The 57,671-nt window shown below is 67.1% G+C and carries 52 protein-coding genes and 3 rRNA genes (2 of these 55 running past the window's edge); 15 read left to right on the top strand and 40 right to left on the bottom strand.

What is annotated here, in order from left to right; genetic code table 11:
• On the bottom strand, positions 1-42 hold the 5' end (the start) of the coding sequence (locus G6N57_RS19665; protein ID WP_077740951.1) for a ParA family protein. It extends 843 nt beyond the left edge of the window; 42 of the gene's 885 nt are visible here — the first part of the coding sequence; it begins with the start codon at positions 40-42; its stop codon lies beyond the left edge, outside the window.
• 151 nt (positions 43-193) lie between these two features.
• On the opposite strand from G6N57_RS19665, the gene G6N57_RS19660 reads away from it, so the two are divergent.
• A complete protein-coding gene (locus tag G6N57_RS19660; protein ID WP_077740952.1) occupies positions 194-946 on the top strand; it encodes an O-methyltransferase in 753 nt (250 codons plus the stop codon).
• Here G6N57_RS19660 and xerD read toward each other — a convergent pair.
• The 6 genes from xerD to G6N57_RS19630 all read right to left on the bottom strand — a co-directional run bounded on the left by xerD (position 943) and on the right by G6N57_RS19630 (position 7,211).
• A complete protein-coding gene (xerD, locus tag G6N57_RS19655; RefSeq protein ID WP_163646693.1) occupies positions 943-1,869 on the bottom strand; it encodes a site-specific tyrosine recombinase XerD in 927 nt (308 codons plus the stop codon). The two genes, G6N57_RS19660 and xerD, sit on opposite strands and share 4 nt — an antisense overlap.
• Positions 1,870-1,928: 59 nt before the next feature.
• On the bottom strand, positions 1,929-2,549 hold the full coding sequence (locus G6N57_RS19650) for an NUDIX domain-containing protein (protein WP_077740953.1): 621 nt from the start codon (positions 2,547-2,549) through the stop codon (positions 1,929-1,931).
• Positions 2,542-4,305, bottom strand: coding sequence for a CTP synthase (locus tag G6N57_RS19645; protein WP_077741969.1), 1,764 nt, complete (start codon positions 4,303-4,305; stop codon positions 2,542-2,544). The genes G6N57_RS19650 and G6N57_RS19645 overlap by 8 nt, the downstream gene beginning before the upstream one ends.
• 142 nt (positions 4,306-4,447) lie before the next feature.
• Positions 4,448-5,389: a copper transporter gene (locus tag G6N57_RS19640; RefSeq protein WP_077740954.1), complete on the bottom strand. Its 942-nt coding sequence runs from the start codon at positions 5,387-5,389 to the stop codon at positions 4,448-4,450.
• 15 nt (positions 5,390-5,404) lie between these two features.
• Positions 5,405-6,589, bottom strand: coding sequence for a putative cytokinetic ring protein SteA (steA, locus tag G6N57_RS19635; protein WP_077740955.1), 1,185 nt, complete (start codon positions 6,587-6,589; stop codon positions 5,405-5,407).
• A 100-nt stretch (positions 6,590-6,689) separates the two neighbouring features.
• The gene (locus tag G6N57_RS19630; protein ID WP_077740956.1) at positions 6,690-7,211 is read right to left on the bottom strand and encodes a CGNR zinc finger domain-containing protein; all 522 of its coding nucleotides are present in this window, start codon (positions 7,209-7,211) and stop codon (positions 6,690-6,692) included.
• A 143-nt stretch (positions 7,212-7,354) separates the two neighbouring features.
• Between G6N57_RS19630 and G6N57_RS19625 the strand changes: the two genes are divergently transcribed.
• Both G6N57_RS19625 and G6N57_RS19620 read left to right on the top strand, forming a co-directional pair.
• Positions 7,355-7,816 (top strand): VOC family protein, encoded by a 462-nt coding sequence (locus tag G6N57_RS19625; RefSeq protein WP_077740957.1) that lies wholly within the window; start codon positions 7,355-7,357, stop codon positions 7,814-7,816.
• Positions 7,817-7,867: 51 nt separating this feature from the next.
• The gene (locus G6N57_RS19620) at positions 7,868-8,722 is read left to right on the top strand and encodes a pyridoxamine 5'-phosphate oxidase family protein (protein WP_077740958.1); all 855 of its coding nucleotides are present in this window, start codon (positions 7,868-7,870) and stop codon (positions 8,720-8,722) included.
• Here the strand turns inward: G6N57_RS19620 and recN are convergent.
• The 11 genes from recN to G6N57_RS19565 all read right to left on the bottom strand — a co-directional run bounded on the left by recN (position 8,719) and on the right by G6N57_RS19565 (position 22,094).
• The gene (recN, locus tag G6N57_RS19615; protein WP_077740959.1) at positions 8,719-10,482 is read right to left on the bottom strand and encodes a DNA repair protein RecN; all 1,764 of its coding nucleotides are present in this window, start codon (positions 10,480-10,482) and stop codon (positions 8,719-8,721) included. The two genes, G6N57_RS19620 and recN, sit on opposite strands and share 4 nt — an antisense overlap.
• 6 nt (positions 10,483-10,488) lie before the next feature.
• A complete protein-coding gene (locus G6N57_RS19610) occupies positions 10,489-11,412 on the bottom strand; it encodes an NAD kinase (protein WP_077740960.1) in 924 nt (307 codons plus the stop codon).
• Positions 11,409-12,218: a TlyA family RNA methyltransferase gene (locus tag G6N57_RS19605; RefSeq protein WP_077740961.1), complete on the bottom strand. Its 810-nt coding sequence runs from the start codon at positions 12,216-12,218 to the stop codon at positions 11,409-11,411. Before G6N57_RS19605 ends, G6N57_RS19610 begins: the two co-directional genes overlap by 4 nt.
• A 6-nt stretch (positions 12,219-12,224) precedes the next feature.
• A complete protein-coding gene (locus G6N57_RS19600) occupies positions 12,225-12,431 on the bottom strand; it encodes a hypothetical protein (RefSeq protein ID WP_036449632.1) in 207 nt (68 codons plus the stop codon).
• A 13-nt stretch (positions 12,432-12,444) separates the two neighbouring features.
• Positions 12,445-13,461, bottom strand: a complete 1,017-nt coding sequence (locus G6N57_RS19595; RefSeq protein ID WP_077740962.1) for an HAD-IIA family hydrolase — start codon at positions 13,459-13,461, stop codon at positions 12,445-12,447.
• A gap of 1 nt (position 13,462) precedes the next feature.
• A complete protein-coding gene (locus tag G6N57_RS19590) occupies positions 13,463-14,314 on the bottom strand; it encodes a tetratricopeptide repeat protein (protein ID WP_162563955.1) in 852 nt (283 codons plus the stop codon).
• A gap of 180 nt (positions 14,315-14,494) precedes the next feature.
• Positions 14,495-14,608: ribosomal RNA gene (rrf, locus tag G6N57_RS19585) — 5S ribosomal RNA — on the bottom strand.
• A gap of 154 nt (positions 14,609-14,762) precedes the next feature.
• Positions 14,763-17,877: ribosomal RNA gene (locus tag G6N57_RS19580) — 23S ribosomal RNA — on the bottom strand.
• Between the two features lie 374 nt (positions 17,878-18,251).
• A 16S ribosomal RNA gene (locus G6N57_RS19575) occupies positions 18,252-19,769 on the bottom strand.
• Together the 16S, 23S and 5S rRNA genes form the textbook arrangement of a ribosomal RNA operon.
• Before the next feature lie 399 nt (positions 19,770-20,168).
• Positions 20,169-21,455, bottom strand: a complete 1,287-nt coding sequence (gene tyrS, locus G6N57_RS19570; protein ID WP_174814498.1) for a tyrosine--tRNA ligase — start codon at positions 21,453-21,455, stop codon at positions 20,169-20,171.
• A gap of 27 nt (positions 21,456-21,482) precedes the next feature.
• Entirely contained in the window at positions 21,483-22,094 is a 612-nt protein-coding gene (locus tag G6N57_RS19565) for a DNA-3-methyladenine glycosylase (protein WP_097925906.1), read from the bottom strand.
• 80 nt (positions 22,095-22,174) lie between these two features.
• Here G6N57_RS19565 and G6N57_RS19560 point away from each other — a divergent pair, with 80 nt between their 5' ends.
• Genes G6N57_RS19560 through G6N57_RS19550 form a run of 3 tightly spaced genes read left to right on the top strand, consistent with a single transcriptional unit; the run spans position 22,175 to position 24,345 of the window.
• Positions 22,175-22,960, top strand: coding sequence for an ABC transporter ATP-binding protein (locus G6N57_RS19560; protein WP_097925892.1), 786 nt, complete (start codon positions 22,175-22,177; stop codon positions 22,958-22,960).
• Positions 22,885-23,712, top strand: a complete 828-nt coding sequence (locus tag G6N57_RS19555; protein ID WP_077740965.1) for an ABC transporter permease — start codon at positions 22,885-22,887, stop codon at positions 23,710-23,712. The genes G6N57_RS19560 and G6N57_RS19555 overlap by 76 nt, the downstream gene beginning before the upstream one ends.
• A 6-nt stretch (positions 23,713-23,718) precedes the next feature.
• The gene (locus G6N57_RS19550) at positions 23,719-24,345 is read left to right on the top strand and encodes a TetR/AcrR family transcriptional regulator (RefSeq protein WP_077740966.1); all 627 of its coding nucleotides are present in this window, start codon (positions 23,719-23,721) and stop codon (positions 24,343-24,345) included.
• Here the strand turns inward: G6N57_RS19550 and G6N57_RS19545 are convergent.
• From G6N57_RS19545 to G6N57_RS19535, 3 genes are all read right to left on the bottom strand, one after another.
• A complete protein-coding gene (locus G6N57_RS19545) occupies positions 24,328-24,546 on the bottom strand; it encodes a Trm112 family protein (RefSeq protein WP_077741970.1) in 219 nt (72 codons plus the stop codon). The genes G6N57_RS19550 and G6N57_RS19545 overlap by 18 nt on opposite strands.
• Positions 24,547-24,555: 9 nt before the next feature.
• Positions 24,556-25,065, bottom strand: coding sequence for a hypothetical protein (locus G6N57_RS19540; RefSeq protein WP_077740967.1), 510 nt, complete (start codon positions 25,063-25,065; stop codon positions 24,556-24,558).
• 76 nt (positions 25,066-25,141) lie between these two features.
• A complete protein-coding gene (locus G6N57_RS19535; RefSeq protein WP_077741971.1) occupies positions 25,142-28,126 on the bottom strand; it encodes an acyl-CoA synthetase in 2,985 nt (994 codons plus the stop codon).
• Between the two features lie 154 nt (positions 28,127-28,280).
• On the opposite strand from G6N57_RS19535, the gene G6N57_RS19530 reads away from it, so the two are divergent.
• Entirely contained in the window at positions 28,281-30,071 is a 1,791-nt protein-coding gene (locus G6N57_RS19530; RefSeq protein ID WP_077740968.1) for an ABC-F family ATP-binding cassette domain-containing protein, read from the top strand.
• 25 nt (positions 30,072-30,096) lie between these two features.
• On the opposite strand, the gene argH is transcribed toward G6N57_RS19530, so the two are convergent.
• The 11 genes from argH to G6N57_RS19475 all read right to left on the bottom strand — a co-directional run bounded on the left by argH (position 30,097) and on the right by G6N57_RS19475 (position 43,124).
• Entirely contained in the window at positions 30,097-31,521 is a 1,425-nt protein-coding gene (gene argH, locus G6N57_RS19525) for an argininosuccinate lyase (RefSeq protein ID WP_077740969.1), read from the bottom strand.
• 76 nt (positions 31,522-31,597) lie between these two features.
• Entirely contained in the window at positions 31,598-32,797 is a 1,200-nt protein-coding gene (locus G6N57_RS19520) for an argininosuccinate synthase (RefSeq protein ID WP_077740970.1), read from the bottom strand.
• A gap of 23 nt (positions 32,798-32,820) precedes the next feature.
• Complete coding sequence (locus tag G6N57_RS19515) at positions 32,821-33,297, bottom strand: arginine repressor (RefSeq protein ID WP_077740971.1); 477 nt, start codon at positions 33,295-33,297, stop codon at positions 32,821-32,823.
• A 1-nt stretch (position 33,298) separates the two neighbouring features.
• Positions 33,299-34,225 carry an ornithine carbamoyltransferase gene (gene argF, locus G6N57_RS19510; protein ID WP_077740972.1) on the bottom strand — a complete coding sequence of 309 codons (927 nt, stop codon included), beginning with the start codon at positions 34,223-34,225 and terminating at the stop codon, positions 33,299-33,301.
• Complete coding sequence (locus G6N57_RS19505; protein WP_077740973.1) at positions 34,222-35,397, bottom strand: acetylornithine transaminase; 1,176 nt, start codon at positions 35,395-35,397, stop codon at positions 34,222-34,224. Before G6N57_RS19505 ends, argF begins: the two co-directional genes overlap by 4 nt.
• The gene (gene argB / locus G6N57_RS19500) at positions 35,394-36,275 is read right to left on the bottom strand and encodes an acetylglutamate kinase (protein WP_077740974.1); all 882 of its coding nucleotides are present in this window, start codon (positions 36,273-36,275) and stop codon (positions 35,394-35,396) included. Before argB ends, G6N57_RS19505 begins: the two co-directional genes overlap by 4 nt.
• Positions 36,272-37,498, bottom strand: coding sequence for a bifunctional glutamate N-acetyltransferase/amino-acid acetyltransferase ArgJ (argJ, locus tag G6N57_RS19495; RefSeq protein ID WP_077740975.1), 1,227 nt, complete (start codon positions 37,496-37,498; stop codon positions 36,272-36,274). Before argJ ends, argB begins: the two co-directional genes overlap by 4 nt.
• A complete protein-coding gene (gene argC / locus G6N57_RS19490) occupies positions 37,495-38,529 on the bottom strand; it encodes an N-acetyl-gamma-glutamyl-phosphate reductase (RefSeq protein WP_097925891.1) in 1,035 nt (344 codons plus the stop codon). The genes argJ and argC overlap by 4 nt, the downstream gene beginning before the upstream one ends.
• Before the next feature lie 123 nt (positions 38,530-38,652).
• Positions 38,653-41,145, bottom strand: coding sequence for a phenylalanine--tRNA ligase subunit beta (gene pheT, locus G6N57_RS19485; protein ID WP_077740977.1), 2,493 nt, complete (start codon positions 41,143-41,145; stop codon positions 38,653-38,655).
• On the bottom strand, positions 41,145-42,188 hold the full coding sequence (gene pheS / locus G6N57_RS19480; RefSeq protein ID WP_097925890.1) for a phenylalanine--tRNA ligase subunit alpha: 1,044 nt from the start codon (positions 42,186-42,188) through the stop codon (positions 41,145-41,147). Before pheS ends, pheT begins: the two co-directional genes overlap by 1 nt.
• Before the next feature lie 48 nt (positions 42,189-42,236).
• Positions 42,237-43,124 (bottom strand): adenylate/guanylate cyclase domain-containing protein, encoded by an 888-nt coding sequence (locus G6N57_RS19475; protein ID WP_077740979.1) that lies wholly within the window; start codon positions 43,122-43,124, stop codon positions 42,237-42,239.
• A 239-nt stretch (positions 43,125-43,363) separates the two neighbouring features.
• Here G6N57_RS19475 and G6N57_RS19470 point away from each other — a divergent pair, with 239 nt between their 5' ends.
• Both G6N57_RS19470 and G6N57_RS19465 read left to right on the top strand, forming a co-directional pair.
• The gene (locus tag G6N57_RS19470; protein ID WP_077740980.1) at positions 43,364-44,386 is read left to right on the top strand and encodes an oxygenase MpaB family protein; all 1,023 of its coding nucleotides are present in this window, start codon (positions 43,364-43,366) and stop codon (positions 44,384-44,386) included.
• Positions 44,387-44,413: 27 nt separating this feature from the next.
• Entirely contained in the window at positions 44,414-45,670 is a 1,257-nt protein-coding gene (locus G6N57_RS19465; RefSeq protein ID WP_077740981.1) for an acyl-CoA dehydrogenase family protein, read from the top strand.
• A gap of 9 nt (positions 45,671-45,679) precedes the next feature.
• On the opposite strand, the gene G6N57_RS19460 is transcribed toward G6N57_RS19465, so the two are convergent.
• The 3 genes from G6N57_RS19460 to G6N57_RS19450 are packed head-to-tail and all read right to left on the bottom strand — an operon-like array spanning position 45,680 to position 47,913.
• Positions 45,680-46,084, bottom strand: coding sequence for a RidA family protein (locus G6N57_RS19460; protein ID WP_077740982.1), 405 nt, complete (start codon positions 46,082-46,084; stop codon positions 45,680-45,682).
• Between the two features lie 48 nt (positions 46,085-46,132).
• Positions 46,133-46,882 (bottom strand): IclR family transcriptional regulator, encoded by a 750-nt coding sequence (locus tag G6N57_RS19455; protein ID WP_077741972.1) that lies wholly within the window; start codon positions 46,880-46,882, stop codon positions 46,133-46,135.
• A complete protein-coding gene (locus G6N57_RS19450) occupies positions 46,879-47,913 on the bottom strand; it encodes a sugar kinase (protein WP_407665941.1) in 1,035 nt (344 codons plus the stop codon). The genes G6N57_RS19455 and G6N57_RS19450 overlap by 4 nt, the downstream gene beginning before the upstream one ends.
• A gap of 160 nt (positions 47,914-48,073) precedes the next feature.
• On the opposite strand from G6N57_RS19450, the gene G6N57_RS19445 reads away from it, so the two are divergent.
• The 4 genes from G6N57_RS19445 to G6N57_RS19430 are packed head-to-tail and all read left to right on the top strand — an operon-like array spanning position 48,074 to position 53,065.
• Positions 48,074-49,381 (top strand): amino acid deaminase, encoded by a 1,308-nt coding sequence (locus G6N57_RS19445; protein ID WP_077741973.1) that lies wholly within the window; start codon positions 48,074-48,076, stop codon positions 49,379-49,381.
• 12 nt (positions 49,382-49,393) lie between these two features.
• Entirely contained in the window at positions 49,394-51,001 is a 1,608-nt protein-coding gene (locus tag G6N57_RS19440; RefSeq protein WP_077740984.1) for an N-acyl-D-amino-acid deacylase family protein, read from the top strand.
• Positions 50,998-51,627 (top strand): bifunctional 4-hydroxy-2-oxoglutarate aldolase/2-dehydro-3-deoxy-phosphogluconate aldolase, encoded by a 630-nt coding sequence (locus tag G6N57_RS19435; protein WP_077740985.1) that lies wholly within the window; start codon positions 50,998-51,000, stop codon positions 51,625-51,627. Before G6N57_RS19440 ends, G6N57_RS19435 begins: the two co-directional genes overlap by 4 nt.
• A 46-nt stretch (positions 51,628-51,673) precedes the next feature.
• The gene (locus tag G6N57_RS19430) at positions 51,674-53,065 is read left to right on the top strand and encodes a GntP family permease (RefSeq protein ID WP_077740986.1); all 1,392 of its coding nucleotides are present in this window, start codon (positions 51,674-51,676) and stop codon (positions 53,063-53,065) included.
• 9 nt (positions 53,066-53,074) lie between these two features.
• Here G6N57_RS19430 and G6N57_RS19425 read toward each other — a convergent pair whose 3' ends face one another.
• From G6N57_RS19425 to infC, 5 genes are all read right to left on the bottom strand, one after another.
• Positions 53,075-53,515 carry a hemerythrin domain-containing protein gene (locus G6N57_RS19425; RefSeq protein ID WP_077740987.1) on the bottom strand — a complete coding sequence of 147 codons (441 nt, stop codon included), beginning with the start codon at positions 53,513-53,515 and terminating at the stop codon, positions 53,075-53,077.
• 131 nt (positions 53,516-53,646) lie between these two features.
• Entirely contained in the window at positions 53,647-54,411 is a 765-nt protein-coding gene (locus G6N57_RS19420) for a TrmH family RNA methyltransferase (protein WP_077740988.1), read from the bottom strand.
• Between the two features lie 23 nt (positions 54,412-54,434).
• Entirely contained in the window at positions 54,435-54,824 is a 390-nt protein-coding gene (gene rplT, locus G6N57_RS19415) for a 50S ribosomal protein L20 (protein ID WP_003885175.1), read from the bottom strand.
• A 40-nt stretch (positions 54,825-54,864) separates the two neighbouring features.
• Positions 54,865-55,059, bottom strand: a complete 195-nt coding sequence (rpmI, locus tag G6N57_RS19410; RefSeq protein WP_036449598.1) for a 50S ribosomal protein L35 — start codon at positions 55,057-55,059, stop codon at positions 54,865-54,867.
• 23 nt (positions 55,060-55,082) lie between these two features.
• Positions 55,083-55,694 (bottom strand): translation initiation factor IF-3, encoded by a 612-nt coding sequence (gene infC / locus G6N57_RS19405; protein ID WP_077740989.1) that lies wholly within the window; start codon positions 55,692-55,694, stop codon positions 55,083-55,085.
• 251 nt (positions 55,695-55,945) lie between these two features.
• On the opposite strand from infC, the gene G6N57_RS19400 reads away from it, so the two are divergent.
• Positions 55,946-56,305 carry a DUF1844 domain-containing protein gene (locus tag G6N57_RS19400; protein ID WP_077740990.1) on the top strand — a complete coding sequence of 120 codons (360 nt, stop codon included), beginning with the start codon at positions 55,946-55,948 and terminating at the stop codon, positions 56,303-56,305.
• A 67-nt stretch (positions 56,306-56,372) separates the two neighbouring features.
• Positions 56,373-57,671: the start of a bifunctional lysylphosphatidylglycerol synthetase/lysine--tRNA ligase LysX gene (lysX, locus tag G6N57_RS19395; RefSeq protein ID WP_077740991.1), read on the top strand. 2,016 nt of this gene lie beyond the right edge of the window; the window shows 1,299 of its 3,315 coding nt (coding positions 1-1,299); its start codon is at positions 56,373-56,375; its stop codon lies off the right edge, out of view.

Raw genomic sequence — 57,671 nt, 5'->3', positions numbered from 1 at the left:
GTGGTGCTCGAAGAGGCCGTCGTGTGCGCTGTCGTCGTTCACGTCGGCTCCTCGCGCGAGCGCTCGTCGGCCATACCCATACCATCGCTGGTCAGGCATCCCGCAGTATTCGCGCACATCCCGGCAAGTTTAACGTCGGTATGCAGCCAGGACGGGCAGACCCGCGGGCAATCAGGCGCATATGGTGTGCGTCATGAGTCTGAAACAGCGGCTGCCGCTGTTGCGGTGGTCGTTCATCCGGATGGGAATCGGCGCCAGACACTTCGCGCGCACCGGCCAATGGGGCGACGGCCGGGAGGCCGCGGCCGCCGATTATGTGGTGGCCAACGCCCGCGCCGGCGACCTCGACGACGTCATCGCCGCCATCGACAAGTTCGCCTATGAGAAGTCATTTCTGATCAACGTCGGCGACGAGAAGGGTGCGCTGCTCGACGCCGCGGTGATCCGGGCCAATCCCCGGCTGGCCCTGGAACTGGGCACCTATTGCGGGTACGGGGCGTTGCGCATCGCCCGCGCCGCGCCGGTGGCCCGGGTGTTCTCGGTGGAGTTCTCCGCCACCAATGCCGACATCGCGCGACGAATCTGGGCACATGCCGGGGTGGCCAACCGGATCACGTGTGTGGTCGGCACGATCGGCGACGGCGGACGCACACTCGACGCGCTCGCCTCGGCCGGGTTCGACACCGGCGGGCTGGATTTCGTGTTCCTCGATCACGACAAGAACGCCTACCTGACAGACCTGCAGAGCCTGCTCGATCGCCGCTGGCTGCACCGGGGCTCGATCGTGGTCGCCGACAACGTGAAGCTGCCGGGCGCACCGAAGTATCTGGCGTACATGAACGAGCAGCAGGATTCACTCTGGGACACGACGCATCACAAGACCCATGCCGAGTACCAGACCCTGCTGCCGGACCTGGTGCTGGAGTCGGAGTACCTGGGCGGTTAGCGCGCCCGCGGGTGCGCACCCGCCCAGACCTCGCGCAGCGTGTGCACGGTGACCATGGTGTAGATCTGCGTGGTGGTCACCGACGCGTGGCCGAGCAGTTCCTGCACGACGCGCACGTCGGCGCCGCCGTCGAGCAGGTGGGTCGCGAACGAGTGCCGCAGTGTGTGCGGCGACACCGCCGACGTGATGCCGGCCCGCGCGGCCGCGTCCTGCAGCACCTGCCAGGCGCTCTGCCGCGACAGCCGCCCGCCGCGCGCGTTGAGGAAGATCCCTGGGGTGCCCCGGCCCCGCCGGGCCAGATCCGGACGGCCCCGCACCAGGTACGCGTCGAGCGCGCTGACGGCCGGCCTGCCGATGGGCACCAGTCGCTGCTTGCCGCCTTTACCGCGCAGCAGAACCGACCGCGCATGGGTGTCGATGTCGTCGACGTCCAGCCCCACGGCTTCCGAGATCCGTGCCCCGGTGGAGTACAACAACTCCAACAGCGCCCGGTTGCGCAGCGTCAGCGGACCGTCGGCCTCGCTGTCCCCTCCTGCGGCCTCGAGCAACGCGACGACCTCGTCGAGGGTGAGGCTCTTGGGTAGCCGCCGGCTGGGCGTGGGCGGTTTCACCCCGCGGGCGACATCGAGTTCGGTGATGCCCTCGGCCGTGGCGAACCGGTGCAGTCCGCGGACCGCCACCACCGCCCTGGCCGCCGAAACCGCCGAGAGCGCAGTCACTCCCGAATCGGGATCACCGCGGCGCAGTTCGACCAGGAAGTCGCTGACATCGGCCTCGGCCACCTTGGCCAGATCGTCGATACCGCGCTGGGTCAGGTGCGCGGCGTAGCGGCGTAGGTCCCGCCGGTACGAACTCAAGGTGTTGGCCGCAACGCCCCGCTCTATCGTCAGGTGATCGAGGTAGCCCTGAAGCTGTCCGTCCAGCACGGTCTGCTGAGGTGGCGGCACCGATGAGCCGCCGGCACGAGCAGACCGCACAGTCCTCATAACAGGCCTTTTCGCCGCCTGAACGCTGTCGGCTGATCGATCCAGTCCGCCTCGACCGGCCGTAGGGACTCCGCGCCCGTCATCGCGTGTGCCGCGAGAATCCCGGCCACCGCGATACCGTTCACGATCTCGCCGGAGAACACCCGCCCTACCGCTTCCTTCAGCGGTATCCGCTCGACCACCATGTCGGCTTCCTCATGCTCGCCCTCGGGCCGTCCGATGTCGGTCAGCCCGGTGGCCAGGAACACCCGCACGCTCTCGTCGGAGAACCCCGGTGTCGAGTCGAGATCCACCAGCACCTGCCAATGGGCGGCGGCCAGGCCGACCTCTTCGGCGAGTTCGCGGGCGGCGGTCACTTCGGGTCGCTCCCCGCCGAGGTCGAGCAGACCCGCGGGCAGTTCCCAGAGCCGGCGCCCCAGCGGGTGGCGGTACTGGTACACCAGGACCACGTTGTCGTCCTCGTCGAGGGCAACAACGGCCACCGCACCGTAGTGCTCTACGACCTCGCGCCGGGCCGAGCCGCCGCCCGGCATGCTGACCTCGTCCGCGCGTAGCGCGAAAATGCTTCCGACATAGATGGTTTCACTGGCCAGGGTCTCGAACTCGTGTTCAGCCAAGTGAGGCGGCTTCGGCGTCGTCGGCCGGGCTCTCGCCGGCTTCCACTTCCTCCTCCGCGAAATGCTCGGGAAGGTCCATGCCGGGCAGCCGCTCCTCGGCCTTGTAGTCCAGCGCCGCGCCGATGAAGGCCGCGAACAGCGGGTGCGGCCGCGTGGGGCGGCTCTTGAGCTCGGGGTGGGCCTGGGTGCCGACCAGGAAGGGGTGGATCTTCGAGTCGTATTCGACGAACTCGACCAGGTGTCCGTCGGGCGAGGTGCCGCTGAACCGCAGCCCGCTCTCGGCGATCCGGTCCCGGTAGGCGTTGTTGACCTCGTAGCGGTGCCGATGCCGTTCCGACACCTCGGTGGCCTGGTAGGCCTCGGCCACGATCGATCCCGATTCGAGCACGGCGGGATAGGCACCCAGTCGCATGGTGCCGCCCAGGTCGGCCTCGCCGGCAACCGCGTCCTGCTGATCGGCCATCGTGGAGATCACCGGATCCGGTGTCTTCGGGTCGAACTCGGCCGAGTTGGCTCCGGTGATCCCGACCGAGCGGGCCGCCTCGATCACGATGCACTGCAGGCCCAGACACAGTCCCAGCACCGGAAGCCCTCGCTTGCGGGCGAACGAGATGGCGCCGAGCTTGCCCTCGATGCCACGGATACCGAACCCGCCGGGAATCAGCACGCCGTCGACGTCGGACAACGCGGCCGCCGCGCCCGCGTCGGTCTCGCAGTCATCGGAGGCCACCCAGCGGATCTCCACCTTGGCCCGGTGTTTGAATCCGCCCGCGCGCAGCGCCTCGGCCACCGACAGGTACGCGTCCGAAAGGTCGATGTACTTGCCAACCAAGGCGATTCGAACCGTCTCCTGCGGTTCGTGCACCCGGCGCAGCAGATCGTCCCACTCCGACCAGTCCACGTCGCGGAACGGGAGGTTCAGCCGGCGCACCACGTACGCGTCGAGCTCCTCGCGGTGCAGCACCTTGGGGATGTCGTAGATGGACGGCGCGTCCGGGGTCGAGATGACGCCGTCGACGTCGACGTCGCACATCAGCGCGATCTTGTTCTTCAGCGGTTCGGGGACATCGCGGTCACACCGCAGGATCAGCGCGTCGGGGGTGATACCGATGCTGCGCAGCGCGGCCACCGAGTGCTGGGTGGGCTTGGTCTTGAGCTCACCGGAGGGCGCCAGGTACGGCACCAGCGACACGTGCAGGAAGAAGCAGTTCTCCCGACCGACCTCGTGGCGCACCTGGCGGGCGGCCTCCAGGAACGGCAGTGACTCGATATCGCCGACCGTGCCACCGATTTCGGTGATCACGACGTCGGGGCGGCGACCGGCGGCGTCCGGAGCCGCCATCGCCAGGATGCGGCTCTTGATCTCGTCGGTGATGTGCGGGATCACCTGCACGGTGTCACCCAGGTACTCGCCGCGGCGTTCCTTCGCGATCACCGACGAGTAGACCTGACCGGTGGTCACGTTGGCCGACTGCGACAGGTCGCGGTCGAGGAACCGCTCGTAATGGCCCACGTCGAGGTCGGTCTCCGCACCGTCCTCCGTGACGAACACCTCGCCGTGCTGGAACGGGTTCATGGTGCCGGGATCGACGTTCAGGTAGGGGTCGAGTTTCTGCATCGTCACCTGCAGCCCCCGCGCGGTGAGCAATTGACCGAGGCTCGAGGCGGTGAGCCCCTTGCCCAGTGAAGACACCACACCACCGGTGACGAAGAGGTGTTTGGTGGCGGTGTGCGGGTGCTTGCGTAAGGCGGGCAAAAGCATCCTCCGTGACGACGGGCAGGGAATCGTGAAACTAGCTGTGGCCTGCCGACCCACGGAAGTTCACCTTAACACCGACACCGACAAGCCGTCGCTGGCGCGCCGCTCACCCGAGGAGCAGTTGCGGGGCGAGGTCTCGCTACTGAGGGACGGTGACCGACGTCGCGCCCTGCCCGGTTCCGTACTTGCCGGGCTTGCCGCCCCGGACGAGATCGCCCAGGGCCAGCACGGCGGTGATCTGACCGGCACTCGAATCGGCGTCGTCCACGGTGCTGACCGCAGCGGCCAGTCCGGCATCTGACCTGGTCACGGCGACCGGACCGGTTCCAGACGCCGATCCGGAGCGGCCGGCGAGCACGGTGCCTGCGCCGTGCGGTGCCAACCCGGCCGCGAACCGGGCCATGGTCGCGCCCCGGTTGCCGCCGTCCTCGCCGAGTCCACCGCCGGTCACGATCAGCGCCGTGTTGGCCGCGCCGATGTGTGGATCGTCATAGGTCAGGAAGCCGGTGTCACGCAGCGCGGTGAGCACGGTCTGGCGCTGCATGTCGTCCACGGGTGCCGCGGCCGGGTTCTTGTCGATCAGCAGGGTGATGCCGAGCAGATCGCCGGCCTGCGACCCCTGATCCACCGCCGCGGTGCTCAGCTGCTTACCGGCAGGCACGATCGGTGAATTGACCACCGAGAGCAGTTTGTCCGCGGAATTGGCCTCGACGAATTCCTGGGTGAGCGCGATCTGGCCGGTCACCGCGCCGCCGGCATCGCGGACGAAGCGCGCCGCGGCGTCGACGTCACCGTCGACGGCGTCCGGAGTGCGAAACACGACCACCGACTTGTCCTTCAATGCGTCGCGCACCATCCGTGGCGCCATTTGCGCATCGAATTCGCTTGCGGCATTGAGCCTTTCGTTCAGCGCGTTCTTGCCGTCGGTGAGGGTCTCGATCTGGTGCTGCAGGTCCTTCTTGTCGTCACGAAGGCCCGAAAGCACGGTGTTCGACAGCAACCCCGAGCCCAGGGCAACCCCGATGGCCAGCGCCAAGAACACGGCCGCCAACGAAATCGCGTGCGCACGTAGTGTGATCACAACTCACCGACCTGTTCAGCTGACGAGATTCTGGACCCAGAGCGTGAAGCGGTTCCAGTAGTCGACCACCCAGTCGAGCACGGCACCGTCGGCCCGGGACACCCACAGCGCGACGACCACCGCGATCAGCATGGCCAGCACCAGCAGCGCGATCGCGCCGCCGGACACCCGGCTGCGGTACAGGGTCGCCACCGCTTTGGCGTCGACGAGCTTCTCCCCCACCTTCAGCCGGGTCAGGAACGTCGACGGGTTGCTGCGCTGGCGCGACCGGTCGAAGAACTCCTCGATCGAGGCCGTGTGGCCTGCCGTGACGATGAGCGACGCGCCGTGGTGGTCGCACAGCAGCAACGCCAGGTCCGCCGCCGATCCGGCGGCCGGGAAGGTCATCGCGCCGACCCCGAGGTCCTGGATGCGCTCCAGGCCCGCGGCATGGCCGTCGGCGTCGGCGGGCAACACCACCTGGGCACCGCACCGCAGCACCTCGACGCTCATCTTGTCCGGGTCGCCGACGATCAGCGCAGGCCGGTATCCCGCCTTCCGCAGCACATCCGCGCCGGCCCCGACACCGACGAGCACCGGCTGGTACTCCTTGATGAACGGCTTGAGCGCCTTGAGGTCTTCGGCGGCGTCCGGCTCCTCGGCGACGATCACCACGTGCCTGCGGTGCAGGTCCACGTCGATGTTCGGGATGCCGATGCCGTCGATGAGCAGGGGGCTCTCACTGCGGATGAACTCGATGGTGTTGCCCGCGAAGGCCTCCAGGTGCGCCACCAGGCCGCTCTTGGCGTCGTGCATCAACTCGTGGATCTCTTGATCGTTGCGCTCGGTGCCCACCGCGATGCGCCGGTCACCGGAGTAGACGCCGCCGTTGTTCAGGCGGATCCGCGCCCCGTCCTTGATCTTCTTGAAGACGTCCGGCCCGGCCTCGTCGATGAGCACCACTCCGTTGGCGACGAGCACCTCGGGCCCCAGGTTGGGATAGCGCCCCGAAATGGACGGGGAGGCGTTGACGACACCGGCGATTTGGGCCTCGACCAGCGCGTCTGCCGTGATCCGGTCCAGATCCTGGGCGTCGAGGACGACGATGTCGCCAGGGCCGACGCGTCGCAGCAGCCGGTCGATATCGCGGTCCACTCGTGCCGTGCCGGTCACTCCCGGACGCGTACTGGCATTGCGGGTGAGCAGCGTGGACATCTTCATGCGCCGATTCTGTCGGGCATCGCCGATCAGACGGCGGAGGCGCGCCGTAACACCAGCCTCACAAGTTGGCTTTAGTCACATCAGTAACAGCAGTCAGGTCTCAATCGCGCTTCGCCGCGTAGTGCCGCGCGGCCTTGGCGCGGTTGCCACAGGTGGCCATCGAGTGCCAGCGCCGGGCTCCGTTCTTCGAGGTGTCGTGGAACCACAGGATGCAGTGCGGATGCGCGCATTGCTTGATCCGATCGGGCGCCTCGCCCAGCAACCTCAACAGATCGTCGGCGGCCAGCCAGCCGGCCAGCCATTCCGACTGCGCGACCTCGGCGGTCTCGGCAGGACCCGACGCCGTGAGCGCGCGCCTGATCCGGCCCCGTTCCAGCACCTCGTTGAGCTCATCGACGGACCCCGGCTGCAGGGCCTGCAGGATCGCCTCACGAGCGGAGACCAGTGCGATCCGCGACTTCTCGTCAGCCTCACAGCGATCGGCCAACCCGTTGGCCAGCAACCAGCACCGCAGGCCCTCGACATCCGCGAGAAGGTCCTGCGGCCCGTCCGCTGACATCCACCGGGTGTTCAGCAGATCCAGCGCTAGGGGTTCGCCGACATGCGGGCGCGGATCACGCATACCTGAGGGTAACCACGCACCCGCACCACCAAGGACCACCCGCCGAACTAACCATCGAAATTCGATTAGATGGTTGACGGACCGATGGCCACCGTTCTAACCTGCTTGAGCAATTACGTTGGTTAGCAACTCAGGAGGACTGCATGACCGGAACCATCACGCCCCAGCTCGCCACCGGACACGTCGGGATCAACGTCACCGATCTGGACCGCTCGGTCGCGTTCTATCGAACCGCGTTGGGTTTCGAACCGCTCGCCGTCAACAGCGAGGGCGAGCACCGGTACGCCTTCCTCGGCGCCGGCGGGACGCTGCGGCTGACCCTCTGGCAGCAGAGCAATGGCCGGTTCTCCACGGAAACACCCGGCCTACACCATCTTTCGTTCGAGGCGGCGAGCATCGACGAGGTACGGACGGTCGAGGCCGCGTTGAAGGCGCTGGGCACCGAGTTCGCGCACGACGGCGTCGTCGCCCACGGTGAGGGCGCCGCATCCGGCGGCATCTTCTTCACCGACCCGGACGGCACCCGGCTCGAGGTGTACGCACCGAACGGGGCGCAGACCGCTCCGGCGCCCCACGGCGCAACCCCTACCTGCGGATTCTTCTGAGGTAGAAACGTGACCAGGTATCACTCGGGTGAGCTGGCCGTGCAGCGGCGGATGGGTCAGGAGGCCATCGCCACCCGCGTCGGCCGCATGATCCGCACCGAGGTCCCCGAGGCCGCCACCGCGTTCCTCGCCGAGCAGCCGATGGTCGTGGTCACCGCCGCCGACGACGAGGGCCGGGTGTGGACCAGCCTGATCGCTGGTCCACCCGGGTTCGTCCACGCCGACGATCCGCGCACGATCATGATCGACGCGCTCCCCGCGGCGGGCGACCCGCTCCGGGACGTGCTGCGCACAGCGCGCCAGATCGGGATGATCGCCATCGAGCCGCAGACCCGGCGCCGGATGCGGGTCAACGGCACCGCCGAACCGGCGGGGACCGGCCTGCGGATCCACCCCGATCAGGTGTACTCGAATTGCCCGAAGTACATCTCGCGCAGGGACGTCGTGGAGGTCGGGTCCACGCCGGAACCGCCCCGCACACATCGCGGCGAATCACTGACCGATCGACAGCAGGCGCTCATCGCGTCCGCGGACGCCTTCTTCGTCGGTTCGGCGGACGCGACGGGTAGTGCCGACGCATCCCACCGAGGCGGCAATCCTGGTTTCCTGCAGGTGCTCTCGCCCCAGCGGCTGCGCTGGCCGGATTACCGCGGGAACTCGATGTTCATGACCCTGGGCAACATCGACGCCAATCCGCGGTGTGGGCTGCTGGTGGTCGACTGGTCTTCCGGGTCGACCATCCAGCTCACCGGGACCGCCGAAATCAACTGGGACGAAGCCGATCCGAATGCGGGCACGCAGTGCGCGGTCGACTTCACGCTCGAGGAGGTGGTCGAGCTGACCCAGGTCAGCCCACTGCGCTGGGGCACCGCCGAGTTGTCCCCGGCCAACCCGGATCTGCCCTAGGGCGCGCTGCGCTCCTGCTGAGCGGCCTCGAGCAGCTCCCTGGCATGGGCCCGTCCGCTGTCGGACTCCCCCAATCCGGCCAGCATCCGGGCCAACTCGGCCACCCTGTCCTCGTCGTCGATGCGGCGCACACCGCTGGACTTGGCCCGGCCGTTACCGCTGTCGACCACGAGGTGGGCATCCGCGAACGCCGCGACCTGAGGCAGGTGGGTCACCACGATGACCTGGTGGGTGCGCGCCAACCGGGCCAGTCTGCGACCGATCTGCACCGCGGCCCGCCCGCCGACCCCGGCGTCGACCTCGTCGAACACCATCGTGGTACCCGCCGTCGAGGCCGACAACACCACCTCCAGGGCCAGCATCACGCGGGACAGTTCGCCGCCGGAGGCACTCTTGGCCAGTGGCAGCACATCCGCGCCGCGGTGCGCGGTGAACCCGAACTCGACCGCGTCCACACCGTCGTGACCGGCGTGCAGCACCTCACCGTCGGGCATCGTCACCGGTGCCGCATCGTCGGCCCGCGCGGGCATCGGGGCGACCCCGATGGTGAACACCGCGTTGGCCATGGCCAGTCCGGCCAGCTCCGCGGTCACCGCCTTGGCCAACCCTTTGGCGGCCTTGGACCGGGCCTTGGTGAGTTCGCCTGCCGCCGCGACCAGTTGGGTCTCGAGCTCGGCAACCTTGCGGTCCAGGGCAGCCAGGCTCTCCTCGGACACGTCGAGCTGCGCCAACCGATCGGCGGCATCGCGGGACCACTCCAGCACCCCGTCGATGTCGGCGGCGTATTTGCGTGTGAGGGTGCGCAGCTCGGCCTGCCGCGCCAGTTTGGTCTCCAAAGTGCTGGCATCGCTCGGCAATTCGGACAGGTAATCACCGAGCTCGCCGGACACGTCGCCGATCACTGCCATCGCCTCGGCCAGCCGGACGCCCAGTGCCTGCAGGGCCGAATCATCGGTGGCCTCCAGCGCCGCCTGCGCACGGCCGACACTGTCGGCCGCCGAGGTGGACTCCGGCGTGAGCTCGTCGAGCTCGCCGGCCAGTGCGAAGCGGGCGGTCTGCGCGGCTTCGCGCAGCGCATCGAGTTCCGACAGCCGACGGATATCGGCGACGATCGCCTCGTCCTCACCGGGTTCCGGTGCGACGGTGTCGATCTCGTGGATTCCGAAGCTGAGCCGGTCGGCCTCCTGGGCCAGTTCCCGGGCCCGCCGGCGACGGTCGGTCAGGTCACGACGCGCCGTCAGCCACTCCTCGCGGATGCTCCGGTAGCGGGTCAGCGGCTTGTCCACCTCGGCGAAGCGGTCCAGCGCCGCCCGCTGCTCGTCAGGGCGCATCAACCGCAGCTGGTCGTTCTGGCCGTGCAGCGTCAACACCTGGGCGGTGAAGCTACTCAAGGATTTCGCCGGCACACTGCGACCGCCCAGATACGCCCGTGACGGTCCGGCCCGGCTGACCGAACGGGCCGCGATCACACTGCCGTCGTCATCGCGCTCCGCACCGGAGGACTCCAGAATCTCCTCGACCCGTCCGGTCACGTCCTCACCGAGTTCGATTGTGCTGAAACGGCCTTCCACCACAGCCCGGTCGGACCCCGAACGCACCCTCGTGGCGTCCGCACGTGCCCCGCCGAGCAGGTGCAGGCTGGTCACCACCATGGTCTTACCGGTACCGGTTTCACCGGTCAGCACCGTCAACCCGCGGTCGAACTCCGCGGTGGCGGCACTGATCGCGCCCAACGACTCGATACGAATCTCTGACAGCACAGTTATCTACTGTCCCCGCCATCCGGTGACCGGCAACCGGAACTTCCGCACCAGCCGGTCGGTGAACGGCGCCGAGTCCAGCCGCACCCATTTCAGCGGCGTCCCGCAACGGGTCACCTCGAGCCGGCCACCGGCGGGCACCACCATCTCGCGCCGACCGTCACAGAACACCAGGGCATCATTGCCGCTCGCCTCGATCTCGATGGCGATACTGGCCAGCGGACTGGTCACCATCGGGCGGGCGAACAAGGCGTGGGCGTTGTTCGGCACCACCAGGATCGCTTCGAGGTCCGGCCAGAGCACCGGGCCGCCGGCCGAGAACGCGTAGGCCGTGGAGCCGGTCGGAGTCGACACCAGCACCCCGTCGCAGCCGAACGACGAGACCGGGCGCCCGTCCACCTCCAGCACCACGCCGAGCACCCCGAGCCGGGGCCCCTTCTCCAGGCTGGCCTCGTTGAGCGCCCACCCGCGGTTGACCACATCGGCGCCGACCCGTACCGCGATGTCGAGAGTCATGCGCTCTTCGATGCGGTAGTCGCGTTCGATCACCCGGTCGAGTACATGGTCGATGGCCTCGGCCTCAGCTTCGGCCAGGAACCCGATCCGACCCAGATTGACTCCAAGCACCGGGATCTCGACGTTGCGGGCGAGCTCGGCAGCCCGCAGGAAGGTGCCGTCCCCGCCGAGCACCAGCACCAGCTCGCACCCTTCGGCCGCGCGCTCGTCGGCGTCGACCACCTCGATGTCGACGCCGAGCGCACGCATGTCGTCGGGCGCCAGATGCAGCGGGCCGCGGTCCACGGCCTCCGCCGAGAGCACCTTCAGACCAATCCCGTTGTCGCCGAGCACCTTTTCCACCCGGCGGGCAACTTCGGTCGCCTCGTCCCGGCCGGTGTGCACCACGAGCAGAATCGTGCGTTCAGCCGTCATTGCGGCCCCTCCTCGACCGCCCGCCGCACCGCTTGCTCCAGCGACTCGCCATCCAGCCGACGGTCGCTCTGGGCCCGCAGGTGCAGGAAGTACTCGACATTGCCCGATGGTCCGGGGAGCGGGCTGGCCGTCACATCGACAGCATGCCACTGCAACGCGGCCGCCTTGCGGGCGACCGTGCACACCGCGTCGATGCGCAACTCTGGATCGGACACCACCCCGCCCGCGCCCACGCGGTCCTTGCCGACCTCGAACTGCGGTTTCACCATCGGAACGATATCGGCGTCGGCGGCCGCGCAGGCCGTCAGCGCGGGAAGAACGGTGGCCAGTGAGATGAACGACAGGTCGGCCACGATCAACTGCACCGGCCCGCCGATCGCCTCGGGGGTCAGCTCCCGGACATTCGTGCGTTCCAGCACATGCACCCGTTCATCAGATCGCAGCGGCCAGGCCAGCTGGCCGTAGCCGACGTCGGCGGCCACCACCTCTGCGGCGCCGCGGTCGAGCAGGACCTCGGTGAAGCCGCCGGTCGAAGCCCCGGCATCGAGGCAGCGTCGCCCCTCGACGGCAACGTCGAAGGCGTCGAGCGCACCGATCAGCTTGTGCGCACCGCGTGACACCCAGGTGCGTTCGGCGGAGGCGATCACGGTGATGTTGGTATCCGGCGCGACCGCGGTAGCCGGTTTGGCGGCCGGCATGCCGTCGATCCGCACCCGGCCTGCCTCGATCAGTTCGGCCGCCTGCTGGCGAGACCGGGCCAGACCCCGTCGCACCAGCTCGGCATCAACGCGAGCGCGCCGCGCCACCGGCGCTCACCTTCCGGTCGCCTGCGGTCCGCCCGGCTGCCCCCTGTCGACGGATTCGAGGGCCTGCACGAGCAGATCGTGGGCCTGCTCGAGCCGTGCGGCCACCACGTCGATGTCCATGCCTTCGAGCGCGGACGGGTCCACCGCCGGGTCTGGCACGCCTGCCAGCACTTCTGCGACCTGCGCACGCAACTGGTCGGGATCGGTAGTCATAGCGATACTCACGCTAGTCGATGGGCACCGACAGCAACGACCAACGCTGCAGCGCCTGGCGCGCTGTGTCGTCACCGGCGGTCACCGTCACCGCTGCCGGCCCCACGTCCGCGTTCCAGACCGCGTGTGCGGTCGCCCGCACCACGGCCAGCTCGTCCACCGGTTCCCGGCCGGTCGCGTGCACGGTGACGGCGTCGGTGTCGACGTCGATACGCCAGGCCGGGTCGGGCCCGATCCGCAGCGTTTCGGCGTCGGCGTGCAGGCCCCGCAGATCCGCAGCCAGGTAGCCGGGACGCTCCGCGGCTACGGCACAGACCGCCTCACGCGCGGTACTGACCCCGGTGAGCACCATGAGGCTGGGGAGCCCGGCCGCGACGGCACCGGCGATGTCGGTGTCGAGTCGGTCTCCGACCACCAGCGGGGTCGCGAACGTTCCGCGGCTCAGTGCGTCGTTCATCAGCGTCGGCCGGGGCTTGCCCGCCACCAGGGGTTCCTGCTCGGTCGCCACCCGTAGGGCCGCCACCATGGAGCCGTTCCCTGGCAGCAACCCGCGTTCGGACGGCAGCGTCAGATCCACGTTCGCGGCTACCCACAACGCGCCGGCCCGGATGGCCAACGCGGCCTCGGCCAGGTTCGGCCACGCGGTCTCCGGTGAGTGACCCTGCACCACGGCGACCGGCGCCTCGTCGAAGGTGCGGACGGGGCGCAGCCCGACGTTGCTCACCTCACCGGCGAGCGCATCCGTCCCGATGACGAGAACCGCGGCACCGGGCGACAGATGAGCGGCCAGCAGATGAGCCGCACTCTGAGCACTGGTCACCACGTCGTCGGGCGCGGCGGCGAATCCGAGTTCACGGAGGTGCTCGGCAACCTCCCCGGGAGCCCGTGACGCATTGTTGGTCACATAGAGGACCCGAGCATCGAGGCCGCTGAGGCTGTCGATTGCGCCTACGGTCGGCTCGTGCCCGCGAAACACCGTGCCATCGAGATCGAGCAGCAGGCAATCATGTTGCCGCGCAAGCGTGGACACGTCAGGAAAGCTCCGTGATCCGGTCTTCCGCGTCAGTGATTCCCTCGACATCAGCCTGCTCCGCGTGGACGAACCACTGCAGGGCCTCGTCATTACGTCCGAGCGCCAGCAAGGTGTCGGCATACACGTAGAACAGCCGGGCTGCGGTCGATCCGACACTCGTCGGGTCGAGCTGGGGCGTGGAAAGGATGGCCAACGCCTGCTCGAGCTGCCCGAGATCCGTGCGGGCGCCCGCGGTGACGATGCGCAGCTCATCGGCGTCCTCGCCGGTGAGCGCGGCGGCCTCGTCGCTGCGGGCCAGTTCCAGCGCCCGTTCCGGCCGCCCGACACCGCGTTCGCAATCGGCGATCATCGGCAGCAACGCCGACTTGCTGCCCATCCGGCGGGCGGCGCGCAGCTCGGCGAGCGCCTGAGCCCAGTCGCCGCTGTGATAGGCCGCGATACCAACCGCCTCACGGACCACCGCGATCCGGCCGGCCCGGTTACGGGCGGCACGGGCGTGGGCAAGCGCAGCCGCGGGATCTTCATCGAGCAGCTTGCCGGCCATCACCAGATGACGGGCAACGAAATCGGCGGTGGTCTTGTCCAGCGTCACCAATTCCCGGCGCACGTCGGGTGCCAACTCCTTGGCCTCGACATCCGCCGGCAACCTCGGGCCGTCGTTTCTCGGTTCGGTGTCCTCGGTGGGCTGGGCCGTACGGGCCCGACCGGGCCCGGAATGGCGAGGCGCACCGCCACGTTGATCCCGACCCCGCTGATCACGGGAGCGGTGGTGACCCGAATTGCTCGATGCGCGGTCGTTCGATGCACGCCGCGGACGACGCTCCGCGCCGTCTTGTCTGTCTCCGACCACGTGTGCCTTTCTACCCGCCCTTCCCGCAAAGGATACTGGCAGCAGCAAGCGCCGACATAATTATGTGAGCGCCAACGCAACGGGTAACCGCTCGGATATCAATTGAATTCGACGAATAAATCTGGGAATCAAAAGCGAATCGCCCCCCACGTAAAACGTGGGGGGCGATTCTTAATTTGTGTTCGGCGGTGTCCTACTTTTCCACCCGAGAGGGTAGTATCATCGGCGCTGGCAGGCTTAGCTTCCGGGTTCGGGATGGGACCGGGCGTTTCCCTGCCGCTATGGACCGCCGTAACTCTATTCACCCGTTTTTGGGTGTAAATCTGTGTGTTTTGGTGGTGGGGTGCGGTGCACTCCGGACACACGAGTGTGTGGGTGTTTATGGATGTGGTTGCGAGGTCAGGTTGTGCGTCTTACTCAAAACCCAAACATTGTGGTGTTTGTTGGTTGTTGTAAGTTTTCGGCCGGTTAGTGCCAGTTCCCTGCACCCATTGCTGGGCTTCCAGGTCTGGTCTATCAATCCCGTGGTCTGCGGGGGCCTTATCCCTCTAAAGGGTGAGAAGCCTGGTCTTGGAGGGGTTTCCGCTTAGATGCTTTCAGCGGTTATCCTGTCCGAACGTGGCTATCCAGCGGTGCTCCTGGTGGAACAACTGGTATACCAGAGGTTCGTCCGTCCCGGTCCTCTCGTACTAGGGACAGATTTCCTCAAGCTTCTGACGCGCGCGGCGGATAGAGACCGAACTGTCTCACGACGTTCTAAACCCAGCTCGCGTGCCGCTTTAATGGGCGAACAGCCCAACCCTTGGGACCTGCTCCAGCCCCAGGATGCGACGAGCCGACATCGAGGTGCCAAACCATCCCGTCGATATGGACTCTTGGGGAAGATCAGCCTGTTATCCCCGGGGTACCTTTTATCCGTTGAGCGACACCCCTTCCACTCAGAGGTGCCGGATCACTAGTCCCGACTTTCGTCCCTGCTCGACATGTACGTCTCGCAGTCAAGCTCCCTTGTGCACTTACACTCAACACCTGATTGCCGTCCAGGTTGAGGGAACCTTTGGGCGCCTCCGTTACATTTTGGGAGGCAACCGCCCCAGTTAAACTACCCACCAGGCACTGTCCCTGAACCGGATATACGGTCCGAGGTTAGAGGCCCAATACGATCAGAGTGGTATTTCAACAACGACTCCACCCACACTGGCGTGTGAATTTCACAGTCTCCCACCTATCCTACACAAACCGTATCGAGCACCAATACCAAGTTGTAGTGAAGGTCCCGGGGTCTTTTCGTCCTGCCGCGCGTAACGAGCATCTTTACTCGTAGTGCAATTTCGCCGAGTCTATGGTTGAGACAGTTGAGAAGTCGTTACGCCATTCGTGCAGGTCGGAACTTACCCGACAAGGAATTTCGCTACCTTAGGATGGTTATAGTTACCACCGCCGTTTACTGGGGCTTAAATTCTCTGCTTCACCCCGAAGGGTTAACAGGTCCTCTTAACCTTCCAGCACCGGGCAGGCGTCAGTCCGTATACATCGTCTTGCGACTTCGCACGGACCTGTGTTTTTAGTAAACAGTCGCTTCTCACTGGTTTGTGCCACCCACTCACGCTTGGGCCGTAAAGGCTTACACGCCATGTGGGTCCCCCTTCTCCCGAAGTTACGGGGGCATTTTGCCGAGTTCCTTAACCATAGTTCACTCGTACGCCTTAGTATTCTCTACCTGACCACCTGTGTTGGTTTGGGGTACGGGCCGTGTATGTCCTCGCTAGAGGCTTTTCTTGGCAGCATAGGATCACCGAATTCGCCTCAAACGGCTATGCATCACCTCTCAGGATATGTGAAACGCGGATTTGCCTACGTTTCTCCCTACAGGCTTACCCCAGTACAACCACTGACTGGTACGGCTACCTTCCTGCGTCACCCCATCGCTTGACTACTACCCACCGGGGTCCCACGCAGCCCCGTCAACGCCTCACCCCGAAGGGATCGGTCACGACGGTTTTGGATGGTTAGCACAATGGATTCATCAGGGACGCACATACACGGGTACGGGAATATCAACCCGTTGTCCATCGACTACGCCTGTCGGCCTCGCCTTAGGTCCCGACTCACCCTGGGAGGACTGGCCTGGCCCAGGAACCCTTGGTCTTTCGGCGGGCAAGGTTCTCACTTGCCTATTCGCTACTCATGCCTGCATTCTCACTCCCACACCCTCCACAGCTAGATCACTCTGCTGCTTCACCGGATGCAGGACGCTCCCCTACCCAACGATAAATCGTTGCCGCGGCTTCGGCGGTGTGCTTGAGCCCCGCTACATTATCGGCGCACAATCACTTGACCAGTGAGCTATTACGCACTCTTTCAAGGGTGGCTGCTTCTAAGCCAACCTCCTGGTTGTCTTCGCGACTGCACATCCTTTTCCACTTAGCACACGCTTAGGGGCCTTAGCCGGCGATCTGGGCTGTTTCCCTCTCGACGCACGGAGCTTATCCCCCGCCGTCTCACTGCCACATTCTTGGACTTGTCGGCATTCGGAGTTTGGCTGACGTCAGTAACCCTGTGGGGCCCATCGGCCATCCAGTAGCTCTACCTCCAACAAGAAACATGTGACGCTGCACCTAAATGCATTTCGGGGAGAACCAGCTATCACGGAGTTTGATTGGCCTTTCACCCCTACCCACAGCTCATCCCCTCAGTCTTCAACCTAAGTGGGTTCGGGCCTCCACGCGGTCTTACCCGCGCTTCACCCTGGCCATGGGTAGATCACTCCGCTTCGGGTCCAGAACACACCACTACACCAACCCCTACGGATTGGATACGCCCTATTCAGACTCGCTTTCGCTGCGGCTACCCCACACGGGTTAACCTCGCGACATGTCCCTGACTCGCAGGCTCATTCTTCAAAAGGCACGCCATCACCCCACCACGAAGGAGGGCTCTGACGGATTGTAAGCGCACGGTTTCAGGTACTATTTCACTCCCCTCCCGGGGTACTTTTCACCATTCCCTCACGGTACTAATCCGCTATCGGTCACTGGGAAGTATTCAGGCTTACCGGGTGGTCCCGGCAGATTCACAGCAGATTTCACGGGCCCGCTGCTACTCGGGAACACCATTAAGGTAGATGTCAGGTTTTCACGTACCGGGCTCTCACCGTCTACGGCAGGTCATCCCAAACCACTTCCGTTAACCACGACATTTTTCACTACCCTCCAGCCAGGTAGAGCTGGAAAAACAGGTCCCACAACCCCGCACACACAACCCCTACCCGGTATCACATGCATACGGTTTAGCCATCCTCCGCTTTCGCTCGCCACTACTCACGGAATCACATTTTGTTTTCTCTTCCTACGGGTACTGAGATGTTTCACTTCCCGCGTTCCCTCCCTACACCTATGTATTCAGTGCAGGGTGACACGACATCACTCGTGCCGGGTTTCCCCATTCGGACATCCTCGGATCAACGCTCGGTTGGCAGCTCCCCGAGGCATATCGCAGCCTCCAACGTCCTTCATCGGCTCCCAGTGCCAAGGCATCCACCATGCGCCCTTAAACACTTACAACACAAAAACCAAAAATGAGTTTCAAAAGAAATTGCACATCAACACACAAAAAAGCGACACCCACCCGAAGGCCGGCGCCACACCCTTGCGTGCTAGATGCTCGCAACCACTATCCACAAATCAAACACCACACCCCACCACCAAAGTGAGGCAACAACACACCCCCTGCCCCCAACGGGACAGGACCGCGGGCCTGTTGTCTCAAAGCCCAATAGTGTGTTCGGCAGTTCCATCACCAACGCTTTCCCGCGCCGGCTCAACGTTTGTCATTTGCACCCACCAGACACCCACTACAGGGCCTGGCTGAAATATCCCAACCGCACTACTGCCCGCGACTTCGCGGACGGCGGGGGAATCGAATCGGTGCTCCTTAGAAAGGAGGTGATCCAGCCGCACCTTCCGGTACGGCTACCTTGTTACGACTTCGTCCCAATCGCCGATCCCACCTTCGACGGCTCCCTCCACAAGGGTTAGGCCACCGGCTTCGGGTGTTACCGACTTTCATGACGTGACGGGCGGTGTGTACAAGGCCCGGGAACGTATTCACCGCAGCGTTGCTGATCTGCGATTACTAGCGACTCCGACTTCACGGGGTCGAGTTGCAGACCCCGATCCGAACTGAGACCGGCTTTGAAAGGATTCGCTCCACCTCACGGCATCGCAGCCCTTTGTACCGGCCATTGTAGCATGTGTGAAGCCCTGGACATAAGGGGCATGATGACTTGACGTCATCCCCACCTTCCTCCGAGTTGACCCCGGCAGTCTCTCACGAGTCCCCACCATTACGTGCTGGCAACATGAGACAAGGGTTGCGCTCGTTGCGGGACTTAACCCAACATCTCACGACACGAGCTGACGACAGCCATGCACCACCTGCACACAGGCCACAAGGGAACCAATATCTCTACTGGCGTCCTGTGCATGTCAAACCCAGGTAAGGTTCTTCGCGTTGCATCGAATTAATCCACATGCTCCGCCGCTTGTGCGGGCCCCCGTCAATTCCTTTGAGTTTTAGCCTTGCGGCCGTACTCCCCAGGCGGGGTACTTAATGCGTTAGCTACGGCACGGATCCCAAGGAAGGAAACCCACACCTAGTACCCACCGTTTACGGCGTGGACTACCAGGGTATCTAATCCTGTTCGCTCCCCACGCTTTCGCTCCTCAGCGTCAGTTACTGCCCAGAGACCCGCCTTCGCCACCGGTGTTCCTCCTGATATCTGCGCATTCCACCGCTACACCAGGAATTCCAGTCTCCCCTGCAGTACTCTAGTCTGCCCGTATCGCCCGCACGCCCACAGTTAAGCTGTGAGTTTTCACGAACAACGCGACAAACCACCTACGAGCTCTTTACGCCCAGTAATTCCGGACAACGCTCGGACCCTACGTATTACCGCGGCTGCTGGCACGTAGTTGGCCGGTCCTTCTTCTATAGGTACCGTCACTTGCGCTTCGTCCCTATTGAAAGAGGTTTACAACCCGAAGGCCGTCATCCCTCACGCGGCGTCGCTGCATCAGGCTTGCGCCCATTGTGCAATATTCCCCACTGCTGCCTCCCGTAGGAGTCTGGGCCGTATCTCAGTCCCAGTGTGGCCGGTCACCCTCTCAGGCCGGCTACCCGTCGTCGCCTTGGTAGGCCATTACCCCACCAACAAGCTGATAGGCCGCGGGCCCATCCCACACCGCAAAAGCTTTCCACCACACCCCATGAAGAGCGCGGTCCTATTCGGTATTAGACCCAGTTTCCCAGGCTTATCCCAAAGTGCAGGGCAGATCACCCACGTGTTACTCACCCGTTCGCCACTCGAGTGCCCCGAAGGGCCTTTCCGTTCGACTTGCATGTGTTAAGCACGCCGCCAGCGTTCGTCCTGAGCCAGGATCAAACTCTCCAAACAAAAACCCCGGGACAAACCCGGCAGAATTCGAATCAGAAAAATCCGATCACAAACAAAAGACACCAAAAACTGGCATCAAAAAAACAACAACCACACCCTAAACGGGAAAAAGAGCGTGGCCAAAAAACAACAAACAAAAACCACCAAACACACTATTGAGTTCTCAAACAACACGCCCGAGTTTGTCGCGCAGAAACCCCGCGGCTAAAAGCCGCTGAACTTTACTGCGGGCAGTGAGAATACCCACCGTAATGGGTGTCTCTCTCGGATTTCGTCTTCGCTCTCCGGCGCTTGTCCGTGTCGCTCTGACCTGGAATAAGTTACGTGAGCGCTAACAGCGAGTCAAATCGCCTGGTCACTCCGACGTTTTCCCAGGTCAGAGCCCGGCCGCCGGGGGGCCTAGGCGCCCACGCGCTCGACCCCGGCAATGTGCCGCTTGCCACGTCGCAACACGAGCCAGCGCTCATGCAGAAAATCGGAATGCTGTGGTATCCACTCGTCACTTTCAATACGAATGTTGTTCACGTACACCCCGCCCTCGGCGACGTTGCGGCGTGCGGCTCCCTTACTTGCCGCCAACCCCGTGCCCACCAACAAATCGACGATCGAGTCCGGGCCGCCCGGCTTGAGCTCGGCGACCTGACCGTTACTCGCCTCGCGCAGCGCGGCGCCGAGGGTCGATTCGTCCAGGTCGGTCAGCTCGGCCCGGCCGAACAACGCCTGACTGGCGAGCTCGACCGCCGTCGTCGCGCCTTCCCCGTGCACCAACGTGGTGAGTTCCCTGGCCAGGCGTTTCTGCGCGGCGCGCTCATGGGCCCGGTTCTGGGTGGCGTCCTCCAGGTCGGCGATCTCGTCCGATGACAGGAAGGTGAACCAGCGCAGGTAGCCGACCACGTCGGCATCCGCGGTGTTCACGAAGTACTGGTACCAGGCGTACGGGCTGGTCATCTCGGGATCGAGCCACAGGTTGCCGCCGCCGGTCGACTTGCCGAACTTCTTGCCCTCGGAGTCGGTGACCAGCGGAGTTGTCATCGCATGCACGGTGGCGCCCAGCTTCTGGCGCACCAGCCGGGCGCCGGCCACGATGTTGCCCCACTGGTCCGAGCCGCCGATCTGCAGCGCGCAGCCGTGCCGCTGATGCAGTTCCACGAAATCGTTGGCCTGAAGAAGCATGTAGCTGAACTCGGTGTAGGAGATGCCGTCACCCTCCAGCCGACGGCGGACCGTCTCCCGGTCGAGCATCACGTTGACCGAGAAGTATTTCCCCAGGTCACGTAGGAATTCGATGGCCGAGAGCTGACCGGTCCAGTTCAGGTTGTTCTCGACGATGGCACCGGTCGGGGTGTCATCGAATTCGACGAACCGTTCCAGCTGGCCGCGGATTCGCCCGGCCCAGTCGGCGACGGTGTCGGCCGTGTTGAGCGTCCGTTCGCCGGTATCGCGGGGGTCGCCGATCATTCCGGTGGCCCCGCCGGCGAGCACGATCGGCCGGTGCCCGGCCTGCTGGAACCGCCGCAGCGTGAGCAGTGGCACCAGGTGCCCGGCGTGCAGACTCGGCGCGGTCGGGTCGAAGCCCGAGTAGACGGTCATGGGTCCCTTGGCCAGGTCATCTGCCAGCGCGTCGCGGTCGGTCGACTGCGCGATCAGCCCGCGCCAGTCCAGCTCATCGAGGATTCCCATGGTCATGACGACGATCATGCCGCATCACCGACATCAATCACTGGCACCGGGCGCGGGAGCACGCGGGCTGCGCCGATACGCCGAGACCTCTCCCCTGCCGGCCAGCCACAACCGCCACCTGCGGTCGGCGGCCTTGCTCACGCCGACCCGCGGGCCGTCCACGGCCGCAACCTCCTCACCCAGCTTCAGCCGTACCGGGCTGTCGGCGGCGAAGAGATCAATTCCGTTGTCCTCCATGGTGATTCCCAGAGCTGAACAGAGGTTGCCCGGCCCCCGTGCCAGTGCGGCCGGCCGGATCGCCGGTCCACGTCGCCGGCCGGCGACGTCGGCCCCGGCACTCACCGCCGCCGCCCGCAGTAGTACCGCGCCCGCCACCCCGTCGAATCCGCAGACCACGTTCGCGCAGACGTGAATGCCGTGGCTGCGGTAGGTGTACAGGTATCCGGGCGGGCCGAACATCACGAGATTGCGCCCGCCCGGACCGCGAAACGAATGGGAGGCGGCGTCGGGCCAGGGTCCGTCGGGCGGACCTCCGTACGCCTCCACCTCGACGACGACGGCGCTGACCCCGCGACCGGTCAGCTCGGCCCCCAGTAGTCGGCGGGCCGCGAGCAACGGGTCAACAGTCAACAGCTCGGTGCCCATCTGCAAGCCCACCCGAGCGATTCTGCACTTCGCAACATCCACCGTTGACACCGGCCACACTCGAGCGCAGTATTCATCACATGATGACTTCATCGACTGATGAATTCTCCACAGGATTCCCCACCGAGGCCGCTCCCCCGGCCATCGACATCGCCGGACTGCAGGTCAACCGGGGTGGCCGGCCTGCCATCCGCAACCTCACCGTGCAGATCGCCGGCGGCACGATCACCGGTCTGCTCGGCCCGTCGGGGTGCGGCAAGTCCACGCTGATGCGCAGCATCGTCGGGACCCAGATCGTCGCAGCGGGCACCGTCACGGTGCTCGGCCACCCTGCCGGTTCGGCGCCACTGCGGCACCGCGTCGGATACGTCACGCAGGATCCGACGATCTATGACGACCTACGGGTGATCGACAACGTGCGGTACTTCGCCGCGCTGTACGGAACGTCGGCCGAGTCGGCCGCCGGCGCCATCCGCGCGGTCGGTCTCGACGATCACCGCACCGCGTACTGCGGCAACCTCTCGGGAGGCCAGCGCACCCGGGTGTCACTCGCCTGCGCGCTGGTGTCGGAGCCAGAACTTCTGGTGCTCGACGAACCCACCGTCGGGCTGGATCCGGTTCTGCGCGTCGACCTGTGGCAGCAGTTCAACGAGCTCTCTCGGCGCGGCACCACCCTGCTGGTCTCCAGCCACGTGATGGATGAGGCCGATCACTGCGCCGACCTCCTGCTGATGCGTGACGGCCTATTGCTCGCCCACACCACCGCTGACCAGCTACGGAAGGACACGGCATGCACGTCCCTGGAGGAAGCGTTTCTCACCGTCATCAAGCGCAGCGCCTCGGCCGCGACCAACCGAGCCGACTGAGCCCGGCGGCCTACCTGGCCACCACCGGCCGGATCCTGCGCCAGCTCGCCGCCGACCACCGCAGCGTCGCGATGATCCTGGTGGTGCCCAGCCTCATCATCACGCTGATGTACTTCATGTTCCAGAACGCGCCGCACCAGCCTGGACACCCGACGCCGTTCAACACCGCGTGCCTGATCATGCTCGGCGTCTTCCCGCTGGTCGTGATGTTCCTGATCACCTCGATCACCATGCAGCGCGAACGCGTGTCGGGAACTCTCGAGCGCATCCTGACCACACCGTTGCGCCGCTTCGACCTGCTGGCCGCGTACGGCACCGCGTTTTCGATCGCCGCCGCCGCCCAGGCCACCCTGGCCTGCGTGGTCTCGTTCTGGTTCCTCGGTCTCGACACCGCGGGCAGCCCGATCCTGGTGTTCCTGATCGCCATCATCAACGCCGTGCTCGGCGTGGGTCTGGGCCTGTTGTGCAGCGCATTCGCCCGAACCGAGTTCCAGGCCGTGCAGTTCATGCCGGTGGTGATCGTGCCCCAGCTGCTGTTGTGCGGCATCATCGTGCCGCGCGCCGCGCTTCCCGATTGGCTGCAGTGGATCAGCAACGTGCTGCCGGCCAGCTATGCGCTGGAAGCCCTGCAACAGGTCGGCGCCCATTCTGAGCTGACCGCCATCGCGGCCCGCGACATCGCGATCGTGGTGGGATTTGCGGTGCTGGCATTATGTCTGGCCGCGGCAACCCTGCGCCGCCGAACACCCTAGGAAGCCGTGAGTACCGAGATCGATTCCGAACGAGAGCGCAAACGTCCCGGCCGCCCCGCCGGGCCGTCGGACAGACGCGACCGCATCCTGACCAGCGCTCGGGAGCTGTTCGCGCGCAACGGAATCGACAAGACGTCGATCCGCGCCATCGCGGCCGACGCCGGTGTGGACGCCGCCCTGGTTCATCACTACTTCGGCACCAAGACCCAGCTGTTCGCCGCCGCGATCCACATCCCCATCGACCCGATGACGGTGATCGGAAGGCTCAAGGAGGTGCCGGTCGAGCAGATCGGGCACACCCTGCCGTCAATCCTGTTGCCGCTGTGGGATTCCGAGATCGGCAAGGGCTTCGTGGCGACGCTGCGCTCGATCCTGGCAGGCAACGACGTATCGCTGGTGCGGTCGTTCCTCCAGGAGATCATCATCGGCGAGATCGGGCCCCGGGTGGACAACCCGCCCGGCAGTTCCCGAGTACGTATCCAGTTCGTCGCCTCGCAGCTGGTCGGGGTGGCGATGGCGCGCTACATCCTGGAGCTGGAGCCCTTCGCCACACTGCCGGCAGATCAGATCGCCGAGACGATCGCACCCACGCTGCAGCGCTACCTCACGGGTGACCTACCCGGATTCTCCTGAACCGGCCAAATCCAGCAGCCGGCGATGCTCGGCGTCGTCCTCGATGGCCACTGCCTCGTCGACGAGCAGCACCGGGATGCCGTCCTCGATCCGGTATGCGCGCCGCAGCCGGGGGTTGTAGAGCCAGTCCTTACCGGCCAGCAGCAGCGGCCCGCGGTCCTGCGGGCACACCAGGATGCTCAAGAGCTTGTCGTCGACCACCACGTGAAGCTAGCCCAGCGGGATCTGGATCCCGCCACCGGGCTGAGCACCGCCGCCCGGAATGGGAGCGATGCCCGGATTGACGACACCCTGCTTCGGAATCTGCGCCTGGGACTGCGCCTGCAACTTGCGCTGGTAGGACAGCGTGCTCTTGAGCGCGTCGATCAGCGGCACCTGATTCGGACGCTTGTCGAGCGCCTCGGTGATGGCCTCACGGTTGGCGTTCGACGGCTTGTACCCCTGTTGACGCAGCTTGAGGATGTCGTGGATCAGTGTCGAGATCTGTCCGCCACCCTCGCCGGTGTCGTACTCCTTGGCGATGATCGACAGGGCTTCGTCAGCAGTCATCTGCGGCGCGGCGGGCGCGTCCGCCGCCGGCGTCGGCTGGGCAGGCGCTACGGGATCGGCGGCCGCCATCGGCGCACCCGCGCCCACCAGCAGCCCCAGGGCCAGCGCACCGCCCGTCACCGATCCGGTGACGACCCGACGCCAGCTGTGCACATCCGATCCCGATGTCATCGATCCTCCAGTCGTTCGGCCGTCCGCCGGAGCGTAACAGCGCATTCCTGCCCCGGCACGCCGCGGACATACCGGCCTAGTCGGTCTCCGGCTCGTCATCGGCGGTTGCCGCGACGAGTTCGGCCCGGCTGGCCGCCGTCAATTTCTTGTACGTACCTGTATCGGCGTCGAAGTACCAGCAGTTACGCCGGCCGGCCTTCGGGATGCCCGCGGCCCGCAGCGGACCGATCACCGGGCGGTACGACGCGCCGAGTTCCATGTCGGCGACCACGTGCACCACGTCGGGCGGGTTACCCGCGGCCAGATCGTCCAGTGCGTGGGTGAGATCGGCCGTCGGGACACTGCCGCCCGGGCGCAGCGCCAAGGCCGTCACCGCCAGCTGGCGGCCGGCCGCCTCGACGCCGTAGGTCACCGACATGTCCACCGCGTCCAGGCGTCCCACCGCGTCGTTGACGCTCGTGGCGAACACCGGACCCCGTTCGGTCCGGATCACCGCACCGCGGTTGTCCACCAGCCAGTAGTCGCCGTCCTCGTCACGGCGGAACAGGAACTCGGTGGACACCCAGGTGTCGGCCGGCGCGAACACGCCGCGCTTGACCACGGCGGTCGGATCCACCGGACCGCGTGGGTGAGCCAGGAGCACACCGACCTCGTTGGCCTCGGCCTTGCGGACGAAACCTTGTTCGTCCTCCAAGATCAGGTCGTCGTCGGCGTCATAGGCGGCGAGTTCGACGGTGCCGCTGCCCGGCAGCGGACGCCCCTTGCTGCCGATCTTGGCGCCCGAGACGTTGGCCAGCACGGCCTGTCCGTCGGTCGTGGCGAAGAACTCCACCACCTGGGCCGGCTCGAACACGTCGACCACGCGCTTCCACAGCCCGGCGGGCATGCCCGAGCCGATGAACAGGCGCACCGGATGACTGCCGGTGAGGGAGAACGACGGATCGTCGATGACCTCGCGCAGCATGGCCCAGGTGTAGGAGACGACCGTGACGCCGTACTGCCGGATCTCCTGCAGGAACCGGTCAGGCTGCAGTCCGCGCGACAGCGCGATGCGCGATCCGCCGACCACCGCGCCGCCAAGGCTGACCAGCAGGCCTGACTGGTGGTGCAGCGGGGTCAGGCAGTAGACCGTGTCGCCGCGGCCCAGGTTGGCCGCCGACGCGGTGCCGAAGGCCGACAGCGCCCACCGGAAGTTGGTGATCTGACGGGCAACGAGCTCACCACCGACCTCGCTGAAGGCGACGAACGCCAGGTCGCGGGCCAGACCCGGATTGGGCCGGTACCAGCCTGGCAGTTCGACCACGTCGGGGTCGATCTTCTCCATGTCGATGACATCAGCGTCCTCGGGCAGGTGCAGATCACGGCTCTCGCCGCCGCCGAGGACCAGCACCCGCGTGCCGAGCGCGCGGGCGACGTCGAGGTGGCTCGGGTCGGCGATGATCTCGGCCACGCCACCGAGCCGCGCCGCCTCGGCCAGATCGGCCTCGGGCAGCAGCACCGCCACCGCCCCCAACCGGGACAGCGCAGCGATCGCGACGAGTGCGCTGGGCCGGGTGTCCATCAGGACCCCGACCCGGGCGCCCTGGCGCACGCCGACGTCGATCAGGCCGTGCACCACGTTGTTGATCCGGCGGTCCACCGCTTCGTAGGTGTGCACGCGGCCGTCGAACAGCAGTGCCTCGCCGTTGGGCGCGCTGCGGGCCTGCTCGCTCATGATCCGGCCGAGCGAGATCCGGGTGTGGTCGTTGACCTGGCCCAGCCGTGCCAGCCTCGGCAGGGTGCGCGCCGTCTCGATGACCAGGGTCCGGGCGTTCTTGTTCGCCGTCACCAGCGCATCGGCGGCCGAGCGCGCCACCCCGAACGCCATCTCGGTGGCCGCTGTCGCGCCGTGGGTGACCCGGGCGGAGAACGACACCCCGCCCTCCGGGTGATCGGCCGGCTGCGATTCCATGGGGACCACACCTTCCGGCATCTGTTCTCCACCAAGCCATTTCACCCACTGCGCCACCGTCGGCCAGGTCTGGGTGGAGGCCTTGGAGCCCACGACCAACCCGAAATGCCCTGCCCGGATCAGGTATTCGTAGACATCAGCGTCGGGAGCGGCCCGCTTGATCCCCCGGACCGCGGCGGGCTGGCCGATGTCGTCGACCTCGCCGACCACCGCGAGGATCGGGCAGTCGATGTCGGACAGCGTGACCAGGTCGCCGTGGACAGAAAAGCCTCCCGTCATCATCCGGTTGTGGGCGATGAACTGCTTGAGCAGTTCGGCGATCGCAGGCCCCGACCACGCGATCCAGCCGTCCGAGGACAGGAACCGGCGCTGCTGCTCGCGTGGCAGCAGGGCCTCGCGGTCGTGCAGCTGACGCAGGAACTCCAGGCGCGACTGCGCGGTCTTGATCGGATCCAGCATCTGAAAACCGGTGCGGGCCAACCAACCTGGAATGTCGATGCGGCTGAACACATGATCGGCCATGAAATCGGCCGCGCCCGCGGCGACGCCGGCCGGAAGGTTCATCGGCAATGCGGCCAGGGTGTCCACCGGGGACCCGAAGGCGATGATGCTGGCCAGATCCTTGGACCGCCGGTAGGCCGCGGCCTGATAGGCGAACATCCCGCCCTGCGAATAGCCGGCCAGGTGCACGTCGCGGCCGGTGACCTCTTTGACGATGTCGATGGCCTCCGACAACGCCACCACGTGATCGGCGAGATTGCGTTGCATCCCGCCCTCGACCTTGTCCGGGGAACCGAAATCGATCACCCACGGGTCGATGCCCGCGGAGTGCAGGATGCCGACCGCGCCGTCGTCACGCGTCACGTCCCACATGTCGGCCGACATCATCATCGGATGCACCATCAGCACCGGCGGACGCGGATCCTGGGCACCGGGGCGGGCATCGGGCGGGAAGTACCGCCGCAGCCGGTACATCGGCACGCTCTGGATGATCTGGAAGGGCGAGGGGACCGAGCCGGTCTCCAGGCCCCCGTAGCGCAGCACCTCCAAACCGTTCTGCGCGGTCGCCAGCAACCGCTCGACCGGTTTGGTCACTGCCGAGAAATCCACCAGCTTGCTCCCCACATCGCAAATCACCCCGACCCCCGATTGACGAGGTCATCATGGCACAACAGCAACCGATCACCGACTCGATCACCCGGACGCCGATAGCGGCCCCATGCGATGCCGGTGCCGGAGCCGCCGAACGATAGGGTCGGCGACGATGGCACACCTGCTCGGGGGCGAAACCCTACATCTGGAGTACCCCACCGGCGTGGTGTTCGACTCCGTCACCGTCGGCGTCAGCGAAGGCGACCGGATCGGCATCGTCGGCCGCAACGGCGACGGAAAGTCCACGCTGCTGGGCATGCTCACCGGCCGCATCACCCCGCACGCCGGGCGCGTGACGCGGCGCAGCGGGCTGCGGGTGGGATCCCTGGACCAGACCGACACGCTCGACCCCGATCACACGGTCGGCTGGTCCCTGGTCGGAGATCGCCCCGAACACGAATGGGCCGGCGACGCCAGGACCCGCGACGTGATCGGCGGTCTGGTCGCCGACATCCCGTTCGACGCACTCGTGTCGACGTTGTCAGGTGGCCAGCGCCGACGCGTGCAACTGGCCGCGCTGCTGATCGACGACTGGGACGTCATCGCCCTCGACGAGCCGACCAACCACCTCGACATCCAGGGCATCACCTGGCTGGCCGGACATATCAAGCAGCGGTGGGCGCGCGGCGCAGGCGGGCTGCTGCTGATCACCCACGACCGCTGGTTCCTCGACGAGGTCGCGACCACCACCTGGGAGGTGCACGACCGGATCGTGGAGCCGTTCGAGGGCGGCTACGCGGCCTACGTGTTGCAGCGCGTGGAACGTGACCGACAGGCCGCCTCCATCGAGGCCAAACGGCAGAACCTGATGCGCAAGGAGCTCGCCTGGCTGCGTCGCGGCGCTCCGGCCCGCACCTCCAAGCCCAAGTTCCGGATCGACGCGGCCAACGCCCTGATCTCAGATGTCCCGCCGCTGCGCAACACCGTCGAGTTGTCCCGGCTGGCCACCGCCCGGCTGGGCAAGGACGTCATCGACCTGCTCGACGTGTCGGTCACCTTCCCCGGCTCACCGGACCGGGAAGTGTTGCGCGACATCGAATGGCGCATCGGACCGGGCGAGCGTACCGGCATCGTCGGCGCCAACGGTGCCGGCAAGTCCACCCTGCTCGGCCTGATCGCCGGCACCGTGACACCGACCTCGGGTCGGGTCAAACGCGGTAAGACCGTGCGCCTTTCGATCCTCGATCAGCAGTCCAGCGAGCTCGACGCGGTGGCCGGGGACATGGTGCGCGAAGTGATCGGGCGGCTGCAGACCAGCTATCAGATCGACGGTAAGGACCTCACCCCGGCGCAACTGCTGGAGCGGCTGGGCTTCGCGCGCGATCAACTGTCGACGCGGGTCGGCGAGCTGTCCGGCGGGCAGCGGCGCCGCCTGCAGCTCATGCTGGTGGTCCTCTCGGAGCCGAACGTGCTGGTTCTCGACGAGCCCACCAACGATGTGGACACCGACATGCTCACCGCCACCGAGGATCTGCTGGATTCCTGGCCGGGCACGCTGATCGTGGTGTCGCACGACCGGTACCTGCTCGAGCGCGTCACCGATCAGCAGTACGCGATCCTGGACGGTCGGCTGCGGCATCTGCCGGGCGGGGTCGACGAGTACCTGCGGCTTTCGGAACAGCGCGCAACCGCGACCGGTTCGGCCCCGGAGCGCGCCGAAACCGCGCCGGCACAGTCGAAGTCGGGAGCGGAGCTGCGCGCCGTGGAGAAGGAGATCTCCTCCATCGACCGGTCGCTGGCCAAGTTGTCCGACCGGATCTCCGCCAAACACGACGAGCTGGCCGCTCACGACCAGTCCGATCACGTCGGGCTGGGCAAGCTGACCGGTGAGCTGCGCGAGCTGGAGTCTCAGGTGGCCGAGCTGGAAGCGCGCTGGATGGAGCTGTCCGAACTGCTGGAGTGAGGCACTCCGGCAGTTCGCGGTGCGCCTAGCGCAACCGGGCCCGCAGCGCGGCCGCTGATTCCCGCACCACGCCGAGCTGCTTGGCGACCTGGACCGGTGCAGTCCCGCCCCGTGCGTTACGCGCGTTCACCGAGCCGTCGACCGTCAACACCTCCCGCACCTGCGCGGTGAGGGCGGGATTGATCGCGGCGAACTCGTCGTCCGTGAGCTCGTCGAGTCCGACGCCGCGCCCCTCGGCGGTCTGCACCGCGGCACCCGCGGCCTCATGGGCGACGCGGAACGGAACACCTTGGCGGACCAGCCATTCGGCGATGTCGGTGGCCAGCGTGTAGCCGGCCGGCGCGAGCGCGGCCATCCGTTCTTCGTCGAAGGTCAGGGTGCCGACCAGACCCGCCATCGCAGGCAGCAGCAGCTCCAGCTGGGCGACCGAGTCGAAGACCGGCTCCTTGTCCTCCTGCAGATCCCGGTTGTAGGCCAGCGGCTGGGCCTTGAGCGTGGCGAGCAGGCCGGTGAGGTTGCCGATCAGGCGTCCGGACTTGCCGCGAGCCAACTCGGCGATGTCCGGGTTCTTCTTCTGCGGCATGATCGAACTGCCGGTCGACCAGGCGTCGTGCAGCGTGACGTACCCGAATTCGGTTGTGCTCCACAGGATGATGTCCTCGGCCAGGCGGGACAGGTCCACGCCGATCTGAGCGAAGACGAAGGCCGCCTCGGCGGCGAAATCACGGGCCGCGGTGGCGTCGACGGAATTGTCCGCGGCCGAGGCGAATCCGAGGTCCTCGGCGATCGCGTCGGGATCCAGGCCGAGCGACGAGCCGGCCAGGGCGCCCGAGCCATACGGCGAGACCGCGGTGCGATCGTCGAAATCGGCGAGCCGGTCGACGTTGCGCAGCAGCGGATGCGCGTGGGCCAGCAGATGATGCGCGAGCAGGATCGGCTGCGCGGCCTGCAGATGGGTCTTGCCCGGCATGATCGCCGTCGGATGCGCCGCGGCCTGCACCGCCAGCGCGTTGACCACCTCGAGCACACCGTCGGCGACGCGGCGCACGGCGTCGCGCAGCCACATCCGGAACAGCGTGGCCACCTGGTCGTTGCGGGAGCGGCCGGCCCGCAGCCGCCCACCGAGATCCGGTCCGACCCGGTCGATCAGCCCGCGCTCCAGGGCACCGTGCACGTCCTCGTCGGTGACCAGCGGCTCGAAACTACCGTCGGCGACATCGGAACCCAGGCTGTCCAGACCCGCGAGCAATCCGTCGCGCTGCTCGTCGGTGAGCAACCCGGCGCGGTGCAACACCCGGGCGTGGGCCTTGGACGCCGTGATGTCATACGGCGCCAGCACCCAGTCGAAGTGCGTCGACTTGCTCAGGGCGGCAAGGGCGGCCGAGGGGCCGTCGGCGAACCGGCCGCCCCACAGCGAGCCCTCGTTGGTGGTTCCGTCGTTGGTGCTCATGTCAGTTACCTTTCGCGAGCAGACGCAAAACTGCCCAAAAACACCGAAAATAGGGCAGTTTCATGTCTGCTCGGCATCAGAGACCCAGGTCGCGCTTGGCCGAGATCTTGGAGCTCAGGCCGTGCAGCTGCACGAAGCCCTTGGCCGCGCTCTGGTCGAAGCTGTCGCCCTCGTCGTAGGTCGCCAGGTTGAAGTCGTACAGCGACTCACCGGAGCGGCGGCCGTTGACGATGATGGCCCCGGCGTGCAGCACCAGCCGGATGTCGCCGGAGACGTGCTGCTGGGTGTGCTCGACGAAGGCCTCCAGCGAGCGCTTCAGCGGGCTGAACCACAAGCCGTCGTAGGAGAGCTCGCCCCACTTCTGGTCCACGCCGCGCTTGTACCGGCCCAGCTCACGCTCCAGCGTCACGTGCTCGAGCTCGGTGTGCGCGGTGATCAGCACCATCGCGCCCGGAGCCTCGTAGATCTCGCGGCTCTTGATGCCGACCAGCCGGTCCTCGACCACGTCCAAGCGGCCCACGCCCTGGGCGCCGGCCCGGGTGTTGAGCTCCTGGATGATCTCCAGCACGGACAGCGGGCGGCCGTCGATCGCCACCGGGCGGCCCTTGTCGAAGCTGATGATCAGCTCGTCGGGGGCGTTGAAGTTGACGGTCGGGTCCTGGGTGTAGTCGTAGACGTCCTTGGTCGGCGCGTTCCACAGGTCCTCGAGGAACCCGGTCTCCACGGCGCGGCCCCACACGTTCTGGTCGATCGAGAACGGCGAACGCTTGGTGACGTTGATCGGGATGGCGTTCTCCTCGGCGAACGCGATGGCCTTCTCGCGCGTCCAGGCGTAATCGCGGACCGGGGCGATGACGTCGAGTTCGGGCGCCAGCGAGGCGAACCCGACCTCGAAGCGCACCTGGTCGTTGCCCTTGCCGGTGCAGCCGTGCGCGACGACGGTGCCGCCGTGGCTGCGGGCCGCGTCGACCAGGTGCTTGACGATCAGCGGGCGGCTGATCGCCGACACCAGCGGGTAGCGGTCCATGTAGAGCGCGTTGGCCTTGATGGTCGGCAGGCAGTATTCGTCGGCGAACTCGTCGCGCGCGTCGACCACGACCGCCTCGACCGCGCCGCAGTCCAGGGCGCGCTGGCGCACGACATCCATGTCCTCGCCGCCCTGGCCGAGATCGATGGCGACAGCGACGACCTCTTTGCCGGTCTCCTTGCCGATCCAGCTGATCGCGACCGAGGTGTCCAGACCTCCGGAGTACGCCAGGATGACGCGTTCGGACATGAGCAATCTCCTTGTTTTGAGCTCTACTTCAAGTTTTCGATGGTGTTGGCAAGTTCGGCCCCGGTCATCGGGTCGCGCGCCACCATCAGGATGGTGTCGTCACCGGCGATGGTGCCGACCACATACGGCAGGGCGGCGCGATCGATCGCGCTGGCCAGGTAATGCGCGGCCCCGGGCGGGGTGCGCAGCACGGCAAGGTTAGCGCTGGCATCGGTCGAGACCAGCAACTCCCCCAACAAGCGGGTCAACCGTTCGGTGCCGCCGGACACACCCCGCACCGGGCTGCCGTCCTCGGGCACCACATACACGCCGACGCCGCCGTCGGCGCCGCGCAGTTTCACCGCGCCGAGTTCCTCCAGATCCCGCGACAGCGTGGCCTGGGTGACCTCGATGCCCTCCTGGCCCAGCAGCGCGGCCAGTTCGGTCTGGCTGCTCACCTGCCGCGACGACAGCAGGGCGATGATGCGGGCCTGACGGCCGGCGCGGGTCGGTGCGCTCACTTCAGGCTCGCTCCAGCAGCCACACGAGCATGGCCTTCTGTGCGTGCAGCCGGTTCTCGGCCTCGTCGAACACCGCGCTCTGCGGACCGTCGATCACCTCGTCGGTGATCTCGTGACCACGGTGCGCCGGAAGGCAGTGCAGCACAATGGCTTCCGGATCGGCCCGCTTGAGCAGGTCGGCGTTGACCTGGAACGGGCGGAACGGCCGGACCCGGTCGAGTCCGTCATTCTCCTGGCCCATCGACGTCCAGGTGTCGGTGACGAGCACGTCGGCCCCGTCGGCGCCGGCCTGGGCGTCGTCGGTGAGGGTGACCGTCGCCCCGGTCTCGGCCGCGCGGCGCTTGGCGGCGTCGACGAAGTGCGGGTCCGGTTCGAAACCGGCGGGCGCCGCGATGGTGACGTGAATTCCCGCGGTGACGCCGCCCAGCATCAGCGAGTGCGCCATGTTGTTGGCGCCGTCACCCAGGTACGTCATCCGCAGGCCCTTGAGGTCGCCCCGGCGCTCGGCCAACGTCTGCAGGTCGGCCAGCACCTGGCAGGGGTGGAACTCGTCGGACAGTGCGTTGACGATCGGGACGGAGGCGCCACTTGCCATGGCCGTCAGCCGCTCCTGGGCGAAGGTCCGCCACACGATCGCGTCGACGTAGCGGGACAGCACCGCGCCGGTGTCCTCGAGCGTCTCCTCGCGGCCCAGCTGGGTGCTGCGGCCGTCGACGACCACGGCATGCCCGCCGAGCTGGGCGATGCCCATCTCGAACGAGAACCGGGTGCGGGTCGAGTTCTTCTCGAAGATCACCGCGACACCGCGCGGGCCCTCCAGCGGACGCCGCGAGAACGGCGCCTTCTTCAGCTCGGCGGCCAGGGCGAGTACCTCGGCCTGTTCATCGGGCGACAGATCGTCGTCACGCAGGAAATGCCGGATGGTCATGAAGCAGCCTCCACAGCGGTGTCGAGAACGGCGGGCAGAGCGGACAGGAACGTCTCGATCTGGCCTTCGGTGATGATCAGGGGCGGCGCCAACCGGATCACGTCGGCGGCTGCGGCGTTGACCAGGAAACCGGCGGCACGGGCCGCGGTCTCGACGGCCTTGGCGCTCGGCGCGGTCAGCACCACACCCTGCAGCAGGCCCTTGCCGCGCACGTGATCGACGAGTGGATGGCCAAGCTCCTCGATGCCGTGGCTCAGGGTCTTGCCGAGCACCCCGGCACGCTCGATCAGATCGCCGTCGGCGAGCGCCTTGAGCACGCCCAGCGCGGCGGCGGTGCACACCGGGTTGCCGCCGAACGTGCTGCCGTGCAGTCCCGGGGTGAGCAGGTCACCGGCCGCGCCGATGGCCAGGCAGGCCCCGATCGGCAGCCCGCCGCCCAGGCCCTTGGCCAGCGTGACGATGTCGGGGGTGATGCCGTCGTGCTGGTGGGCATAAAAGGCTCCGGTACGCCCCACCCCGGTCTGCACCTCGTCGAGGACCAGGAGCGCGCCGTTCTTGGCGGTGATGTCCCGGGCCGCGGCCAGGTACCCGGCGGGCGGGACGACGACGCCGCCCTCCCCCATGATCGGTTCCAGGAACACCGCGGCGGTATCCGAATCGACCGCGGCCGCAAGGGCTTCGACATCTCCGTACGGCACGTGGGTGACGTTGCCGGGCAGCGGCTCGAACGGTGCCTGCTTGGCCGGCTGGCCGGTCAGTGCCAGCGATCCCATCGTGCGGCCGTGGAAAGCGCCCTGAGCGGCAACGATATTGGTCTTGCCGGTGAGCCGGGTGATCTTGAACGCCACCTCGTTGGCCTCGGTGCCCGAGTTGCAGAAGAACACCCGCGCCTGGGTCCCCAGGTGTCCGACCAGCGCCTCGGCCAGCGCGATGCCCGGCTCGGTGGCGTACAGGTTGGACGTGTGGCCCAGCGTGTTGAGTTGGGCGGTGACGGCCTCGATGACCGCGGGGTGACGGTGGCCGAGCAGGTTGACCGCGATCCCGCCGAGCAGGTCCAGGTAGGACTTGCCGTCGGCGTCGGTGACCACGGCGCCGTCGCCGCTGGCCAGGGCCAACGGCGGGGTGCCGTAGTTGTTCATCATCACCGCTTCCCAGCGGTCCTGAAGACTCACGACGGGCTCACCACTTTCGTTCCGGTTCCTTCATCGGTGAAAAGCTCGACCAGCACACAGTGTTCGACGCGGCCGTCGATCACGTGCGCGCTCGGCACGCCGCCGGCCACGGCCCGCAGGCAGGCCTCGATCTTGGGCACCATGCCGGATTCGAGCTTGGGCAGCAGTTGGGTCAACGCGGCCGTGTCGATCTCGCTGACCAGCGAGGAGCGATCGGGCCACTCGGTGTAGAGGCCCTCGACATCGGTGAGCATGACCAGCTTCTCGGCGCCCAGCGCCTCGGCCAGGGCCGCGGCCGCGGTGTCGGCGTTGATGTTGTGCACCACGCCGTCGGCATCGGGCCCGATGGTCGAAACCACCGGAATCCGGCCTGCGGCAATGAGATCCAGCAGCGAGTCGGCATTGACGTGTTCGACGTCGCCGACCAGACCGATGTCGGTGGCCACGCCGTCGACCGTGACGCTGCGCCGCACCGCGGTGAACAGATGCGCGTCCTCACCGGTGAGGCCGACCGCGTACGGGCCGTGGGCGTTGATCAGGTTGACCAGCTCGCGGCCCACCTGACCGAACAGCACCATGCGGGCCACGTCGAGAACCTCGGGCGTGGTCACCCGGAAGCCGCCCTTGAAATCGCCTGCGATGCCGAGCCTCTTGAGCATCGCGCTGATCTGCGGCCCGCCGCCGTGCACCACCACGGGATGGATGCCGCAGTTGCGCAGGAACACCATGTCGGCGGCGAAGGCGGCCTTGAGAGTGTCGTCGGTCATGGCGTTGCCGCCGTACTTGACGACGACGATCTTGTCGTGCAGTTGCTTGAGCCACGGCAGCGCCGAGGCGAGCACCTGGGACTTGACGCCGCGCTCGATGGCCTGGCTCATGAGCTGTAGGCCGAGTTCTCTTCGACGTAGGCGTGCGACAGGTCGGTGGTCCTGATGGAAGCGCTGCCGCTTCCCACGCCCAGGTCCACGATCACGACGATGTCCTCGCCGGACAGGTCGACCTCACGGGCGCCCGGCGCGCCGGCTCCGTCGATGCATACCGGAGAACCGTTGAACGACACGCTGATCCGTTCCGGATCGAGCTTCACGGGAGCGATGCCGACCGCAGCCAGGACCCGGCCCCAGTTCGGGTCGGAGCCGAACAGCGCGGTCTTGACCAGGCTGTCGCGGGCGATGACGCGGGCCGCGACCAACGCGTCGTCCTCGGTCTCGGCGCCGGTCACGGTGATGACGACCCGCTTGGTGACGCCCTCGGCGTCGGCCTGCAGCTGCGCGCACAGGTCGTCGCAGACCCGCAGCACCGCCTCGTTGAGATCGTCCTGGCTGGGCGCGATCTCGCTGGCGCCCGAGGCGAGCAGCAGCACGGTGTCGTTGGTCGAACAGCTGCCGTCGACGTCGAGCCGGTCGAAGGTCAGGGCCGCGGCGCGTTTCAGCGCGATGTCCAGTGCGGCCGCATCGGCGACGGCGTCGGTGGTCAGCACCACCAGCATGGTGGCCAGTGACGGTGCCAGCATGCCTGCACCCTTGGCCATGCCGCCGAGGGTCCAGTTGTCCCCCGACTCCACCGAATGGTGCAGGGCAACCTGTTTCGGCACGGTGTCGGTGGTCATGATGGCCCGCGCGGCGTCGTCTCCGCCGGTCAGGCCGCCGGCGATCTCGTGCACGATCTCGGTGACGCCGGCCAGCACCTTGTCCATCGGCAACCGGTCACCGATCAGGCCCGTCGAGCACACCGCGACCTCGATGGCCCCGGTCTCGGTCCCCCAGTCGCTCAACGCGGTGGCCACCGCCTCGGCGGTGGCGTGGGTGTCCTGGAAACCCAGCGGGCCGGTGCAGGCGTTGGCGCCACCCGAGTTCAGGACCACCGCGCGCAGCCGGCCGGTGGTGAGTACCTGCTGCGACCACTGCACGGGCGCGGCCTTGATCTTGTTGCGGGTGAAGACGCCCGCCGCGGCGTAGTCCGGCCCCTCGTTGAACACCAGCGCCAGGTCCGGCGCGCCGGATGCCTTGATACCGGCGGCGATTCCCGCGGCCCGGAATCCGGCCGGGGCGGTGACGCCCTGGGTGCGGACCAGCTTGGCTGTCTGTGCCACTTCAGTCACGGTGCCACTCCCACGATCGAAAGTCCTTCGGTTTCAGGCCAGCCCAGCGCCAGGTTCATCGACTGCACCGCGGCGCCGCCGGTGCCCTTGGTGAGATTGTCGATGGCGGCGATCGCCACCAGTGTCTTCGCCTGTTCGTCGACCGCGACCGCGAGCTGTGCGGCATTGCTGCCGATCACCGATCCGGTCTTGGGCAGCTGCCCCTCGGGCAGCAGGTGGATGAACGGCTCGGCGTCGTAGGCCTTCTCGTACGCGGCCCGGATCTCGTCGGCGGATGCCTCGGTGCGGGCGGTGCAGGTGGCCAGGATGCCGCGGGCCGTCGGGATCAGCACCGGGGTGAACGAGACGGTGACGTCCTTGTCGGTCACCGACCGCAGGCCCTGGGCGATCTCCGGCGTGTGCCGGTGCTTGCCTGCGATGTTGTAGGCGCGGGCCGAACCGATCACCTCGGAGCCCAGCAGGTCGACCTTGGCGGACTTGCCCGCCCCCGAGGTGCCGCTGACGGCGACGACGGTGACGGCCGGTTCGATGAGGTCGGCGGCCACGGCGGGCAGCAGTGCCAGCAGCGCGGCGGTCGGGTAGCAGCCCGGGACGGCGACGCGCTTGGTGCCCTTGAGCCGGTCCCGGGCGCCGGGCAGTTCGGGCAGTCCGTAGGGCCAGCTGCCGGCGTGCGCGGAACCGTAGAACTTCGCCCAATCGGCGGCGTCGGTCAGCCGGAAGTCGGCGCCGCAGTCGATGATCAGGGTGTCGGGACCGAGCTGTTCGGCCAGCGCCGCGGAATGACCGTGCGGCAGCCCCAGGAACACCACGTCATGGCCGGCCAGTACCTCGGCATCGGTGGGTTCCAGAACGCGCGAGGCCAGCGGCAGCAGGTGCGGATGGTGCTCGGCGATCGTGGTTCCGGCACTGGAGGCCGCGGTCAACGCCCCGATGGTCAGCCGGCCGTCGGCATAGGCCGGGTGCCCGAGCAGCAACCGCAGGATCTCTCCGCCGGCGTAGCCGCTGGCGCCGGCCACTGCTATCGAAGTCATGCAGCAATTCTGCATTGTTATGCATGCAGATGCAAATTCATTAATAGGCCGGCCGCCGAGCGTGGCTACTGTGCACGCAAACCCGCAAGAATGCGTGCACAGACGCCACGTTCGTGCCGGCAGCTAGCCGCGCAGGACGGCTCCGACGCGCTCGCCGGCCACCGCGACAGCGGCGTCCCGGGCGGCACTGGCCTCGTCCTCGGTCAGGGTGCGATCGGCAGCCCGGAACCGCAGCGCCAGGGTCAGGGACTTGCGGCCCTCCCCGATCTGCGGACCGGTGTAGACGTCGAACAACCGGACGTCCTCCAGCAGTTCACCGGCCCCGTCGCGGACGGCATCGACAACTGCAGCCGCGGCCACCTCATCACCGACCACGACGCTGATGTCCTGGAACACCGCCGGGAACGGCGACACCTTCGGCGCCGGCAGCGTCTCGACGATCGGTACGGCATCGAGATCGAGTTCGACCGCGCAGGCGCCCTTGGGCAGGCCGGTCCGCTCGATCACCGCCGGGTGCAACTGTCCGGCGTAGCCGACGACCGTGTCGCCGACGAGCACCTCGGCGCAGCGACCCGGATGCCACGGCAGCTCCTGGGCCGCGCGCAGGGTGAACTCCACCCCGGCCGCGCGGCCGATCACCCGAACTGCTTCGAACGCGTCGGCGGCCTCTACCGGACGCCCCTGGCCCCATGGGCCGGCTGGTTCGCGCAGTCCGGCCAGCACCGCCGCCACGTGCTGCGGCTGCTGCGGCAGTGAGGCGTCCAGCCCGGCGATCTCCTCGTCGGTGGGCCTGCGGTCGTTGGGGATGCGCTCGACGGCACGGGTCGCCGCGGTCGGATGCACCACCTGCTGAATCGCGAACAGCGCCACATCGGCGGTACCACGGGATACGTTGCGGCCCAATGCCTCCAGCAGTCCGGGCAGCAACGTGGTGGCCAGCTGCGGCCGGTCGGCCTCCAGCGGGTTGAGCACCGTGGTGGTGCTGCGGCGGGGATCGTCGGCGGCCAGACCCCAGGCGTCGAACACCCCGGCGGGCAGGAACGGGGTCGGCAGGATCTCGACGAATCCGGCCAGCGCCAAGGACTTTCCGATCGCCCGGCGCCGCTTCTGCACCGCACTCAGGCCACGGCCGGCCGGTGCCGTCGGCAACACCGACGGGATGGACTCCAACCCCTCCAGGCGCAGCACTTCCTCCACCAGGTCAGCACGCTGACGCAGGTCGGGCCGCCAGCTCGGCGGGGTGACGGTGAGCGGGTCGGAGCCGGTAACCGTCGCACCGACCTGGGTGAGCCGCCGCGCCGTGGTACCCGCGGCGTATTCCACTCCCGCAGTGCGGTCGGGCAGGTCCGCCGGGATCTCGATGGCCGGCTGCGACCAGTCGGTGCGGCCGTCGGCGCGCCAGTCGGTGAGCCTCGGTGCGACGGTGCCGCCGGCGATGTCGGCCAGCAGGGTCGCGCAACGGTCCAGGGCCGCAACCGAAATCGCGGGGTCGACCGAACGCTCATAGCGGCGGCCGGCCTCACTGGCCAGGTGCAGGCGGCGCTGGGTGCGCGACACCGCGGCCGGGTCCCACACCGCTGCCTCCAGCAGTACGTCGGTGGTGGAGTCGCGTACCTCGGTGGTGCCCGCGCCCATCACGCCGCCGATGGCGGCGGTCGCGACGTCGTCGACGATCAGCACGTCGGCCGAGTTCAGGGTGCGCTCGACGTCGTCGAGCGTGACCACCTTTTCCCCGTCCCGGGCGAACCGCACCGCGAAGCCGCCGGTGATCAGGCTGCTGTCGTGGGCGTGCATCGGGTGACCGATTTCGAGCATGACGTAGTTGGTCACGTCGACGGCCGGCGAGATGGCGCGGATCCCGCTGAGCAGCAGCCGGCGCTGCAGCCACCACGGCGACACCGCGGTGGGGTCGATGCCGGTGACGGGACGTAACCCGAAGCGCTGCACCCCGGTTCCGGGCTCCACGGTCAGTGGCCAGGCCTCGCCCTCGGCGGGCAGCGGCGCCACGTCGGCCAGATCGACGAAGTCCAGATCATGCGCGCAGGCGATCTCACGAGCCAGGCCGCGCACCGACAGGCAGTATCCGCGGTCCGGGGTGATCGCCAGGTGGAACACCACGTCGTCGAGACCCAGCACGTCGGCGGCCGGGGTGCCCGGTTCGGCGGTGCCCTCGGGCAGCACCAGGATGCCCGCCTGATCGACGCCCAGGTTCATCTCGGAGGCCGAGCAGATCATGCCGTCGGACACCCGGCCGTAGGTCTTGCGCGTCGCGATGGTGAAGTCGCCCGGCAGGACGGTGCCGGGCAGCGCCACCACGACGAGGTCGCCGACCGCGAAATTCGTCGCGCCGCACACGATGTCGCGCGGTGCGCCGTCCACGTTCTGGACACCGACGTCGACCTTGCAGGCCCGGATCGGCTTCTTGAACTCGGTCAGTTCCTCGATCTCGACGACCCGGCCGACTGTCAGCGGACCGCTCACCGGGCCGATCGGGATGATCTCCTCGACCTCGTGCCCGATCCGGATGAACGTCTCTTCGAGTTCCTCGACGGACGGATCCCAGTCCGGGGCACCGGCGCGGACGGCCTCACGCAGCCAACTGAAGGGAATCCGCATCAGGCACCGACCCCGAACGGCAGCGAGAACCGGACGTCGCCCTCGACCATGTCGCGCATGTCAGGAATTCCGTTGCGGAACTGCAGGGTTCGCTCCAATCCCATACCGAAGGCAAATCCCGAGTAGACGTCGGGGTCGATCCCGCAGGCGCGCAACACGTTCGGGTTGACCATGCCGCAGCCGCCCCATTCGACCCAGCCGGGGCCACCCTTCTTGCCGGGGAACCAGATGTCCACCTCGGCCGACGGCTCCGTGAACGGGAAGAAGTGCGGACGGAACCGGGTGCGACCCTCGGGCCCGAACTGGGCCCGAGCGAACGCATCCAGCGTGCCGCGCAGGTGCGCCATGGTCAGGCCCTTGTCCACCGCCAGCCCCTCCACCTGGTGGAACACCGGGGTGTGGGTGGAATCGAGTTCGTCGGTGCGGAACGTCCGGCCGATCGAGACGATGTACACCGGCAGCTCGCGCTCCAGCAGCGCCCGGATCTGCACCGGCGAGGTGTGGGTACGCAGCACCTGCCGCGACCCGTCGGGGGCGATCTGGAAGGTGTCCTGCTCGCTGCGGGCCGGGTGGTCCGGCGGGAAGTTCAGCGCGTCGAAGTTGAACTGCTCGGTCTCGACCTCGGGCCCCTCGGCCAGTTCCCAGCCCATCGCCACGAAGGTGTCGGCGACATTCTCGGCCAGGATCGTGATCGGGTGCCGGGCACCGACCGGCTGCCGGGTCGAGGGCAGCGTCACATCGATGCGCTCGGCGACCAGCACCGCGGCGTCGCGCTCGGCGCGCAGCGCGGCCAGCCGCTCGTCATACGCGCGCTGGGCCTCGCCGCGGGCGACGTTGACCCGTTTGCCGGCATCGGCGCGGTCCGCCTTGGGCAGCGTCGCCAACGCCTGGCGGGCCAGGGCGATCGGGGCACGATCGCCGAGGTGCTCGGTCTTGGCGCGCGCGAGCGCGTCGAGGTCACCGGCCAGCTCGAAGGCATGCCGGGCCGCGCTGACGGCTTTGGTCAGGGCTTCTTCTGAGAGATCACTGGGCTGCTCAGCCACCCGGCGATCATAGGCGATCGGCCGATCACACCTCGAACGCGTTTGCCCTCAGGAAGCCGGGAGCTGCCCGGACGTTTTCACCCGGTACATCACCAGATCATCGGGCACGCCCTCCGGCTTGGTCGAGAACATCTGACGCCGTTGACGTTTGACGCTGACTCCGAGCTCGGCGAGCTGATCCTCCGAGATGCCCTCGAGCGTGGTGTGTGACACCACGAGCCCGCCGGTGTTGGCCCGGTCCATCACCCGGGCCGCGATGTTGACGTCAACTCCGAGCCAGTCCGACCCGATGCGCTGCGGACGGCCGGTATGGATACCGACGCGCATGCGCGGGGCGTAGCCGTCCACGTCGATGCCCTTCACCCCGTCGAGCGCCACGAGCATGGCTCCCAGGGCGGTGGCCGGGTCGGAGAACACCGCCATCATGCCGTCGCCCATGCGTTTGACGATGTGCCCGCCTGCTTCCAGCACCGGGGGCTCGATCACCTGCGCCACGCGGCGCAGCAGACGCAGCGTGGCGTCGTCGCCGGAGCGCAGTGACCACGAGGAAAACCCGACGAGATCGGTGAACACCAGCGTCACCTCGGGATTGGCCGGGGTTCCCGAGACACGTTCGGTCAGGGCCTGCCACACCTGCAACGCACCAAGGCTCACCTCACGCGAGGCGGCGTCGCGGTCCAGCAGCCGGTCGGCCACGCGCGCAGCGGCCCGGGGACCGCCCTCGCCCGACACCGAGAGCCGGTCACCGAAGTCCGGGTCCCCGGGCAGTGACCGACGCATCCGCCGCACCAGATCCACGACGGCTGGGCTGCGGTTGGCGTTCTGCAGCCACCCCAGCGGGCCCGGCAAACCGGGTGTCCGCACTGGGCGCTGCTGCGGCGCCTGCTCGACATCCCCGACACGGCCGGACGGGTCATCGAACGGCTCGCCATCCACAGCGCAAGACTAAGTGGCGCGCGGACCGGGCGGCAACGACGCCGCGAGCGGGTTTGCCCACATTCCCAGGGCGCTCCCCCGGCGCAGGCAAACCGGGCTGGTCACAGCGCTGTGGCGCGACGGTAGCCGCCGAATAACAGTGCGCGACGACGCGCCGCGGCGTCATAGACAACACACGTTGTCACTACTATCGTTGGCCTCAGCTGTGATCCATGTCATGACGAGTCAACGAGGACGCGATGACCACACGAGCCACCACCACCGGCGAGCACGACCCACTCGGCCCGGATTCGCTGACCTGGAAGTACTTCGGTGACCTGCGCACCGGGATGCTGGGCGTCTGGATCGGCGCGATCCAGAACATGTATCCGGAACTCGGCGCTGGCGTCGAGGAGCATTCGATCCTGCTGCGCGAGCCGCTACAGCGGGTGGCCCGGTCGGTGTACCCGATCATGGGCGTGGTGTACGACGGCGAGCGTGCGGCCGACACCGGCGCCCAGATCAAGGGCTTCCACACCACCATCAAAGGCGTCGACAACCAGGGTCGGCGCTACCACGCGCTCAACCCCGAGACGTTCTACTGGGCGCACGCCACGTTCTTCATGCTGATCATCAAGACCGCGGAGTATTTCTGCGGCGGCCTCACCGAAGCCGAGAAGCAACAGCTCTTCGACGAACACGTGCAGTGGTACCGGATGTACGGCATGAGCATGCGACCGGTCCCCAAGAGCTGGGAAGAGTTTCAGGAGTACTGGGACGCCAAGTGCCGCGACGAGCTGGAGATCAACCGGGCCACCCTCGACATCTTCACCATCCGGATCCCCAAGCCGTGGTTCGTGCTGATGCCCACACCGGTCTGGGATCAACTGTTCAAACCCCTTGTCGGCGCGCAGCGCTGGATCGCCGCAGGCCTGTTCGACCCGGCGGTGCGGGAGAAGGCCGGGATGCGGTGGACGCCCGGCGACGAGGTGCTACTGCGGATCTTCGGCAAGGCGGTCGAATTGGCGTTCATCGCCGTGCCCGACGAGATCAGGCTGCACCCGCGCGCCCTGTCGGCCTACCGCCGCGCGGCCGGGAAACTGCCAGCCGACGGCCCGCTGGTGGAAGCACCCAGCTTCATGGCCCCGCCCCGCGACCGCCGGGGGCTGCCGATGCACTACCTGCCGCGCCACAAGACCCTGCTGGATCGGGCCGGGTCCCTGGTCCACACCACGTTCTCACTCCCGGCGCTGCGACGGCCGGCCCGCCGCCCCGCAGCCTGACTTTTGACACCTGTCTAAGCTGTCGGAATGCTTGATTGGTCTGACGTCGACATCGCTGTCCGGGACGCTGTTCGCGAGTTCGTGGACAAGGAGATCCGGCCCCACCTCGACGAGCTCGAGAGCGGCGACATGGAGCCGTACCCGATCGTGCGAAAGCTGTTCGCCACCTTCGGGATCGACGCGCTCGCCAAGGAGTCGCTGGACAAGCGGCTGGAGAAACTGCGCAGCGGCGACGCCAAGCCGTCGGGTGCCCGCGGCGGGATGTTCGGCGGCAGCGGCTCGCCGGGCATGGGGTTCGTCCTGATCAGCGAACTGTGCCGGGTGTCGATGGGCCTGGTGACCGGGTTGGGCGTCAGCCTGGGCCTGACCGTGTCGACCATCCAGAGTCGCGGCACGCTGGCCCAGCAGGAACGCTGGCTGCCCGGTCTGGTGACCTACGAGAAGGTCGGCGCGTGGGCGATCACCGAACCCGATTCGGGCTCGGACGCCTTCGGCGGGATGAAGTCCTACGTCACCCGCGATGGGGACGACTACATCCTCAACGGCCAGAAGACCTTCATCACCAACGGGCCCGACGCCGACGTCGTGGTGGTCTACGCCAAGCTCGCTGAGAACACGGCGGGTGATTCCGCTTCAGATCCGCGCAACCGCAAGGTGCTCACCTTCGTGCTCGACCGCGGCATGGAGGGCTTCGTGCAGTCGAAGCCGTTCCGCAAGATGGGCATTCACTCGTCACGCACCGGCGAGCTGTTCTTCAACAACGTCCGGCTGGGACGCGATCGGCTGCTCGGCGAGACCGAAGGTTCCGAAACCGCGGACGGGGTCGACGAGGGCCGCGCCAGCGCACGGTCGAACTTCTCGGCCGAACGCATCGGGGTGGCCGCGATGGCGCTGGGCGTGATCGAGGAATGCCTGCGGTTGAGTGTCGACTACGCCAAGAGCCGCACCCTGTGGGGTCAGGAGATCGGCCAGTTCCAGTTGATCCAGCTCAAGCTGGCCAACATGGAAGTGGCCCGGATGAACGTGCGCAACATGCTGTTCCGCGTCATCGAATCCGCCGAGAAGGGCGTGCCGATCTCACTGGCCGAGGCCTCGGCCATCAAGTGGTACTGCTCGCAGGCCGCCACCGACGTCGCGATGGAGGCGGTCCAACTGTTCGGCGGCAACGGCTACATGACCGAGTACCGGGTCGAACAGCTGGCCCGTGATGCCAAGTCCCTGATGATCTACGCCGGCAGCAACGAGGTGCAGATCACCCACGTGGCACGGGGTCTGCTGAGCTAGCCGTCCTGGCTAGCCCACGACGGCCAGCGCGTCGATCTCGACCAGCATGACCTCGTGCGGGAGGTCGACGAATACCGTTGTCCGGCAGGGCAGCTGGTCGGATTTGACGTTCTCGGCGATGAACTCGCCGTATACCTCGTTCATCGCCGCGAAGTCCTCACGCTTGGTGAGGTAGACCCGGAACATCAGGACATCGTCGACACCCGCGCCGCCTGCCGCCAGGATCGCCTTGACGTTCTCCAGTGTCCGCCGGGTCTGCACCTTGACGTCGCCTTCGCCGATGTAGGTGTTGGTCGCGGGGTCCATCGGGCCCTGCCCCGACACCTGCAACATGGCGCCCTTACGGATGCCCTGGCTGAAGGTGTGCGCCGGTGCTGGTGCGTCATCGGTGCGGATGACCTGGGAATCGGACACGGTGGGAATCTCCTCTGCTTTCGGTGGTTTCGATGATTTCCAGTCGGGTTACGAAGGGGGCCGGTAACCGCATTCGGCCGAGATGCGTTCACCTACCGCCTGCAGCGGCGGCAGGAGTTCGAGGACCTTGTCGAAGGGCAGCACCACGTCGGGCACCGACACCGACACCGCGGCGACGACCCGGCCGTTCGCACCGCGGATCGGTACCCCCACGCAATTGATCGACGGCTCGTTCTCTTCGCGGTCCTGGGCCCAGCCCTGCGCCCGCACGGTTTCGATCTCGCGCAGGTACGCCTCCGGCGTGGTGATGGTGTTGGCCGCGCGCCGGCTGAAGTCCATCGTGGCGACGATCGGTCGCAACTCCGCGTCGTTCAGGTCGGCGAGGATCACCTTGGCGACGGCGGTCGAATTCAGGTTGGCGGTCAGGCCGATCCGCGAGTACATCCGGATCTGATCGTGGGATTCGAGCTTGTCGATGTAGACGATGTCGCCGCCTTCCATCGCGGCGAGGTGCGTGGTGCGGCCGTATTCGCGGTTGAACTCGACGAGATGGCGCGAGGCGATCTGACGGATCTCCCGCTGATCGGTGCCGTGTGCGGCGAGTTCGAAGATCCGTGATCCCAGGTGATAGCGATTGTTGTTGTCGCGGAACGTGAACCGCTCGTCGGACAGGGTGCGCAGCAGCCTCATCACCGTGGTCTTGTGCACATCCGTCGCGGCGGCGAGCTCGTCCAGACTGGCGGGGCCCTTGCCAAGCTGAATCAGCAGCTGCAATGCCCGTCCGACACTTTGGCTCACCGCCTGCTCCCGCACACGGTGAACCCGGCCTCGCTCACCGCCGTCGCAGCCCACTCCCCGTCTGTGCAATCCAGCAGATGCTCGACCGCCGCATCCGGCGGTGGCGGCGCCGAATCCGCCACGACAGTCAGAGTGACGGCGGCGCCGATGTGTCCGCGCCGCAGGCACGATTCCGGATCGTCACCCAGCACGACGCCGCTGAGGAAACCGGCGGCAAAGGCATCACCCGCACCCACCGGCTCCACGACCTCGACGCGCAGGGCCGGAACGGCGATCACATCGCCGGCCCGGTCGATCGCCAGCGCCTGCTCCGCGCCGTCTTTGATGACCAGGGTCTCCGGGTTCGGCAGGATCCGACGCAGCGCCACCGGATCATCGGTCCCGGCGACACGGATCGCCTCGTCGGCGCCCACCAGGACGACATCGGCCAGGTTGGCCAGGGCCACCACCTCCGCCGGATCGCCGTCGGGCCACAGCTGTTCGCGCCAGTTCACGTCGAAGCTCAGCAACCCGTTGATTCCCGGCCGGTCGGTGAGCAACCGGCGCATCATGGCCCGGCAACTGTCCGACAGGGCCGGCGTGATGCCGCTGCAGTGCACGACCGACGCGCGCCCGAAGGCCGACGCGACCGCGGCCGAGTCGAGGAATTCTGGCGTCATCGCCGACGCCGCCGAGCCCGTCCGGTGGTAGCGGCTGACGCTGCGCGGCTCCCCCGCCTCGTCGGGCGCGGTGTCTTTCGAGTAGTGCCCGGTGGGCCGGGCCGAGTCGATCTCGACCGCGGAGATGTCGACGCCGCGCGCCGTGAGCTCCGATCTGATCAGGTCGCCGTAACCGTCGTCGCCGAGCCGGCCGACGAAGGAGGCGGGGATGCCCCAGGAGACGAGTCCGGCCGCGACGTTGGCTTCCGCACCGGCCAGGTGCAATTCGGCTTGAGCACCGGCCAGGTGCAATTCAACTTCCCCACCGGCCAGGACCAGCGGTTCCCCGACGCAGGCAACTCCGCCGACGGAGTCTGTGGACATTTCGGGCACTCCCGTCCTTCGGGGTTGAACGATTGACGCGGTGTTGCAAGCCATGTTAGACATGTCACATCGCAAATTGCAACACTAATTGCATTCTGCGCAACGTAGCAGCTCACGCCGTTCTGACGCTTCTTCACGCGCCAGAATCACCATGGAGGATTCGATCGGCATGACGACGCGAGGCGAACCCGCGCTGGAAAGTCGGGCGTGGGACACACTCCGCGCCGAACGACTGTCGGAACTGGACAAGGCTCTTCCGGCAGCGGCCGACGGCCTCACTGCCGCGGAGTTCCTCGCCACCCAGCCGCGGCTCTCGTCCTTCATCACACCGGTGATGACGCTGGACGATTCAGCCATCGAGGACAACGTGGCCGCCATGGCGGCCTGGTGCACCGAGCACGGCGTGGAACTGGCCCCGCACGGGAAGACCACCATGTCGCCGGTCCTGTGGGACCGCCAGTTGCGCAGCGGCGCATGGGGTATCACCCTGGCCACGCCCAGCCAGGTACGTGTCGGGGTGAGTTTCGGTGTCCGGCGGATCCAGCTCGCCAACACCCTGGTCGACCCGTCCGCCCTGCGCTGGCTGGCCCTGGAGATGGCCGCCCGGCCCGACCTCGAGGTGCTCAGCTGGGCAGACTCGACCGCCACCGTGGACGCGATGGCTGCGGCACTCGCCGAAACCCCGGTGGCACGGCCGATTCCGGTACTCGTCGAATTGGGTGCGCCCGGCGGGCGAACCGGTGCCCGGTCGGTCGACGAGGCCGCCGCCGTGGCCGCACGGATCGCGGCGACCGACACCCTGCGCCTGGCCGGCGTTTCGGGCTACGAGGGGTCGCTGGCACACGACGCATCCGAGGCCTCCCTGGCCCGCGTCCGGCACTACCTGGAGGAAATGGCTCGCCTGCACCGGATCATCGAAGCCGGCGGCCTCTACCCCACCGATGCCGATGTCTACGTAACCGCCGGTGGCAGCGCCTATTTCGATCTGGTGGCGGAAGTCCTGGCTCCACTGGCCGGCGGCCGCACACACGTCGTGGTCCGCGCGGGGGCCTACATCATCCACGACGACGGCTTCTACACCGGGATCACGCCGTTCGGCCGTGGCGGCGAACCGTACCGGCTGCGCTCGGCGATGCACACCTGGGCACGGGTGGTGTCACGCCCCGAGCCCGGGCTGGCACTGCTGGATGCCGGAAAGCGCGATGTCCCGTTCGATGAGGGGCTGCCCACGGCGCAACTGGTCGCCTCGCAACTCGGTGCCCCGGCCCGGCCTGTCACGGGCGCCGAGATCGTGGCCGTCAACGACCAGCACGCATTCCTGACCCTCCCGCCCGATTCCGACATCCGCGTGGGTGACGTGGTGCGCCTGGGCCTTTCGCACCCGTGCACCGCCTTCGACAAGTGGCGATGGATCCCGGTGGTCGCCCAGCAGGAAGCCGATCCCGTGATCGTCGACCTGATCCGTACCTACTTCTGAGCCGGATCTGTCATGCGCACGTTGATCCGCTCCGCCACCGTCGTCGACGGCACCGAGTCCGCCCGGTATGACGCCGATGTGTTGATCGACGACGACCGCATCGCCGCCATCATCACCGAACCCGCGGATTCGCCGACGGCCGATCGGGTGATCGACGCCTCCGGATTGGTGCTCGCGCCCGGATTCATCGACATGCATGCACATTCGGATCTGCAGATCCTGCTCAACCCGGAGCATCCGTCGCGCATCACCCAGGGAGTCACCACCGAGGTACTCGGGCAGGACGGACTGTCGTACGCGCCCGTGACGTCCGAGGTGCTTGCCGTCGTCCGCCGCAAGATCGCCGGCTGGAACACCGACCCCAGTGACTTCGACTTCGACTGGCGGTCCGTCGCCGAATACCTTGACCGCCTGGACCGCGGAATCGCCACCAACGTCGCCTATCTCGTCCCACACGGCGTCGTCCGCGCCCTGGTCGTCGGCTGGGACGACGTCCCCGCCACCGCCGAGCAGATCACCGAGATGCAGGCCATCGTGGCTCGGGCCATGGCCGAGGGAGCCGTCGGTTTGTCCGCCGGACTGACGTACACGCCAGGGATGTACGCCGACAACGACGAACTCCTCGCGCTGTGCCGCACCGTGGCGTCCTACGGCGGCTACTTCTCACCACACCATCGGTCCTACGGTGCCGGTGCCATCGAGGCGTACGCCGAGATGGTCGACCTGTCCGCCAAATCGGGCTGCCCACTGCACCTGGCCCACGCCACCCTGAACTTCGGTCCGAACAGGGGCCGGGCACCTGAACTCCTGGCCATGCTGGACACGGCGACCGCCGCCGGCGCCGACATCAGCCTGGACACCTACCCGTATCTGCCTGGAGCCACCACGCTTTCGGCGATCCTGCCGAGCTGGGCGTCCGCCGGAAGCACCGAAGAGACCATGGCGCGGCTCACCGATCCCGGCGCCCTGGCCCGGATCCGCGACCATCTGGAAGTCAGCGGCTCGGACGGCTGTCACGGCGTGATCGCCGAGTGGGGCACCATCGAGATCAGCGGAGTCACCCATCAGGAACTGGATCACCATGTGGGCCGCACGATCGCGCAGATCGCGGCGGCCGAGCACCGCGATCCATTCGACGTGTGCATCGACATCCTGCTGCGCGACGAGCTCGGTACCGGGATCCTGCAGCACGTCGGACACGAAGAGAACGTGCAGGCGATCATGCGGCACCCACGGCACACCGCGGGCAGCGACGGGCTGCTGGTCGGATCGAAGCCACATCCGCGCGGCTGGGGAACTTTCGCGCGGTACCTGGGCCACTACTGCCGCGACCTCGGCCTGTTCTCGCTCGAGGAATGCGTCGGCCACCTCAGTGGGCGGGCGGCCACCCGACTCCGGCTCACGGACCGCGGATTCATCCGTCCCGGGTTCGCGGCCGATCTGGTGCTGTTCGACCCGGAAACCGTCGCCGATACCGCTACCTACGAGCAACCCCGCACAGCGGCAACCGGATTCACCCATGTCCTGGTGCGCGGACAGTTCGCCCTCGATGACGGCGAGCTCACCGGGGTGACAGCTGGACGGTCGCTGCGACGCGGCCCTGATGGAGGTGTGCGATGACAGCGCTCGACGTGTTGCGGCAGGACCGAGTGCTCAGCGTGGTCCGCGCCGAGACGATTCCCGACGCGGCGGATCTGTGCCACGCGATCGCGGCAGGCGGTATCCGCACGGTCGAGCTGACCTTCACCACCCCAGGGGTGCTGGACCATCTTCGGTCCTGCGCCGATTCGGTGTCCGGCGCCGGGATCATGCTGGGCGTCGGCACCGTGATGACAGCCGATCAGGCCCGCGCCGCCATCGACGCAGGTGCCCGGTTCCTGGTCACCCCCGGCCTGCGTCCCGAGGTCGCCGCGGTCGCGACCGCCCAGTTGGTGCCGGTGTTTCTCGGTGCCCTCACGCCCACCGAAGTGGCCCAGGCAATCGATCTCGGATCCGCCGCGGTGAAGATCTTCCCGGCGAGCAGCATGGGCCCCAAGTACCTGTCGGACCTCCATGGGCCCTACCCCGACGTCGAGTTGCTGCCGTCCGGCGGGATCAACGAGGGCAATGCGCAGTCCTATCTCGACGCAGGCGCCCTCGCGGTGTGCGCCGGCACCGGTGTGGTGCCACCGGCCCATGTCGCTTCCGGAGACTGGAACGAGATCACCAGCCGGGCAAGCAATTTCGTCGCAGCTCTCTCTCGCTGAGCCTCACTTTCCCATCCCAGATCCTCGCCCACACCCAGGAGGATTCATGACCTCGTTCGTGCACTGGCTGCAACACGACACCTCCGGCCTGCTGACACTGGCCGCGGTGTCCATCGCGGTGCTGCTGTTGTTGATCATCAAGCTCAAACTCGAACCCTTCATCGCCCTGATCGTGGTCAGCATCGCGGTCGCGCTGATCGCCGGGATTCCCGTCTCCGACCTGGTCGGCACCCCGGCCAAGGCCTCGGATTCCCTGTTGGAGAAGGGGTTCGGCGGGATCCTGGGCCACATCACCGTGATCATCGGACTCGGCACGGTACTCGGGGCGATGCTCGAGCGCTCCGGCGGTGCCGACGCGCTGACCACCCGGCTGCTGAACCTGTTCGGCCCCAAGGGCGCTCCCCTGGCGATGGGCCTGACCGGCGTCGTACTCGGCATCCCGATCTTCTTCGACATCGGTATCTTCATCCTGGCTCCGCTGGTCTACGTGGCGGCCAAACGCGGCGGCAGATCACTGGTGATGTACGCGATGCCGATGCTCGCCGGCCTGTCGATGACGCACGCGTTCCTACCGCCCCATCCCGGTCCGGTCGCTGCCGCCGGCCTGCTGCACGTCAGCCTGGGGTGGATCATCATCATGGGGCTGGCCTGCGGTATCCCCGCCTGGTTCGTCTCCGGCGTGGTGTGGGGTTCGTGGATCGGCAAGCGGGTACAGGTCGAGGTGCCCGACGAGTTCATCCCCGAGGAGGACGAGGCCGATACCGCCAATCCCCCGTCGATCGGATTGATCGCCTTCATCATCCTGGCCCCGATGGCGCTGATCCTGGCCGCGACCATCGCCGACGTCATGCTCGACGGCGGCCGGCTGCTGTCGATCCTGACCCTGGTCGGGACACCGGCCGTCGCGTTGACCATCGCGGTGCTGCTCGCGCTCTACCTGCTGGGAATCCGCCGGGGCATCACCGCCACCGAACTCGCCAAGATCAGCGCGGCCTCGCTGCGTCCGGTCGGCATGATCCTGCTGGTGGTGGGCGCCGGCGCGTTCTTCGGTGCGGTGTTGCGGGCCACCGGAATCGGCACAGCCCTCGCCGATTCCATGACCGCCATCGGCCTGCCGGTGATCCTGTCGGCGTATCTGATCAGCTGCGCGCTGCGTATCGCGCAGGGCTCGGCGACCGTCGCGATCGTGACGACGGCCGGCATCATCGAGACATCGATCGCCGCAGGCAACTACAGCCCGGCGCAGATCGCCCTCATCGTGGTCGCGGTGTCCGCCGGCTCGATCGTCGCCAGCCACGTCAACGACGGTGGATTCTGGATCGTGTCAAGGTATTTCAACATGTCGGTGAAGGACACCCTCAAAACCTGGACCGTGCTGGAGACCATCCTGTCGGTGGTCGGGTTCGCGATGGCCGGCCTGCTCTGGCTGGTGGTCTGACCCGGCCTGCTACCGAATCATCTCGCGACCGGGGTGTGCCGCCTGCCATCCGGCCATCGCGGCATCCCAGTCGGCACCGTCGAGCGCGGTGAGCGCAGCCGGGAACAGTCCGTCCTCTTCTTTCGCGATGTGCATATAGAGCTCTTCGATCTCCGCCCGAAGCCGCTTCTGATCGTCGGGATCGGACAGGTCGACCACCTCGAGAAATGCCGCCAGCTCACGGTGTTCGGCCACCAGCGGGTCGATGTGCTCGGCGTACAGGTCGTCGTCGTGCATCACCGCGAACAGCCCGTTCTCCTCACCCTGCCAGTGGGATCGCAACTCCTCGAACATCGCCGCAACCAGCTGACGCGCCGCGTCCAGCTCACCGCGGTCCAGGGCACGCACCGCCTCGCGGCCGTGGTCGACGGCCCGCTCATGCTCGGCGATGTAATCCCGCAGCAGTGGCATCTCCCGGCATCCGCAGTATTGGCACACGGTGCACCTCCCCACAGCATCGTGTCACATCGACGCCAGTGGCCACTTGTGATACACGAATCACGAAAAACCGTGCGACAAGTGGCCATTCGGCGCTGGACGCGCTAGATGCGGTGGGCGCGGTGAGCGCGGGCGCTCTGATACAGGCAGATCGACGCCGCCGAGGCGATGTTGAGGCTCTCGGAATGACCGGGCATCGGAATGTGCACCCGATGATCGGCGGCCTCGGCCAATTCGGTTGGCAGGCCGTGGGCTTCGGGGCCGAACAGCCAGGCGGTGGACTGCGCCAGGCCGCCGCCGGCATCGAGGTCGTCGAGGCTGACCTCGCCATCGATCGTGGTGGCCAGGACCTGCAAGCCGGCCGCCTGCAGCCGTGCGACGGTGGCGGCCTCATCGGGCTCGCCGATCACCGGCAACGAGAAGATGCTGCCCGCCGACGCCCGCAGGCACTTGCTGTTGTAGGGGTCGACGCTGTTGCCGGCCAGCACCACCGCGTCGGCACCCATCGCATCGGCGGCGCGGATCAGCGTGCCGGCGTTACCCGGCTCCGAGATCTGTACGGGCACCGCGATCAACCGGGGCGCGGTGGCCAGCACATCGTCGAGGGTGGTCTCCGGCAGCCGGCACACGGCCACCAGGCCGACGGGAGTCACGGTGTCGGACAAGGCTTTCGCCGCACGTTCGGTGACCAGCTGCACCGGCGCGTCAGCCAGCAGAGTGCCGAACCGGTCCATCGCGGACTCCGTGGCGAACACCTCGGAAACAAGTCCGCGCCGCAACGCGGCCTCGACGAGGTTGGGACCTTCGGCAAGGAAACGTGCGGCGCGGCGGCGCCCGATGTGGCGCTGCAGTTTGACCGCAGCCGCCACCCGGGCAGAACGCTCGGTGAGCGTCAGGCGGCCTCTCCGGAGGGCGCATTGACGTCCTCGGGCAGAGCGGCCTTGGCGACCTCGACCAGCGCGGTGAACGCGGCGGCATCGCTCACGGCGATCTCGGCCAGGTTCTTGCGATCGACCTCGACGCCTGCGGCCTTGAGGCCCTGGATCAGGCGGTTGTAGGTGATGTCGTTGGCGCGGGCCGCAGCGTTGATACGCGAGATCCACAGCTTGCGGAACTCACCCTTGCGGGCACGACGGTCCCGGTAGGCGTAGGTCAGCGAGTGGAGCTGCTGCTCCTTGGCCTTGCGGTAGAGCCGCGACCGCTGACCGCGGTAGCCCTTCGAGGCCTTGAGGACTGTGCGCCGCTTCTTCTGGGCGTTGAGTGCGCGCTTCACGCGTGCCATGGGATGTTCCTATTCTCGTTCGGTACAGGGAGCGGCAGTACTAGCCGTTGAGCAACTTGTTGACACGCTTGGTGTCGTTGGCTGCGACCACGGTGCGGCCGTCAAGCCGGCGGGTGCGCTTGGTGGCCTTGTGCTCCAGCAGGTGGCGGCGGCCGGCCTTCTGGCGCACGATCTTGCCGGTCCCGGTCTTGCGGAAGCGCTTCGATGCTCCGCTGTGGGTCTTCGCCTTGGGCATGAATCCTCAGTTCTGTGTTGAAACTAGCTCTGCGTAACGTCTGGTTCTTCTGATGCGGCCTGCTGCCCGCCTGGGCGCTCGGCCTGCTCCGCTGCCTTGGCGCGAGTCTTCGCGCCGCGGTGCGGTGCCAGCACCATCGTCATGTTGCGGCCGTCCTGCTTGGCTGACGTCTCGACGAAGCCGTACTCGGCCACATCTGCGCCCAACCGCTGCAACAACCGGTACCCGAGTTCGGGCCGGGACTGCTCACGACCGCGGAACATGATGGTCACCTTGACCTTGGATCCGGCTTCGAGGAAGCGGACCACATGGCCCTTCTTCGTCTCGTAGTCGTGATCGTCGATCTTGGGACGCAGCTTCTGTTCCTTGACGACGGTCTGCTGCTGGTTTTTGCGAGACTCGCGCTCCTTGAGTGCCGTCTCGTACTTGAACTTGCCGTAGTCCATGATCTTGCAGACCGGTGGTCTGGCATTAGGAGCTACTTCGACAAGGTCGAGATCGGCATCCGCGGCGACGCGGAGGGCGTCTTCGATGCGCACAATGCCTACCTGCTCGCCACCTGGTCCGATCAGGCGGACTTCTGGTACACGAATGCGCTCGTTGACGCGGGTCTCAGTGCTGATGGGGCCTCCTATGTTGGGTCTGCTGAGGAGACCCGCCCACCTGCACTTCTGCCCCTGAGAACAGAAAAGCCCTGCTCAAAGCAGGGCCCAATGCCGACCGATCACGGCTTACGCCGCCTGCACCTCCAATGGTGGAGCACAGAACCGGTGCCCGAGGACACCGGCGACCGGACCGTTGTACCTTGTGGCCAACGGTGGGAGTGGGACTCCACTTGCTGTCCCTGACATGAGCCGGGACGGTCGCGCATGACAGTCTAGCAGGCATGACCGATCCGACTGAAACGCCCGACGACGCGACGCCGCAGGTGCGGGAGCTTGCCGACATTCCCGCCGTGGAAGTGATCACCCGGGCGGCAGTCATGTTGATGAGCGCCGCGGCCGAGAAGATCGGGCTTTCCGCCGACGATCCCGACGATAGCCCGCACCGGGATCTCGACGAAGCCCGCCGGATCATCACCGCGCTGGCCGGACTCGTGACGGCGTCGGCCGAATACCTGGGACCGCACGCGGGCCCGGTGCGCGACGGCCTCAAGAGCCTGCAGTTGGCGTTCCGCGAAGCCAGTGCGCATCCGGACGAGCCGGGCAAAGGCCCAGGCGAGAAGTACACCGGCCCAGTCTGGTAATCACCTGGTCGGTGTCTGTGCGCGTGATGGGCCCAATTGACGGGTTGACCGCCTATTCTCCGGGCGTATGACCGTCATCAGCCGCGGCACCGGGGTCCAGCCCGCGTCGAGGTTTTCCTGGGTTCCCGCAGCAGCCGGCTGGATCGTCGGGATCATCGCCACCCTGTCGCTGGTCGCCAGCGTTTCTCAAACGGTGCGCTGGGTGATCCAGGTGCCGCGCGAATTCGTCAACGACTACATCTTCAACTTCCCCGACACCAGCTTTTCGTGGGCGTTCGTGCTGGCGCTGCTGGCCGCCGCGCTGGCCGCGCGCAAGCGCATCGCCTGGTGGATCTTGGTGCTGTACATGGTGGGCGCCATCGGCTGGAACCTCGGCGATCTCGCCACCGGCGGCGACCCGCTGGCCGAGGACGTCGGCGAGGTCATCGGCCTGGTGTTCCATGTGGTGGCCATCGTCTGCCTGGTGCTGGCCCGAAACCAGTTCTGGGCCAAGGTGCGCCGCGGCGCCCTGCTCAAATCCGCTGTCGTTCTGGTCGCGGGCATGGCGATCGGCATCCTGGCCGCGTGGGTCCTGCTGGAACTTTTCCCCGGCACCCTGGCCCCGGAATGGCGGCTGCTGTACGCGGTCAACCGGGTGAGCGGTTTCGCGACCGTCCCGACCGAGGTTTTCGAGGGCTATTCGCATCCCTTCCTCAACGCGATCTTCGGCCTGTTCGGCGCGTTGGCGCTGATGGCCGCCGCGATCGTGCTGTTCCAGTCGCAACGGGCGTCGAATGCGCTGACCGGCGAGGACGAGTCGGCCATCCGCGGGCTGCTGGAGGTCTACGGAAAGAACGATTCCCTGGGGTATTTCGCCACCCGCCGCGACAAGTCGGTGGTGTTCGCCCCCAACGGGCGGGCCGCGATCGCCTACCGCGTCGAGGTAGGCGTCTGTCTGGCTGGTGGTGACCCGGTCGGTGATCCCAAAGCCTGGCCGCAGGCCATCGCGGCCTGGCTGCAGTTGTGCCAGACCTACGGCTGGGCGCCGGGCGTGATGGGCGCCAGTTCGGCGGCGGCCGAGGCGTTCCGGGCGGCCGGACTCAACGCGCTGCAACTCGGCGACGAGGCGATCCTGTATCCGGACCACTTCCGGTTGTCCGGGCCCGACATGCGCGCGGTGCGCCAGGCGGTGACCCGGGCCCGGCGGGCCGGGACCTCGGTGCGGATCCGGCGCCACCGCGAGCTGGACGAGGCCGAGATGGCCGAGGTGATCCGCCGCGCCGACGCCTGGCGCGACACCGAGACCGAACGTGGATTCTCGATGGCGCTGGGCCGGCTCGGGGATCCGGCCGACGGTGACTGCCTGCTCGTCGAGGCGGTGCAGCAG

The sequence above is a fragment of the Mycolicibacterium boenickei genome (assembly GCF_010731295.1).
Taxonomy (GTDB): Bacteria; Actinomycetota; Actinomycetes; order Mycobacteriales; family Mycobacteriaceae; genus Mycobacterium; species Mycobacterium boenickei.
Note: the sequence above shows the minus strand (reverse complement) of the source record. Positions and strands in the feature narration are given on the sequence as shown.

Coding starts and splice junctions, on each gene's coding strand:
- argB (WP_077740974.1), bottom strand. CDS start 36,275: ATGAGCCAGGCCATCGAGCGCGGCGTCAAGTCCCAGGTGCTCGCCTCG.
- G6N57_RS19470 (WP_077740980.1), top strand. CDS start 43,364: ATGACCACACGAGCCACCACCACCGGCGAGCACGACCCACTCGGCCCG.
- G6N57_RS19400 (WP_077740990.1), top strand. CDS start 55,946: ATGACCGATCCGACTGAAACGCCCGACGACGCGACGCCGCAGGTGCGG.
- G6N57_RS19430 (WP_077740986.1), top strand. CDS start 51,674: ATGACCTCGTTCGTGCACTGGCTGCAACACGACACCTCCGGCCTGCTG.
- G6N57_RS19435 (WP_077740985.1), top strand. CDS start 50,998: ATGACAGCGCTCGACGTGTTGCGGCAGGACCGAGTGCTCAGCGTGGTC.
- G6N57_RS19630 (WP_077740956.1), bottom strand. CDS start 7,211: ATGCGTGATCCGCGCCCGCATGTCGGCGAACCCCTAGCGCTGGATCTG.
- G6N57_RS19520 (WP_077740970.1), bottom strand. CDS start 32,797: ATGTCCGAACGCGTCATCCTGGCGTACTCCGGAGGTCTGGACACCTCG.
- G6N57_RS19620 (WP_077740958.1), top strand. CDS start 7,868: ATGGGTCAGGAGGCCATCGCCACCCGCGTCGGCCGCATGATCCGCACC.
- argC (WP_097925891.1), bottom strand. CDS start 38,529: ATGACTTCGATAGCAGTGGCCGGCGCCAGCGGCTACGCCGGCGGAGAG.
- steA (WP_077740955.1), bottom strand. CDS start 6,589: ATGAAGATGTCCACGCTGCTCACCCGCAATGCCAGTACGCGTCCGGGA.
- rpmI (WP_036449598.1), bottom strand. CDS start 55,059: ATGCCCAAGGCGAAGACCCACAGCGGAGCATCGAAGCGCTTCCGCAAG.
- G6N57_RS19445 (WP_077741973.1), top strand. CDS start 48,074: ATGACGACGCGAGGCGAACCCGCGCTGGAAAGTCGGGCGTGGGACACA.
- argF (WP_077740972.1), bottom strand. CDS start 34,225: ATGACCATCCGGCATTTCCTGCGTGACGACGATCTGTCGCCCGATGAA.
- G6N57_RS19530 (WP_077740968.1), top strand. CDS start 28,281: ATGGCACACCTGCTCGGGGGCGAAACCCTACATCTGGAGTACCCCACC.
- G6N57_RS19465 (WP_077740981.1), top strand. CDS start 44,414: ATGCTTGATTGGTCTGACGTCGACATCGCTGTCCGGGACGCTGTTCGC.
- G6N57_RS19540 (WP_077740967.1), bottom strand. CDS start 25,065: ATGACATCGGGATCGGATGTGCACAGCTGGCGTCGGGTCGTCACCGGA.
- G6N57_RS19555 (WP_077740965.1), top strand. CDS start 22,885: ATGCACGTCCCTGGAGGAAGCGTTTCTCACCGTCATCAAGCGCAGCGC.
- G6N57_RS19660 (WP_077740952.1), top strand. CDS start 194: ATGAGTCTGAAACAGCGGCTGCCGCTGTTGCGGTGGTCGTTCATCCGG.
- G6N57_RS19425 (WP_077740987.1), bottom strand. CDS start 53,515: ATGCCACTGCTGCGGGATTACATCGCCGAGCATGAGCGGGCCGTCGAC.
- pheT (WP_077740977.1), bottom strand. CDS start 41,145: ATGCGGATTCCCTTCAGTTGGCTGCGTGAGGCCGTCCGCGCCGGTGCC.
- tyrS (WP_174814498.1), bottom strand. CDS start 21,455: ATGACCATGGGAATCCTCGATGAGCTGGACTGGCGCGGGCTGATCGCG.
- G6N57_RS19600 (WP_036449632.1), bottom strand. CDS start 12,431: ATGACTACCGATCCCGACCAGTTGCGTGCGCAGGTCGCAGAAGTGCTG.
- rplT (WP_003885175.1), bottom strand. CDS start 54,824: ATGGCACGCGTGAAGCGCGCACTCAACGCCCAGAAGAAGCGGCGCACA.
- G6N57_RS19565 (WP_097925906.1), bottom strand. CDS start 22,094: ATGGGCACCGAGCTGTTGACTGTTGACCCGTTGCTCGCGGCCCGCCGA.
- argH (WP_077740969.1), bottom strand. CDS start 31,521: ATGAGCACCAACGACGGAACCACCAACGAGGGCTCGCTGTGGGGCGGC.
- G6N57_RS19625 (WP_077740957.1), top strand. CDS start 7,355: ATGACCGGAACCATCACGCCCCAGCTCGCCACCGGACACGTCGGGATC.
- G6N57_RS19610 (WP_077740960.1), bottom strand. CDS start 11,412: ATGACGGCTGAACGCACGATTCTGCTCGTGGTGCACACCGGCCGGGAC.
- G6N57_RS19560 (WP_097925892.1), top strand. CDS start 22,175: ATGATGACTTCATCGACTGATGAATTCTCCACAGGATTCCCCACCGAG.
- G6N57_RS19440 (WP_077740984.1), top strand. CDS start 49,394: ATGCGCACGTTGATCCGCTCCGCCACCGTCGTCGACGGCACCGAGTCC.